Source organism: Massilia sp. NBRC 108631 (assembly GCF_059704565.1).
Genome location: NZ_BAAKJE010000229.1, coordinates 1 through 55,109, shown reverse-complemented (window position 1 = coordinate 55,109; position 55,109 = coordinate 1). Strand labels below are relative to the sequence as shown.

Sequence of the window (55,109 nt, the reverse complement as noted above, 5' to 3'; positions counted from 1 at the left end):
GCCCTGGGCGTGGGCGTGGGCCGGGATCTCGCTCGGCAGCAGCGTCACGGTTTCTTCACCCAGTTTTTCGCCCAGGTAGCGCTCGCTCAGGCCCTGCCCCTGGCCCACGCCCATGGCGTAGCTGTCGCGCAAGTCCGGCAGGGCGAACGTGGACCTGCCGTCGCCCCCGTAGGCGGTCCCCAGCAGGGAAAACAGCGCCGTGTTCTGCGACAGGGGCAGCAGTTGGCCGTCGCAAAAGGCCCAGCCCTTGGGCGCGAAGTTGAACGGGAAGATGCGGATTTCCGCAACAAACGGATCAGCCATGGCGGTCCTCAGGTTGGGCTCGGGAAAATCCCGAACATTGAAATGATGTAGTTCAGGCCCAGCGAGGGCGCCATGTTGTTATGGGGCTGGCTGTCGCCAGCCACACTGCTGCTGGCGGCGGCGTCCACGCGCATCGCACTGGTGCCACCGCCAGCCAGGCCGTACACCTTCACGCCGCCGGTACTGGCCGGCACGCCGGTCTTGCCGGTGTAGGCCGGGCTGGCGCGGTTGCTGGTGGCCACAGGGGCGTGCCGGTGCTGCGGCATCTGGCTGACCGACAGGGTGACGGTTTCCACCCCCGCCACTTCGGCCAGGGTGTAGCTGGACAGGCCGGAACCCGTGCCCTGGTGCATAGGCACGCGGCCGCGCAGATCCGGCAAAGCGAAGGTCGACTGGCCGTCGCCGCCATAGGTTGTACCGATCAGCTGGAACAGCGTTTCGTTTTCGGAAATCGGCAGTTGCTGGCCTTCGCAAAACATCCATCCGACTGGGGCGAAGTTGCCAGCGAACAGGCGTATCTCGCCTACATAAGGTTGCGCCATGGGTAATGCTCCGCGTTGAATTAGGTCGGGGAAGGGAAAATGCCTTGCAGCGCAATGCAGAAACTGAGCGTCAGCGTAGGCTGCATGTTGCTATGCGCCTGGCCGCCGCCAACGGCGCCGCCAGCCGTGGTGCTCAGCGTGGTCAGGTTGCCTGGCGCACCGTACAGATCGTGGCCAAGGCGGCCCTTGCGGGCGGCGATGGCGCCAACTGGCGAGCTGCTGCTGGCCAGGCTGTCGCCCACCTTGCTCACATGGCTGTGGGACGGCAGGTGCGACTCGGTCAGCGTGACACTTTCCGCACCGAGCTGCATGCCGGCCGTGATGGCCGGCCCCACGTGCGCGGGCACGCGGCCCCGCAGGTCGGGCAAGGCGAAGTTGGTACGGCCGTCGCCGCCAAAGGTGGTGCCCAGCAGTGAAAACAGCGCCTGGTTCTGGTTAATCGGCAACAACTGGCCGTTGCACAGCGCCCAGCCTTTCGGCGGGAATACAAACGACATCAGCCGGATTTCGGAAAGGAACGGTTCAGCCATGGATTACTCCGGAATATTCAGTTGAAAACGGCTTCGTAATAGGTAGCGCCGGCGTCGGCAGCCACCGGCACGAGGAAGATATGGAACTCGCCAGCCGTTTCGTTGCGAAGACACAACGTTGCCTGCTCCAAACGCGGCTGTGCAGGGCCTTCGAAAATCAGGGAAAAAGCTTGCTCGCGCGCATAGCCGGGCATGCCGGCCTGCTTGACCGTGGCCAGGCGCAGCGCCAGGCCGGAATCGGCCACGCTGAATGACGCGCCCGCATGGGCACGGAAGAATTCCAGAGAAAGATCTTGCACGAATGACACGTAAGTTGCAGTTTAATAAACTACCATTATACCTGCAGGAAACAATGATGTCACTCGACAACTGTTCGGTAATAGCGGTTAGCCTACCTGCCGGATCACATAAACGCAGCGCCGCGCGCCCGACAAGAGGTGTTCGGCACGCTCGACCTGGCAGCCCTTGCCCAGCACGCGCTGGAACACCTGCAGCTCGGAGCGGCAGAAGCCCTGGCAACTGGTGGCGGCCGCGCAAATGGGGCAATGGTTCTCGATCAGCAGCAGGCTGCCGTCGGGCTGGACTTCGGTTTCGGCCATGTAGCCCTCCGCGTCGCGCGCCCGGGCCAGGGCGGAGACGCGGCTAGCCAGCGCATGCGACGAAGCGGCTTCCGCAGGTCCGGCATCGGCTTCCGCCTGCGCCAGCGCCGCCTGGTAGGCCACCTCGCTTTCCTGCTCGCGCGCGGCGATCAGCTTGTCCATGCCCTCCTCACCGAACAGCGCGCGCACCTGGTGGATCATTTGCAGCGTAAGGTCGGCATGGCGATCCGGGAAGCGCGCGTGGCCCGCCTCGGTCAGGTGCCAGCGGCGCGACGGCCGCCCCACCTTGTCGGCCACGTCCTCGAAGCCGACCAGGCCTTTTTCCTGGGCCGACTCCAGCTGCCTGCGCGCGCCCATGGACGTCAGCTCGAGCAGTTCGGCCAGCTTCTGCGCGGTTTGCGGGCCGCGCGTCTTGAGCAGGAAAAGTACGTTGTCGGCAGTGTTCATTCAGGCGTTTTCGTGAAGGTCATGGGAGCCAGCGGCAGGCGCAGGCGCCAGGCGTGCAGTTGCCAGGCCGCCGCCGCGCTCAGTGCTGCGCCCAGCAACAGCACCAAACGGGTGTCGATCAAGGTCAGCGCCGCGCCGGCCAGCGCCATCAGTATATTCGCCAGACAGAAAGTCGTCGACAACAGTCCCATCACGGCGCCCTGCCCGTGCGCACCGAAGCGGTCGGCCGCCCAGTTCTGGATCACGGCGTTGTAGAAGGAATTGGGCAGGCCGAACAGCACGATACCCACCAGGCCCACCCACAGGTTGCCCAGCCCGACCAGTCCAACGGCACACGCGATGCCGAACGCATGCAGGGATGCGCGCCGCAGCGGCGCCGTGGCACTGGGGCGGCCGGAGAACAGCGAGGACAAGGTCATCAGCCCGCACAGGCCGACGTTGATGGCGGCGATGCGCTGCGCGTCGTAGCGCCCCACCTCCACCAGCCACAGGGGATAGAACTCGTAGAACGCCGTCACGCCGCAGGTGACCGCCAGCTGGATCTTGAACAGCGTGCGCAGCTCGGTGTGCTTGAGCAGGTTGAGGGAATGGCGGTCGCGCGCCACCTGCCACCACGAGGTGGTGAGCGTGGACGGCGCCTCGCGCGGCAGCACCGCCATCACCACCAGCGCCACCGCCAGCAGGGCCACGGCGGCGATCCAGAACGGCACCGTCAGGCCGTAGCCCACCGTCAGGCCGCCCAGCAGCGGGCCGGCCAGCCAGCCGAAATGGAAAGCGCCGTTCAGCCAGCCGATGGCGCGGTTGCGCAGCGTGCCTTCCAGCCGTTCGGCCAGCATGGCCCGCGCCACCGCGCCGTTGCCTTCCAGCAGGCCGGTGGCGAAACGGGCGGCCAGGAACAGCGGGTAGGATTCCAGCATCATGGCGCCGGCCGTGAGCGCGTGGCCGGCAGCGGCGCCCAGGCCGGTTGCCAGCAGCACCGGGCGGCGGCCATACCGGTCAGACAAAGCGCCCAGCACGGCGGAGCCGATCAGCAGACCGAGGGGGTTGATCATCACGGCAACGCTGAACAGCAGCTTGGGCGGCAGGCCGAAGAACTGGTTCAAGCCGGATTCCGCGCCGGAGGCGAACAACGGTGGCAAAATGGGATACGGGAGCGAGGCCCCGATAGTGGACAGCAGCGCCAGCAGGCAAGCGGCGGCAATCAGCAGTGCATTCTTCATGGTATGTCTCGGTTGCTTGAGTTCTATCAATATACCTATACCGTCGAGATAAGTAAACAAAAGTGTTTATTTAATGTAAGGAGTAACATGCGGCCCCTGAAGTACTCAATCAACCTCACCCTGGACGGATGCTGCGGCCACGAGGAAATGCTCACGGACGAGGAGTTGCATCGCCACTGGGCCGGCCGGCTCGCCCAGGCCGACGCCCTGCTCTTTGGCCGGGTGACCTATGAAATGATGGAATCCGCGTGGCGCGAGCCGGCGCGCACCGGCGTCAGGCCGGAATGGATGCCGGAATGGATGGCGCCTTTCGGACAGACCATCGACGCGGCGCGCAAGTACGTGGTATCGAGCACCTTGAAACAGGTGGACTGGAACGCCGAGCTGGTGCGTGGTGACCTTGGCATGGCGGTCCAGCGGCTCAAACAGCAGCCCGGCAGGGGCATTTTCCTGGGCGGCGTGACGCTGCCGTTGGCCCTGGCGCAGCTAGGCCTGATCGATGAGTACGAGTTCGTCGTGCACCCCAGGATAACCGGCCACGGCCCGAGGCTGTTCGAAGGCCTTCCCAGGCACCTGGACCTGAAGCTCGTCGGCCGCCAGGAATTCGGTTCCGGGGCCGTGGCGCTGCGGTACGAGCCGGCAACGAAAGCGTGAAGGCCCACACGATGCGCAGTAAAAAGTTCTTTTCGCAACTGCTTGCGCCATTTATCGGCAAGGCCAAACAAGCAGAAACACGGGAGATCGATACGCCGGCCGGTGCGGTTCCGATTACCACGTTCCCGGTCGCCCCCGTTTCGCAACAGGTGCGTTCGCTTGACGCCGGCAGGTTGAAACGCATGCATGAACTGGATGCAGCGGCTGCGCAATTTTTGACGGTCTATTGCTACGGGTCGAGCCCAACCCTGAAAGCATACGACGAGGCATTCCGCCGCTGGCGCAAAGACAAATCGCGCGACTTTTCTGACGAAGCTGTCATTGAAATGCTGGGAGCCCACCTGGGCAACAGGTTAGCGTGCGACCTGGACATGGAGTGGGTAGAAGTGATCGACGAGTATGGAACAGATTTGGGCGTACGCTCCAGGAAGTATGAAGTCATTGCATTTCCCCTCGCATCGGTAGCGAAGCGAATTGAGAATTATGACGATAACTTCATGGAGGGCATCTATTACGCCACCATGACCACTATTGATGACGGCCAGATGAAACGCAACGCCACTACGGAGACGGAATGTTGAAATCCATATTATGCATGCTGCTAACGCCGTTTGCTGGCGCAGCGTCGGCTGAAGTTGTGAAGCGGGAAAGCGAGCTTGCTTCACACATATGCGGCTTTTGCTACGACAAGCTGAACTGCAGCGTCCGCGCTGTTTTTGGTGACGCAGGCGGGTCCCACGTCGCGGAATGGCGGATAGCCAATGGAAAAGCGTATCGCACAGTTTTGTCCGACAGCGGCGACCTCGTGCAGTATTTCAAGACGAATCTGATGCCGCCGAGATACAGGTAGCTCACCATTCTTTTCGCGAATGAGAACCCGGCACGATGAGCTGGCTGCGCAAACAATCTTCCTGAACAAAGGCCCACCGCATGCGCATTGCAATGCTACCCGGCAGTATCCTGATCGCGATCGCCCTGCTGGTGTGCAGCGCGGCAGCGCGCGCGGATGAGCCAAGCCTCACGGCACCGAATGTGGTCGCCATCTCGCCGACGATCGTGACATCGGGCCAGCCGACTGCGGCTTCCCTTGCGGCGCTCGCCGGCCAGGGATTCAAGGCCGTCGTCTACCTCGCGCCGCCAACCGTCCCTGACGCCGTCACTGGCGAAGCGGATATCGTGCGCCGCCAAGGGCTTGAGTTCGTCAACATCCCCATCGAATTCGGCGAGCCGACCGAAGCGGACTTCGAACAGTTCGCCGAAACGATGAGCCGGTTTCAGGACCGGAAGGTACTGGTGCACTGCCAGGTCAATATGCGCGCATCCACGCTCACATTTCTGTACCGCGTGATTAAATTGCGGGAGCCGCCCGAACAGGCATACCAGGCCGTCGCGCGGGTCTGGTCGCCCAGGGGCGCCTGGAATCGTCTGCTGACGTCCCAGCTACGCAAGGCTGGGATCGAGTTCGAGCCGTACTGACCGCTGGCTTCCGGTCTCCGACCGCCTAGCGCTTCAAGGCCAGTTCCAGCATCCCCGAACCGGCCGCCCGATACCCCAGTTTGCCGAACAGCCTTTGCGCCTGCACGTTGGCTTCCGCTACATCCGCAGCCAGCCCGTACAGGCCAAGCACCTCGTCGGCAAAAGTCGTCACGAGGCCAAGCGCTTCCGCCATGTAGCCCTTGCCCCATGCCGACTGCCTGAGCAAGCAGCCCACTTCCGCCGTCCGCAGCGCCATGTCGAAACTGTGGAGACCGCAAGTGCCGACCACCAGCCCACTGTCGTGCGAGGCGATTGCCCACTCCAGCGACTCGCCTTCAGCAAGGAGCTTGCGCACGCTCTTCAGCATCAGCCGGACCGTCCCTGGGTTCGGAAACGGCCGCTCGCCGGTATATTGCATCACCTGCGGATCGCCATAAATGTCGAACAGCGCCGCCGCGTCGTCCTCCTTCATAGCCCTGAGGAGCAGGCGCTCGCCACGCAAGGCAGGCAATACGGCAGGAATGTGAAAGCGGCTGGTGTCGGTCATGCGCCGATTATAGCGGCGCTGTTACGATGCCTCACGGCGTAGCCGCTCCTTACAGTGTTGGCCCCTTTCGAAAGCCGATGGCCAGCCGGTTCCAGCTATTGATCGTGTTGATAGCCATCGTCACCGCCACCATCTCGGCGGGCGTGAAATGCTCGGCCAGTTCGGCATAGGCCGCGTCCGGCGCGCGGGTATCCGCAATGCGGGTCAGTGCCTCGGTCCAGGCCAGCGCGGCGCGTTCGCGGGCCGTGAAGAACGGCGTCTCTTCCCACACGACCAAGCCACTCAGCCGGCGCTCGGTCTCGCCGGCCTTGCGCATGTCGCTGGTATGCATGTCCACGCAAAACGCGCAGCCGTTGATCTGCGAAGCCCGCAGCTTGATCAGTTCCATCAGCGGCGCTTCCAGTCCCAGCTTGCCGACCGCCACTTCCAGGGCGATCATGGCTTTCATTGCGTCCGGGTTGGCGGCATAGAAATCGATACGAGGGTTCATCGTGCTGCTCCTTCAATTTGTTGTTCAGTGAGGCTATTGTAGGAGCCATGGCCGGATAGGCAGGGTGCCAATTCCGGGAAAATCGCGCACGCCAAGAGTCCAATCCCTTGCCAATCCCTGCAAATCCGGGCAGCCTTGGAATCCATGGAACTTCACATCGTTATAGAAGGCCGCAAGGACCTCACCGGCCAATTGCATCGCCAGTTGTCGGACGCCATCCGCAGCGGAAGGCTGGCGCCCGGCCAGCAACTGCCGCCTACCCGCCTGCTGGCCGAGCAGCTCGGCCTGTCGCGCAAGACCGTGTCCGAAGCGTACAGCCGCCTCGCGCTGGACAAGCTGGTGATGGGCCGAGTGGGCGCTGGCAGCTACGTGCAGGCGCCCGCCGAGCCGCGTCCGCAGCACGTGGAGCGCAGCGGCCTGGCCAGCGCCGACATCGTGCGCAAGTGGGACAGCATGGCCACGCCGCTGCGCCATCCGCAGCCTGAAGGCCGCTCGCGCTATGAATTCATCGGCGGCTGCGCCACGCCCGGCCACTTCCCGATGGACGAATGGCGCCGCTGCGTTACCCACGCGCTGCGCCAGGACCCGGCGCTGCGCGGCCGCTACGGCGACGCCGAAGGCGTGCCAGTGCTGCGCGCTGCCATCGCCCGCCACATAGCATTCGCGCGCGGCGTGGTGTGCACGCCAGCCAACGTGGTGGTGACCAACGGCGCGCAGCAGGCTCTGGACTTGCTGGGCCGCGTGCTGCTGGAGCCGGGTTGTGTGGTGGCGGTGGAAGATCCTGGCTACCCAGCAGCACGCGGGCTGTTCGCCAGCCAGGGCGCGCAGGTGGTAGGCATTCCGGTGGACGAGCAAGGCATCATCGTGGATCGCATACCGGACGGCACGCGCCTCATCTACGTCACGCCCGCGCACCAGTTCCCGCTGGGGATGCCAATGAGCGTGGCACGCCGACGCGCCCTGCTGGCCCGCGCCCGCGATATCGGCGCCATCGTCATCGAGGATGACTACGACAGCGAGTTCCGCTACGAAGGCCGGCCCACGGACTCGCTGCAAAGCATGGACACGCACGGCATGGTGGTCTTCGTCGGCACCTTCTCGAAGGTGATGCTGCCCGAGCTGAGGCTGGGCTACATGGTTCTGCCTGAGGCACTGCTCAACGCCACGCTGACGGTCAAGCACCTGACGGACTGGCACACCAGCACGATGAACCAGCACGCCCTGGCCAAGTTCATCACCGATGGCCACCTGCAAAAACATATCCGCCGCTGCCACGGCGTCTACGCCACGCGCCGCGAGCGGCTGCAGTCATTGTTTGCAACCATGCTGGCGCCATGGTTCGAGCTGGTGCCGGCCGAAGCGGGCTTCCACCTGGCAGCACTGTGCAAGCGCGGGCCCCATATTGACATCGGCCTGCTGCTGCGCCTCGCGCGCAGGGCTGACGTGGGGTTGTACTCGCTGGCGAACTTCTACGCGGACCAGCCGCCGCACCAAGGCCTGTACCTGGGCTACGGCGCCATCGATACGCTCGACATCGAACCCGCGCTTGTCCGCGTGCGCGACATTCTCGTTGAAATGGAATAGCTCAGCCGAACAAGGCGCCGGTGGAATTGGCATAGCAGACAAAATTTCCACCCCGCGCGAAAGCGACCAGGGTCAGGCCGCATTCTTCGGCCAGCCGCACTGCAGTCGCGGTTGGCGCCGATATCGCCACCAGCGCCGAGACGCGCGCCATGGCTGCCTTCTGCACCATCTCCACGCTCGCGCGGCTGGTGATGAGCGCAAAGCCAGCGGACGGGTCCACACGCCGGCGCGCCATCATGCCAATCAGCTTGTCGAGCGCATTGTGGCGTCCCACGTCCTCGAACACGGCCTGCAGCTCGCCGTCCGGCGCGCACCATGCGGCGGCATGTGTTGCGCCGGTGAGCCGCGCCAGCGGCTGCGCGCCACCCAGCGCTTCCAGCGCCACGCGGATGCCGTGTGCAGACAGCGCGCGGTCCGGCGCCAGCACAGGCAAGGTGCGGTAGACCTGATCCAGACTGTCCACTCCACAAAGACCGCAACCGGTGCGCCCGCTCAGGCTGCGCCGCCGCTCTTTGAGCTGCGCGAACGCACGGGCTGACACTTCCAGCTTCACCGTCACACCTTCGCAAGCTTGTTCGATATCGATGCCGTAGCATTCGGCGGCATCGTTCAATATGCCTTCCGACAGCGAGAAGCCCAGCGCGAAGTCTTCCAGGTCGGCGGGCGTGGCCATCATCACGGCGTGCGAAATGCCGTTGTACTCCAGCGCAACTGGCACCTCCTCGGCCAGGTCGTCGATATCGTCCAGCAGCTGGCCGCGCGCCAGCCGTCGCACGGTAAAGCGCGAAGAAATCAGCTTTTCATCATCCGGCGGCAGCGTACTCATTCTGTCATCATGCCACAAACGAAATGACGTTACACAATGAGGCGATGACACTTCAATCATTCGGCGGCCCGGGCTCGTTCCAGCTTCGCGACGTGAACACCGACTTGGCTGGTCTTCCGGCGCGGCTGCAGCGCATCGACCTGAAATGTGAGATTTTGCGCATTTTTTCATCTGAGCAAGATGCTATGCTGCCAGAAACAGTCATTCATATCACCCGGCCCGCACTACCATTACTGCCAGATTCCTTGGGTCAGCCCGTAGCCACGGCAGCCTGGCGCGGCAAATCGGATGCGAACGGTTGCCGAGTAGCGTTGCATTGCATAAGTAGGCGACAGGGGCTGGGTAGTACCACATTCGTTAAGGCATATTGATGGACGAACCAGATTTCAGCAGCTATACGGAGTCACAGCTTCGACAGATATTGACGCGCATCGATGCTGTCCGTCACCCAGAGCGAGTAAGGGAGATCGAAGCGCGGCTCTCAGCCATGGCATCAGCCTCCGCGCATGCCGAGGCTGAACCGAATTCGGTAATAGCACCGCATACCGCAACCATTGCCACGCCTTGGCGGAGAATCGGCGCATTCGTCATTGATATGCTTATCCTCGGCATCATCGGACTTGCTGCTGGTGCGCTTTTTGGTGCACAGTTTGCCGCGCTTGGCGCGTGGGGCACAGTGGTTGGATTTATCGTTACGCTCGCCTACTTTGGCTTCACAGAAAGCCGAACAGGTGGCGGCCAATCCTTGGGAAAAAGGGCATTGAATCTGAGAGTCGTATCACGGACTGGCGAGGCACTAAGCGCGCCGGCCGCGTTCGTTCGTGCCGCCGTGCTTTGCGTCGCCTATTTTCTAAATGGCGCGGGCTTCGACTTCGGCCGGGCAAACCAATGGGGCGCCGTTGGCATCTCCGTGCTGATCTTTGGACTGATCTTTAGCATGGTCTACATGCTGATCTTTAACCGTAGAACCCGCCAGTCCATACATGACTTGGCAGTCGGGGCTTTTGTTGTCAAAGGAGGTCCTGGTAAAGGAGGCCTGCCCACCGGGCCGATTTGGCGCGGCCACGCCGCCGTCGTAGGCGTCGCAATACTCGTCATGTCCGTTGGAGGCTTGCTGATTTCAAAGCATTTTTTGCAAACCGAACCGCTCGCTAACCTCGCTTTGATACAACAGAAGATTGATGCGCTTCCCGGTGTCGACCGCGTTGGCGTCAATCTCAACTCGCTCTCGTCAAACAACGGGACAACGACTCGTTTGTTCATTAACGCTGTCGTCGACGCCTCGGCCCCGAACCAAGAAGTACTCGCACGACGCATTGCGCAGGTTGCGCTGACAAATTATCCTACGGCGCGCCGCCAGCACGCGATCGCCGTGACACTCTCGTCAGGTTACGACATCGGCATCGCATCATGGTGGCGCTCGACGAACTACGTTTATACACCAGAAGACTGGCAAGCGCCCTTGGCGACTTATGGCAAAGTACTTTAATCTTGGCCACGGCACCAAGCCGCTAGCTGATTCCGCAAATTTCCCGTGGCCGTTTGACATTGATATTTGCTTCGAACCAGTACAGCACCCAGTGGCTTTCAGCGAAGGAGTTGGTCATGGCTCAGCGGGTTGCGCGGTATCTGCAACGGAGGCACTGGAGAGCAAGTGGCGAGAGCACTTTGAGATTACCGGCTCACAGTGGCTGATACCGTACATCGAGAAATTGGCGCAAGGGGCACCACTTCCGCGAGTTGAGATCATGCAACGTTTCATTGAGCTAAACGGCAAGCCACCTGAGAGCTATAAATCAAGTTTCTATTGACGCCCAATAGCAGACTTTCTGCCTGCGACGCCATTACCCTCTATCGTGCAAAAATTTGAAATAAATTAAACATACCATGACAGGCACATATGAATGGAACCCGATGCCCCATCGCTTGGATGTCAAATGTCCAACGTGCCAGCAACGCGCGGAATTTGAGTTCGTTGAGGTTGTTCGCATTAAACTAAGAACAGATGTAGAGTTCTTCCGGAAAAGCAGTGTTTTGGAGTACCAACAGTTTCAGGATTCATGCGGACACATATGGCATGGAGCGCTATATTTTGAAGCACTTCACGGAAGTCCTCATGCGGCCATTCACGATCTTCCGCCGGGTTATTCCCCCGATGACTGGGCGCATTCGAAATATCTACGCACCCGACGGGACTTTCCCGTTGGGGCCTTACGGTGCTCACATTGTACTACCAGAGAAAAGCATCAACTGGCATGGCCAAATGACGCATACTATACCGTTGCCTATCGTGGCCAAGTATTGTGGGCGTACCATCGCGAGTCTGCCATGGAGCTGGAAAAATACTTGTCGTCCACCTCGCGCGACGTCTCGAAATATCGATGGGGCTCCTTCCTGCTGCATATCCCGACGAAATTCAAGGTTCGAAAGGCAAGAGAAACAGTCACAAAGCAGATAACTAAGCTACTGGCTGGTTAGCAAGACAATCACGGAAAAAAGTGGAGGAAGCATAGCTACGCACCGACGCAGGAGCGGCGTGGCGATCGGACGTGCGGAAATTTGCGCAGTTCTCGCCGGAACAAGATGCTATGCTGCACCGTTGGAACGAGCACGTCCAGTAGCGGACGTAAATCAAATAGCTGGCCCGATACGCGACGTACAAGCCGTGGCAAACATTGAGCGCTGACAGCTATGCTGCCCTATGGGGCCGAGCGGGCCGGAAACGGACCTGAGGAAAGGATGGAATTGGTTACAGTACCCTATGTGACGAATCCGGCGCAATTGGCCGAGGAGCATACCTATAGGTGCTTGGGCAAACTATTTGTGGTGTTTTCGTCAATCGAATTCAAATTAGCGCTAACCCTAGGGAATATGTTCTTTGGCTTGAATGCCAATCGTTCGAGTGCCATTGAAAAACTGACCTTTCAAGAAAAATTGGAGAATTTCGTACATACTCAGATGATGGACAGCCATGATGAAATTCACTATCAGCGGTGCTTTGACTGGTATCGCGAGGCTGATTTTATTCGAGAGGTTCGAAATAGGTTCGCTCATGGGCGGTGGGCATTTTTGTGTAATGAACCGAATATAGTTCATGTGGCTGGATATCCAGATGGGAAACAGCATGAACTGCGGCTATCACTCGAACAATTGAACGATATCGTCGAGGCCGCGATGAGGGTCAACGAGGGGATTGAACGCATAATAAGCAACAAAGATTGTCCGCGCCCTGACTTCGAGAGCTCATCGATGACGTCAGCGCAGCCGACGGCGCGAGACAAGTATGCGAACGGTTAGTGGCCAGAACCGGGCATGTAGCTATAAAATTCAAAGGTTGTTCATGAGAAAGTTCGTTGCAGCACTTCTGCTCTCCGTCTCACCGTTTGCGGTTTGCGCTACGCTTAAACCGTCCGAATTGGCTGCCGTACAGGTAGTTGGCCAGTTTGTGCAGGGGTGTTTTATGAACTTCCCATATCCAGAAAAATTTACAAACTGGTTAGCACAGCCAGGCTTTCAAAAGCTATCAAGCATCGATGCCGCAGCGTATTTGGGTGGTTACTCTGGTAGCGCCTGGAGTGTTCAGCTCGAAAATTCTCGCTTTGTCTTGACGAACTTCGGAGCGAATGTATGCAGTGTTTTTGCAAATGATTTAGACGAGTCGATGACTACGAATCTGGTTGTCGGCTTCTTGGACTATCTAAAGACTCAAGGTGCTACTTATCAGCTAAAGAACGTCACTACAGACAGTGCAACGACGCTCCTCCGCACCACAAGCTATGCGGTGTCTATGGAAGGCCAACCCGTTATTAATCTGATTTTGACTGTCGCTGCACCTGGCGGCGCAAAATTCCAAGTTGCGCTCACTGCATCCAAGGTGGAAACTTGATATGTGCACGGGGACGTCGCAGACCGCGTTCGGCCACAAGCGGACTAACGGCACATGAGATAAAACGCGATGACTTCTGCAATAGACAGACCGAAATACGTGAACGAGTACCTCAAGCAAAAAGTCGATGAACAGCTCGGCGGTGACGCGTCGCTCTTTGATGAGTTTTGGGAGCGGATCCCGAATCTCTCGGCCGTACTTCGCAGCTTTAATTCGGACTCCAACTGGTTGCATTGGAACAGAAAAACTCTTGATGGATGGTATTGCGTAGCGAATCCTGTTGCTGGCTTTGGTGTTTACTATCAGGAACGCGGCCACCGTGAGCAGGCCACGCATTTTGATGAGGAGCGTGCTGCAATCAGATTTGCAATCAACGCATCGGTATTTAACATTGGGTGACCGTCACCGGCCACAACCGGATACTGGCACTTTGTCGTGACAGCAAGTAGGGTGACATAGCCTACAACGGCCATAGTGGTGATATGATGATGTGCTCCGCGCCGCGGATGGGCTTAAAGGGCGCTCACCCTTCTAGGACCACGCATGAAAATTCGCTCTCGTCTCAAGCATTGCGCTTCTGGCCTTCTTTCCAGATTCATCAGCCGCAACAATGACTACCAAGGTTTCTGGACATTAGGTTTGCTCTATAGCTGCGTTCGCGTGGCACCACGGCGCGTAGAGTTCAATCTCATTTCTGAAGATGCATACCCCAATAATATAATCGCCGCTAGCGTCGCTGCCGAGCAATCGACATTCTTACGCGCCGCTCTGTCAAAGCAGAACGTCGCCTGGGATTCCGTAAAACGAGCGACGCTCACTGTGCAGTTCAATGCCGGCGTGCGGGTCGGCTATACCGGTACTAAAGGTGAACCTTTCGTATGTACTGTGGAACTTGAGTCCGTAGCAGGGCATAGCGCGACCGTTAGCACAGTTGGTCGTTGCGCAGCGTGGGCGCCGGGCCTTTTCTCGGGCAGGGCTGGTCACATATTTCCTCAGCTTTAAGTAAGGTGGCACGGCTTTCATCACACGACATAATTGGTCAAGGTTTACCGAGCTGTGGTGTAAATTGGCGTCTTTTCGCCATAGCAAAAATGTTATGCTGCGATACTGGACCGTTACCGGCCAATAGCCGACCTTGGTGAACGTTTCGTGCGTTGCCGGCCAGGCGGAGTTTCGCCAAGGAGTTACAGGTCGAGTGCCCCGAACCGTGGCATCGAACCTCGCCATGTCGCCAACGGGGCCAGCCATCATGCCAAAAAAGCAACAGATACATCCCCGATACAATTCCAACAATCCTTGATTCTTGTCATGGTGCTACACTGATCAGACATACAGGACGATGATGGAGGCAGATATGCACCAGATGTCGCGGCGCCAGTTCCTACGGGTGACAGGCGCTACCCTGGCGGGCTCGAGCATTGCTGCGCTCGGCTTCGCCCCTACCCCGGCGCTCGCCGAGGTGCGGCAGTACAAGTTGCTGCGCACCACAGAAACCCGCAACACCTGTCCCTACTGCTCGGTGGGCTGCGGCATCCTGATGTATGGACTGGGCGACGGCGCGAAGAACGCGGCGGCGCGCATCATCCACATCGAAGGAGACGCCGATCATCCGGTCAACCGCGGCACGCTGTGCCCCAAGGGCGCCAGCCTGATCGACTTTATCCAGAGTCCTAACCGCCTCAAGGTGCCGGAGTACCGCGCGCCCGGTTCGTCGGAATGGAAGCAGCTGTCGTGGGACGATGCGCTGGACCGCATCGCCAAGCTGATGAAGCAGGACCGCGACGCCAATTTCACCGAGAAAACCGAGGACGGCAAAACGGTCAACCGCTGGCTCTCCACCGGCATGCTGGCGGCATCGGCGTCGAGCAACGAGGTCGGCTACCTGACCCACAAAACCATGCGCAGTCTCGGCATGCTGGCATTCGATAACCAGGCGCGTGTATGACATGGTCCGACGGTGGCAGGTCTTGCCCCGACGTTTGGCCGTGGAGCGATGACGAATCACTGGGTCGATATCCGCAATGCTGATGTAATTCTTGTCATGGGCGGCAACGCCGCCGAGGCCCACCCTTGCGGTTTCAAATGGGTGACCGAGGCCAAGGCGCACCGCAAGGCGCAGCTGATCGTGGTCGATCCGCGCTTTACCCGCACCGCTTCGGTGGCCGACCAGTACGTCGCCACACGCACCGGCACGGACATCGTGTTCCTGGGCGCGGTGATCAACTACCTGCTCACGGCGGACAAGATCCAGCGCGAGTACGTGGTGAACTACACCGACATGCCCTTCATCGTGCGCGAAGACTTCGCGCTGAACGATGGCCTGTATTCGGGCTACGACGAGGCTACTGGCAAGTACGCCGACAAGAGCAGCTGGGACTATGAAAAGGGCGAAGACGGTTACGCCAAGGTTGATCCCACCCTGCAGCACCCACGCTGCGTCTATCAGCTGATGAAGGCGCATTACTCGCGTTACACGCCGGAGCTGGTCGAGCGCGTGTGCGGCGTGCCGAAGGAAAAATTCCAGAAAGTGGCGGACATGCTGGCGTCGACCGCCGTTCCGGGGCGCGCCGGCACCATCCTGTACGCGCTGGGCTGGACCCAGCACACCACCGGCGCGCAGACCCTGCGCCTGGGCGCCATGATGCAGCTCCTGCTGGGAAATATCGGCATCGCGGGCGGCGGCATGAACGCGCTGCGAGGCCACTCCAACATCCAGGGCCTGACCGACCTGGGGCTGATGACCAACCTGCTGCCCGGCTATATGACCCTGCCCAACGAGCCGGAGCAGGACCTGGAGGGCTATATCAAGGCGCGCGCCCTGCAGCCGCTGCGTCCCAATCAGCTCAGCTACTGGAGCAACTACCGCAAGTTCCACGTGAGCCTGATGAAGGCATGGTGGGGCGCGGCGGCGACGGCCGAAAACAACTGGGCCTTCGACTACCTGCCCAAGCTGGACAAGCCGTACGACCTGCTGCAGGCCTTCGAGCTGATGCACCAGGGGAAAATGAACGGCTACCTTTGCCAGGGCTTTAACGTGCTGGCGTCCGCGCCGGACAAGCAGAAGGTGACGGAGGCGCTGTCGAAGCTGAAGTTCCTGGTAGTGATGGACCCGCTGGCGGTGGAGACGGCCGAATTCTGGAAGCCGCACGGCGAGTTCCACAATGTCGATCCTGCGCAAATCCAGACCGAGGTATTCCGCCTGCCCACCACCTGCTTCGCCGAGGAGCGCGGCTCGCTGGTCAGTTCTTCGCGCGTGCTGCAATGGCATTGGCAAGGCGCCGAGCCGCCGTGGCAGACGCGCAGCGACCTGGAGATCATGTCCGGCATCTTCCTGCGCATGCGGAAAATGTACCAGACCGATGGCGGCAAGTTCCCCGACCCGATCGTGAACCTGACCTGGCCGTACGCGCAGCCATTCAGCCCCACGCCGGAGGAACTGGCGATGGAGTACAACGGCAAGGCGCTGGCCGAGGTGACCGATCCCAAGGACGCCACCAAGGTGCTGGTGAAGAAGGGCGAGCAGCTGGCAGGCTTCGCCCAACTGCGCGATGATGGTTCCACGGCTTGCGGCTGCTGGATCTTCGCCGGCTGCTGGACCCAGGCCGGCAACCAGATGGGACGGCGCGACAACAGCGACCCGACCGGCATCGGCCAGACGCTGAACTGGGCCTGGGCCTGGCCAGCCAACCGCCGCGTGCTGTACAACCGCGCTTCCGCCGACACCCAGGGCAAGCCGTTCGACCCCACCCGCAAGCTGGTGGCCTGGAATGGCGCCACATGGAGCGGCGCGGACGTGCCGGACTTCAAGCTCGACGAGCCGCCTGAAAGCGGCATGGGGCCGTTCATCATGCTGGCCGAAGGCGTGGCGCGCTTCTTCGCCCGCGCCGGCATGGGCGAAGGGCCCTTCCCGGAGCACTACGAGCCGTTCGAGAATCCGCTCGGCTACAACCCGCTGCATCCGAAGAACCCGCGCGCAACCAGCAACCCGGCGGCGCGCATGTTCAAGGACGACAGGGCCAAGCTTGGCAAACACACGGACTTCCCGCACGTGGCCACCAGCTACCGGCTCACCGAGCACTTCCACTTCTGGACCAAGCACGCGCGCCTGAACGCCATCATCCAGCCGGAACAGTTCGTGGAAATCGGCGAGGACCTGGCCAAGGAAATCGGCGTGGCCAACGGCGGAATGGTGAGGGTGTCTTCCAGGCGGGGGCAGATCGTCGCCAAGGCGGTGGTCACCAAGCGCATCAAGGCGCTCACCATCGAGGGCAAGAAGACCCACACAGTCGGCTTGCCGCTGCACTTCGGCTTCAAGGGCGTGACCCGTCCCGGCTACCTGATCAACACGCTCACGCCGTCGGTGGGGGACGCCAACACGCAAACGCCGGAGTACAAGTCCTTCCTGGTGAAGGTCGAGAAAGCTTAGGAGAACGGCATGGCACTGCAATCTTTGGATATCAAGCGCATGTCGGCCACCACGGTGCAGGAACCCGTGGCGCGCAGCCCGGCCACCGGCACCGTGGCCAAGCTGATCGACGTATCGAAGTGCATCGGCTGCAAGGCTTGCCAGACCGCCTGCATGGAATGGAACGACCTGCGCGACGACGTGGGCGACACCAACGGCGAGTACGACAATCCGCGCGACCTGACGCCGCAGTCCTGGACCGTGATGCGCTTCACCGAGCACGAAGAAAAGGACGGCAACCTGGAATGGCTGATCCGCAAGGACGGCTGCATGCACTGCGAGGACCCGGGCTGCCTGAAAGCCTGCCCGGCGCCGGGCGCCATCGTGCAGTACACCAACGGCATCGTGGACTTCCACCAGGAGAACTGCATCGGCTGCGGCTACTGCGTGGCGGGCTGTCCATTCGATGTGCCGCGCATCTCCAAGAAGGACAGCCGTGCCTACAAGTGCACGCTGTGTTCGGACCGGGTGGCGGTGGGCCAGGAGCCGGCCTGCGTGAAGACCTGCCCTACCGGCGCCATCGTGTTCGGCACCAAGGAGGACATGCAGCTGCATGCGGCCGAGCGGGTGGAAGACTTGAAGTCGCGTGGCTTTGCGCAGGCCGGCCTGTACGACCCGGCAGGCGTGGGCGGCACGCATGTGATGTATGTGCTGCACCATGCAGACCGTCCGGGGCTGTACCACAACCTGCCGGCCAGCCCCGCCATCAGCCCCATGGTGGGCCTGTGGAAGGGGCTGACCAAGCCGCTCGCGCTGGCGGGCATCGCCGTCACCGCACTGGCAGGCTGGTTCCACTATAGCCGCGTGGGGCCGAATGAAGTGAGCCGGGAGGAGGAGGCGGAGGCGCTGCACGAGGCCAACCGCATCAAGGAGAGCCAAAATGAGATTCGATAAAGACGGCAATCCGCTCATCGAGCGCTATAACGCGAATGAACGCAGCAACCACTGGGTGACGGCGATCTGCTTCGTGCTGCTGGCCGTGTCCGGGCTGGCCATGTTCCATCCTGCCACCGCGTGGATGGCGGTGTTCCTGGGCGGCGGGCAGTGGACGCGCATCCTGCATCCGTTTATCGGCGTGGTGATGGCCGTGTCTTTCGGGCTGCTGGTGGTGCGCTTCTGGCACCACAACCGCTTCGAGCCGGGCGACAAGGAATGGCTGAAGGGCGCCACCGAGGTGATGGCGCTGCACGAGGAGAAGGTGCCGCCGGAGGGACGCTACAACGCCGGACAGAAGGTGCTGTTCTTCGTGCTGATCGCCTGCATGGCGGGGCTGATCCTGTCCGGCACGGTGATCTGGCGCGAGTACTTTTCGCTTTACTTCCCCATCGGCCTGGTGCGTTTTGCAGCCCTGCTACACTCGTTCTGCGCTTTCGTTATCATCGTGGCGATTGTGATCCACGTGTATGCCGGCTTCTGGGTGAAGGGCTCGGTGGGCGCCATGGTGCGCGGCACGGTCACCTACGGGTGGGCGCGCAAGCACCACCGGCGCTGGTTCGAGGAAGTGGCGCGCAAGCAGCGGGACTAGATTAGAATGGATTGAAACGCAGACGAGAGGACTTACTTGGTACAACGCCTTCTGTCCCCCGGCGAGATCGAATCGCTGGACCACACCACCATTCCGCGCCTGGTGTTGCCGCAGCCGGGCGTGCTCTTTTCCGCCCGCGCCACCCGCCTGCGCCAGCTTGCCGACGGCAACGTGCCCGGCATCCCCGCGCCCGACTCCCTGCACGGCTATCTGTACCTGATGGCCGCCGTCGCCGACGCCCAGGCTGCCATCGCGGCAGCCGGCTCGCCAGCCGCCGCTTCCGCCCCACGGCCGCCAGCGCCCCCGGTTCCGCCGCTGCCGCCCTCCGACGCCATGGAGACCGCTCTTGCCCACAACATGCCGCCGCTGCCGGTGTCCGGCCCGCGCCCGGCCGGCTGGGGGGCCATCTATTTGGCGCTCCTGGACCAGCTGGATGCCGCCGCCAGCGGCCAGCCGCAACTGGCCGCCGTGCTGGCCGGCCTGCGCGCGCTGTCCGACACCGACCTGGAGGGCTGCGCGGACGCGGTGCTGGCCGAATTCGGCGAGGGCATCAATCCTTTGCACGCGCCTTTTGTGGCCGCCGCGCTGCAGCTCCTATGGGTCACGCACGCAAGCCAGCTGGACGCCAGCCGCGTCCAGCCTCCCGTCACCGGCACTCTGTGTCCCGTCTGCGGCTCGCACCCGGTGGCCAGCGTGATCCGCATCGGCGGGCAGGCGCAAGGCTACCGCTATCTGCACTGCGCCATCTGCGCCAGCGAATGGCACATGGTGCGCGTGAAGTGCAGCTGTTGCGAGAAGAACGCCCGCATCGCCTACCAGAGCCTGGCGCCCGCCGGTGCAGATACAGGTGCCGATGAGGACAGCGGCGGCGACCCCGCCGCCGCCCCAGTCAACAAGGCGCAGGACCCTTCCCGCGTCGCCCGCGCGGAAACCTGCGATGACTGCCGCAGCTACCGCAAGATCTTCAACCAGGAACACGACTTCATGGTCGAGCCTCTGGCCGACGACCTGGCCAGCCTGGCGCTCGACGTGCTGGTGACGGAAGCCGGCTATGCGCGCGGCAGTGTCAATCCCCTGCTGTGGTTCGGTTCCGAATGAGCGCCGCCGCCGACAGCAAGCTCCCCGGCGGCCGCACGGTTCGTCTGCCTGCCGTGCACCGGGTACTGTCCGACGCCGCCTGCCAGCCGCTGCTCGCCCAGTACGGGCGCGAACAAGCCACCGCCGCCCTGCGCGCCCTGCTGGCCGAACTGCGCGCCTGCTCGCTCGGCGCCACCGGCGACCGGTCCAAGCCATCTTCCTTGCCCGCGCCGTCCGCAGCCACCGCCGGCAAGGACGCCCCAGCCGGCGTCGCTGCGGTCATCGCGCGCCTTGCCGAACGCCTGGAGCGCGCCAACCGCTCCGCCCTGTTCCCGGTCTTCAACCTCAGCGGCACCGTCCTGCACACCAACCTTGGCCGCGCCCTGCTGCCTGACAGCGCGGTGCAAGCGGTGGCCGAGGCGCTGCGCTGGCCGATGAACCTGGAATGGGACATCGACACCGGCAAGCGCGGCGACCGGGACAACCTGGTGGAGGAACTGCTGCGCGAACTGACCGGCGCCGAAGCGGCCACGGTAGTCAACAACAATGCCGCGGCCGTCCTGCTGCTGCTCAATACCCTCGCCGCCGGCCGCGAAGTGATCGTCTCGCGCGGCGAGCTGGTGGAAATCGGCGGCGCCTTCCGCATTCCCGACATCATGACCCGCGCCGGCGCCACGCTGCGTGAAGTGGGCAGCACCAACCGCACGCACCTGGCGGACTACGGCAGCGCCATCGCCGACAGCACGGCTTTGCTGATGAAGGTCCATTGCAGCAACTATGCCATCACCGGCTTCACCAAGGCCGTCGACCTGCCCGAGCTGGTGCCGCTGGCGCGCGGCCACAAGGTTCCTGTGGCGGTGGACCTGGGCAGCGGAACGCTGGTCGATCTTGAACAGTACGGCCTGCCGCATGAGACCACGGTGCGGGAAACCCTCGCCGCCGGGGCGGACCTCGTGACTTTCAGTGGCGACAAGCTGCTCGGCGGTCCGCAGTGCGGCATCATCGCTGGCCGCGCCGACCTGGTTGCCGCCATCAAGCGCAATCCGCTGAAGCGCGCCCTGCGCGTGGGCAAGCTGACACTGGCCGCGCTCGAACCGGTGCTGGCGCTTTATCGCGCACCCGATCTGCTGCCAGAGCGCCTTACCACGCTGCGCCTGCTCACGCGCCCGGCCGCCGCCATGCGCGCGCTGGCTGGCCTGTTGCAGCCGCAGCTGCAGCATGCGCTGGGCCAGGCCTACAGCGTGGCCGCCGAACCGATGTTGAGCCAGATCGGCAGCGGCGCCTTGCCGGTGGACCAATTGCCCAGCCACGGCCTGGCGATCCGCGCGGTCCGCCCCGTCCGCCTGGCCGAGGCGGCCATCAAAGTCGCGAGCGACCCGCTCGGCGCGCTGGAGAAGCGCCTGCGCGCCCTGCCCCGCCCCGTCATCGGCCGCATCGCCAACGATACCCTGTGGCTGGATCTGCGCTGCCTGGAAGACGCGCAGCTGGACATCTTCGTGCGGCAACTGCATCTGCTACGGCCATGATAGTCGGCACTGCAGGCCATATCGACCACGGCAAAACGTCGCTCACGCGCGCGCTCACCGGCGTCGATACGGACCGCCTGAAGGAAGAAAAGCAGCGCGGCATTTCGATCGAGCTGGGCTACGCCTACGCGCCGCTGGAAGACGGCGTCATCCTGGGCATTATCGACGTTCCGGGCCACGAGAAGTTCATTCGCACCATGGCGGCCGGCATCACGGGCATCGACTTCGCGCTGCTCGTCATCGCCGCCGACGACGGCATCATGCCGCAGACGCTGGAGCACCTCGCCATCCTGCGCCTGCTCGGTGTGCAGCGCGGCGCCGTGGCGCTGAACAAAGTGGACCGCGCCACGCCCGAACGGCTACAGCAGGTGCAGGCCGAGATAGACATGCTGCTGGCAGACACCGCCTTCGCCGGCTGCCCCGTGTTCCCCACCGCGGCGACCGTCCCGGGCGACGCCGGCGTGACGGCACTACGCCTGCACCTCACCGCCGCCTCGCGCATTCTGCCTGCGCGCGACGAGCACCGCCTGTTCCGGCTGGGCGTGGACCGCGTGTTCACGCTGGCCGGCCAGGGCACAGTGGTCACGGGGACCGCGCTGGCGGGCAGCGTGGCCGTGGGCGATACGCTGGCACTGGCGCCGGGAGGCCGGGAAGTGCGCGTGCGCAGCATCCATGCCCAGAACCGCGCCGCCGGCGAAGGCCGCGCGGGGCAGCGCCTGGCTCTCAACCTGGCCGGTGCAGCGCGCGACGAGATCGAACGCGGCAGCTGGGTGGTCGCCCCTGCGCTGGCCGCCTGCTCCTTGCGCGTCGATGCCGAGCTGACGCTGCTGCCCGGAAGCGGCGCCGCGCTCAAGGCCTGGTCGCCGGTACACGTGCACCTGGGCGCAGCCCACCATACCGCCAACATCGTGCCGCTGGACGCGGACGCGGTACTGCCCGGCCACACCTCCCGCGCGCAGCTGGTGTTCGAGCAGGAAGTCCATGCCGTGCCCGGCGACCGCTTCGTGCTGCGCAACGCGCAGGCCACGCAGACCATAGGCGGTGGCATGGTTCTCGACCCCTTCGGTGCAGCCCGCAAGCGCCGCAGCCCCGTGCGCCTGGCCTGGCTGGACGCCCTCGGCGCCTTCACCGGCAGCGCCTGCGGCGGCGGCGCAAGGGCCGGCGGCGCGGCTGAAGGCATTGGCGGCATCGGCTCGCTGCTGGCCTGTTCGCCGCACGGCCTGCCCATGAGCGCCCTGGTGCGCCTGTCGCAGCTGCCGCCTGCGCGCATCGACGTGCCGCCCGGCGTGCGACGTATCCCGCTGCATGGCGGCGACGAACTGCTGGTCGGCGATGCGGCGCTGGCCCGGTTGCAGCGGCACGCGCTGGCCGCCCTTGCAGACTTCCATGCCAGCTCGCCCGACGAAACCGGTCCCGAGCTATGGCGCTTGAAACGCATCGCCAGCCCGGATAGCGAAGACCAGCTATGGAGCCACGCCATGTCCGCACTGCTGTCGCAAGGCGACATCCGCCGCCACGGCAACGCGCTGCACCTGCCCGGCCACAGCGTGGAGCTCAGCGCATCCGAACAGGCGCTGGCGGACCGCTTGCTGCCGGAGCTGCTGGCAGGCCGCTACGATCCGCCCTGGGTGCGTACCCTGGCCGCCACGCTGGCCGTGCCGGAGGACGACGTGCGCCGCCTGCTGCGCAAGCTGGCGCGGGCCGGCGCCGTCACCCAGGTTGTCACGGACCTGTTCTACCACCCGGCGCCGCTGGCCGAACTGGCGCAGATCATCGCCCAGCTGGAAGACGCGCAGGCGGCCAGCTTCCGCGACGCGGCCGGCCTTGGGCGCAAGCGCGCCGTGCAGCTGTTGGAATATTTCGATCGGGTCGGCTATACTCGGCGCGTACGCAACACGCACCTGGTCCGACCATGGAAGGCATTCCCGTCCGGTGACGGGGCCGGGCTTCAAACCCGGTGAGGGGCGTCAGCCGTTCCTCTGTAAGTTCGACTCTTTCTGCCTTCCGCCATGACCTCCAGCAGCACCGCCGCCGGCATCGGCCGCCCCAGCAGATAGCCCTGCGCATAGGTGCAGCCGGCGCGCTGCAGCCATTCCAGCTGCTCGCGGTTCTCCACGCCCTCGGCCACCACGGTCAGCTGGAAGTCCTGCGCCAGCGAGATCACCGCGCTGACGATGGTGCTGCCTTCCCCCGGCAGCGACTGCAGGAAGCTGCGGTCGATTTTCAGCTGGTTGATGGGGAAGGACTGCAGGTAGGCCAGCGAAGAATAGCCGGTGCCGAAATCGTCGATCGACAAGCGCACGCCGAGCGCGCGCGCGTCGCGCATGAACTGCACAGCCGCCTGCACGTCCTCCATCAGCACGCTCTCGGTCAGCTCCAGTTCCAGCAGCGCGGCCGGCAGTCCGCTGGCGCGCAGCGCTGCCACCACTTCGTCCAGGAAACCGCGTTCGCGCAGCTGGCGCGCCGACACATTGACCGCGACGCTGACAGGCGGCGCCCCAGGACACTGCCAGGTCACGGCGTCGGCGCAGGCCCGTTCCAGCACCCAGCGCCCCAGCGCCACGATCAGGCCGCTGTCCTCGGCCACCGGGATAAACTCGGCCGGCGAAATGAAGCCATGCTCGGCGTGATGCCAGCGCAGCAGCGCCTCGGCGCCCACCATGCGCTCGCTGGCGCATTCGAACTGCGGCTGGTAATGCACGGCCAGCTCGCCATGATCGAGCGCGCGCCGCAAGTCGCGCTCAAGCTGGACGCGGCGCTGCGTCTGCAGCGTCATCGCCGGCAGGAATTCGGCCAGGCGGTTGCGGCCGGTCTGCTTGGCGTGGTACAGCGCAGTATCGGCCCGGCTCACCAGCTCGCCCATGCTGACGGCGTCGTCCGGGTACATGCACATGCCCACGCTGGCAGTGGCGAACATTTCGCTGCCGCCAACCTGGAATGGCGAACGCAGCGCTTCCGTTACTTTCTCGGCCAGCGCGCGCGCTTCGGCGCGCCCGGCCACCGCCGGCACGACGATGGCAAATTCGTCGCCGCCGATGCGGCCCACCGTGCCGCTGCCGTCAACCACCGCGCCCAGCACGCCGGCCACCTGGCGCAACAGGTCGTCGCCGGCGCTATGGCCTGCGGTGTCGTTTACCACCTTGAAGTTGTCCAGGTCGATCAGCAGCAGCGCCAGCCGTCCGCCGTCGGCGCCGCGCTCCGCGATCGCCTCCTCCAGCAGGCCGTAGCTGGCGCGCCGGTTCGGCAGCGCCGTCACCTGGTCGGTATGGGCCAGGTAATCGAGCTCGCGCTCGGCCGCCACCACGCGCGCGCGTGTGCGCCGCGCCAGCAGCTGCGCCAGCAGCAGCGCGCCGAGCGAGGCCAGTATCACCAGGCCGAGATAGTGCGCCATCGCCTCGCGGATGCCGCGTGTGCCGTGCGCCAGCACCACCTTGCCCAGCACCTTGCCGCGATACTCGATGGGCGCAGTCTCCTGCGCGCTGTGCAGCCAGTCCAGCGCATGTCGCTCGGCCACCGGCACATGGCCGTTCACGCCGTAGTATTCAAACAGCAAACCTTGCTGGTCGTAGATCGCCACCCAGCGGAAATACGGTGCCGAGCGCAGCGCGCGCAGCGCATCGGCGGCGGCGTCGCGGTCGCGGAACATCAGCGGCGCGGCCAGGTTGTCCGCCACGATGGCGGCCTGCACCCGCGTTTCGCTATTGAGCGCCTGGTGCAGCGACAACACCTGGTATACCAGCAGCACCACGCCGGCCACCGCAAGCGCCGCCACGGCCGCCATCAGCTGGCCGGCGCCCAGCATGCTGGTCAGGGTCAGCCGATCGGCCTTCCTGCGGCGGCGGTTTACCATACATTCCTCGCCAGGCGCAGCAGGCGCGAACTGAATTTCAGGCCTAGGCGCGCGGCCTCGCGCGTATCGACGTCGAAGCGCACGTGTCGGTCCTCGTCCACCAGCGCCACCGCGCCCGCGTATTTTCCCGCACTCACGCCATCGGCCACGAACAGCGTTCCGCTGCCGTCGGCGGGGCGCGGCTGGCCCAGCTCCGCCGCGAATATGCTGATGTCGCAGCTGCGCGGCGGCGCGCCTGCACCGGTGTCGTACATGGTCCAGTTGCGGCCGTTGACCAGCTTGCCCTCCAGCTGGCGCAAGCTGTCCCAGAACGGCAGCGAAGACCGCGCGCATACCGCGAACGGGCGGTCCGCCGCCGCACCGGAAGGTCCGGCCGGCCAGTTGGTGAACATGGCGATGTTGTAGATGTAGGCGGCCTTCAGCGCGCTGTTCTGCACTTCCTGCAATTCGGCGTGGCACACCGGGGCCAGCGAGGCCAGGGTGCACAGGACGCTGATGCGGAAGGCGGCGCGCATGATCAGAACCCGTAGGTCAGTTTGGCCGCGACCGTGCGGCTCTGGCGCGCCAGCGCTTCCTGCACGAACACGGCGCCGGCCGGGTCGGCATAGCGCGCGTCGAATGCGTTGTACAGCGCCAGCGACAGTTCGGTGCGCGCCAGCAGGCCGTTGCTGGTGGCGACCATGTTGCTGAGGCAATGGCCGCCCACCCTGCTGTTCTGCGTCAGGCGCGCCGTGCCGCATTGCAGCTCGGCGCCCAAGCGGGCCTTCAGCGCAGGAAGCGGCAGCGACAGGTTCAGCTTGGCCAGGCGCCGCGGCGAATTGACCAGCTGCGCATTGTCGCCGTCGTCGGCGTGCTGCATGGCGAAGCTGGCCCGCAGCCGCAAGCCGCGTCCGAACTGGCGTTCATAGGCCACCTCGGCCCCCGTGGCCACAGCGCGCTGGATGTTGGCGAACATCAGCAGCCCCGTATCCGGCTGGACTTCCTGCGAGATCAGGCCGCGCATGCGGTAGTTGAACAGCGACATGCGTGCCAGGCCGTTGGCGTCCAGGCGGCGCTCGAAGATCAATTCGCGCGTGCTGATACGTTCGGCCGACAGCGCCGGATTGCCTTGCTGCCCTCCCTCGCCCGGATAGCTGTAATACAGCTCGTAGGCATTCGGAGCGCGGTAGGCGGTGCCGTATATGAGCTTGACGGTGTTATCCGGCGAGGCGCGGTACATCAGCGCCAGGCGCGGGTGGAACTGGCTGCCGGCGTTGCTGTCCCGGTCGTAGCGCAGGCCGGCGTTGAGCAGCAAGCCGGGGCGAACGCGCCATTCATCCTGCACGAACACGCCGCTGCGCCCGTCGCTGCGGCGATCGTCCAGCAACAGCTGGTAGGGCGCGCGGTAGTAGCTGAACTGGTCGCGCCGCGCATTGCGCTGCATGTCCACGCCGGCCACGACCTTGTGGTCCGGCACCCGGCTGAAGGTCAGCTGCGCGCTGGCGCCGAACCAGCCGGCATGGTCGCCATCCACGTTCACCAGCGCCTCTCCCGCCTCACCGGGATAGCTGCCGATCCCCTGGTAGTCGGCACGGCCCCAGTGTGCCAGCACGGCCAGGTCGGCCCCGCTGGCCAGCGGCATGTCGAAGGCCGCCTTGGCAAAGGCCTGCGTGTCGCGCGTCTGGTTGGCGGTGTCGAACAGGGCGCCGAAGGAACCGGTGGGCACGCCCTTGGTGCGCGCCACGTAGCCTGCCGACACGGTCCACGGGCCGTAAGCGGCCTTGGCGAACAGACGGTGCGCACGGTCGAAATCCAGGCCATGGGCCACGCCGTCCGATCCCGGCTGCCGGTATTCGGCGAAGTACAGATCCTGCCCATCGCGCCGGCTGCTGCTGGCCGACAGCAGCACGTCGGTGCCGTCCTGGGCGTGCCAGCCATAGCTGACGCGCGCCGCCCGCTCGCCGTAGCTGCCCGCCAGCATGGAGGCCTGCGGCCCGGCCATCGCGCTGCCGGACTTGGTGATGACGTTGATCACGCCGAACAGCGCGTTCGAGCCGTACACCGCCGAACCGGGGCCGGGCACGTATTCGATGCGCTGCACCAGGTCCATGTCGAGCAAGCCCTCGCTGCCGATGCTGGCCTGGTCGTAGACGCTGTCGTTGGTGCGCACGCCGTCCACCAGCAGCAGGAAGCGGCTGTCGTAATCGCCCGGCCGCAGGAAACCGCGCGCGCCGAGGTAGGAATAATTGCGGTCGTTGTTCACGTAGAGGCCGGGCAGCGACGCCAGCGCGTCGGCCAGCGTGCGCCAGCCGAAGTCGCGGATGTCCTGCGCGGTCAGCACCACCACTGCCGACGGCGCGTCGGCTATGGTCTGCGAGAAGCGCGATACCGAGGTAACTTGCAACTCCACCAATTGCTCAAGCGGCAAAACTGCCAGGTCTTGACTGCCACTGTCGAGCGAGACCTGGCCGGCCCAGGCAGGCAATGCGCTAGCGGCCAGCAAGAGGACGCAGCGCCATGAGGCGGAGAATGCGGGAGAAAGCGGCGGGTTCATTAATTGTTCTAGTAGGTGACGCAGGCATAGCGGCCGCAAGACGATACAAATAGTACCGCTTACCGCCCCGCCAGGCCAATCTACTGTTGCTTTACGGCACAGCCGCCGTACTCGGCAACCACCCCACGCCATTACCGTTGACATTATGAATATACAGCCGGTCAACAGTCTCGGTGGCGCCGGTGGTGACCGGCGAGGCGCCGCTCGGATCCTGCAAGTCCGCCACGACTTGACCGGCCTCGGTGAAAGCGAGCACGTGGCCGTAGCGCTTGGGCGCAGGCCAGAAGACGCGCGGGATGCGCAGCACCAGCTTGCGCATGAAAGGCTGGCCGGCCATCGCATCCAGCTCGTCGCGCTGGCCGGCCAGGCCCAGCCAGATCCTGCCATTCAAGCCGCGCGTCAGGTTGTCCGGGTAGCCGGGCAAATTGTCGAGCACCACTTTCGCCTGCCGGGCCGCACGCGACACGTCGAGCTGCGCGGCGGCGATGTCGATGCGCCACACACGGTATCGGCCGCTCTCGCTGACAAATACCGACTGTTCGTCGGCAGCCAGCACAATGCCGTTGGCAAAGCTCAGTCCCTTGGCCACCACCCTGACCGCCTTGCTGGCCGGGTCGTATTCGAGCACGCGGCCGGTGGCCGACTGCTCCAGCACATCCAGCGTGGCCGCCCACTGCGTGCTGCCGGCGCGCGGCGCAAGAAAGCGCATGGACGAATCCGTGAGATAGATCTTGCCGCTGGCGGCGACCGCCACCGCGTTGGCAAAATGCACCGGACCGCCTTCGCCGGCAGCCAGCAAGACGGTGCGCGCGCCGTTCGCGTCGAAGGACAGCAACCCCTTGTCGGCGTCGGCCACGATCAAATTGCCGTGCGCGTCGAACGCCATGCCCAACGGCCGGCCGCCCGTATACGCCAGCATGCCCTGGGAGCTGCCGTCCGGCCGCATGTGCAACAGCAGGCCATCCGCAATGCCCGCATACAGCTCGCCATCCCTGCCGGCCACGATGTGCTCGGGACCGATCTGCCGGTCCAGTGCGATGGTCTTGATGCCCGCCAGCCTGGCGTTCGGCGCATGGGCGCCCGTGTAGCCCGGCGCCGCCGGCGCCTGCCAGGCCACCGGATCGATGGGGACGGGCCACCAGCCCAGGTAAGCCGCCGTGCCCACCGCACCCAGCGCCAGCAGGACGCCGGGCCGCATGCGCCGCTCCGGCCGGGCGGCCGACCACGGCAAGCCCGCGCCGACCGAGAAGCAAAACGTCATCAGCAAATGGGCGCCGGCGATGGAAGCGAGGCCCTGCAGCGCGGCCTGGACGCCGTTGCCCGCGCCCAGCAGGCCGGCGCTGAGCGGGAGCGAAACGAGCAGCGAAATCCCCAGTGACGCCAGCAGAACCCAGCCCACGCTGCCCCGCCCCGCCCGCATCAGCCGCAGGATCACCGGCACGCCGACCAGCGCAATGCCCGCCGTGCTGAACATGATGGCCGGGGCCAGCGTGACCACGAACTGCTGGCGGATCGCCGCCCAGTAGCTCTCCGGCGGTACGCGCCAGGTTTGCGCGGCGTCCTCGGGTGTGACGTAGGCCCCCAGCGCGGTGCACACCACGCAGGCCAGCACCGCACCCACGTAGCCGCCGAACAGCCGCAGCGGCGCGATCGGCATGGCGGCGCCGTGCTTGTTGTACAGGCCGTACGAGCAGCCAACGATGAAGGCCAGCCACACCAGCAGGGTCAGCGGATAGGTCAGTATGCCGAACAGCAGATCGGTGGCCAATCAAGACTCCTGCAATTGCGTTATGGTCGATCTGCCGCAGTGTACATATTTCTTCTCGGAAAAAACTCTCGCTTTGTCACAACGGCCGCACTGTACCCCTGCGCCTGCGGGCCAACTGTGCTGCTCCGCGCCGCCGGCCCGGCGCTATGCTGGCCGCATGAACCCGTCCCCGACCGAACTGCGAGACACCCGCGGCCGACCGCTGAAAGACCTGCGCCTGTCCGTCATCGACCAATGCAATTTCCGCTGCCCCTACTGCATGCCCAAGGAAAGCTACGGACCGGACTACGCCTTCATGACGTCCTCCGAGCGGCTGTCTTTCGGCCAGCTGGCGCGGTTGGCGCGCAGCTTCGTGCAGCTGGGCGTGGAAAAAATTCGTCTCACCGGCGGCGAACCGTTGCTGCGCAAGGACTTGCCGCGCCTGATAGAAACGCTGGCTGCCATGCGCACGCTGGCAGGCCGCCCGCTGGACATCGCGCTCACCACCAACGGCTCGCTGCTGGCGGCGCGTGCGCAGTCGCTGAAAGACGCCGGCCTGCGCCGCATTACGGTGAGCCTGGACAGCCTGGACGATGCGCTGGCGGGCCGCATGAACGGCGTGAACTTCCCGGTGGCGCGGGTACTGGAAGGCATCGCGGCGGCGCAGCGCGCGGGACTGGCGCCGGTCAAGGTCAACACCGTGATAGAACGCGGCGTGAACGACAGCCAGATCCTGCCGCTGGTGCACCACTTCCGCGACAGCGGCGTGCAGCTGCGCTTTATCGAATACATGGACGTGGGCGGCGCCAGCCGCTGGAACGCCGGCCAGGTGCTGAGTGCCGACGCCATGCGCGCCATCGTCCAGCAGCACTACCCGCTGGTGCAGGACGGCGCCGCGCGCGGCCACGACACGGCCGACATCTGGCGCCATGCGGATGGCTCGGGCAGCCTTGGCTTCATCGCCAGCATGTCGCATCCCTTCTGCGGCGAATGCGTACGCGCCCGCGTGGCGGCGGACGGAAAACTGTACCTGTGCCTGTTCTCGCAGGAAGGTGCGGACCTGCGCCCCTGGCTGGACGACGGGCGGGAAGCACAGCTGGAGGAACGCATACGCGCGCTGTGGCAGGCGCGCACCGACCGTTATTCTGAATTGCGCGGCCCGTCCGGCGGCCGCGCGCACGCGCACAAGGTGGTGCGCATGTCACTGGTGGGCGGCTGACGCCAGGCGCCCCAGCATGCGCAGTGCATCCTCGATCTCCCTGGCCCACGGATAGCTGTAGTTCAGGCGGATGAAGTTCGGGTAGCTGCCGCGCGCCGAGAACATATGTCCCGGCCCGACGGTGATCTTGCGCTCCAGCGCCAGCGCGTACAGCTTCATCGCGTCCACCGACGGCGGCATCTCCACCCACAGCACATAGCCGCCCTGCGGTTCGGACACGCGCGTGCCGGCCGGGAAGAAGCGCAGCACAGCGGCCGCCATCATGCGCGCGCGCTGCTCGTAACCCTTGCGCACCTTGCGCAGGTGGCGGTCGTAGCCGTCGTGCTGCAGGTAGTCGGCGATGGCCATTTGCGGCAGCGTGGGCGTGGTGAGCGTGTTGAGGAACTTGAGCTTCTCCACCTGCGCCGTGTAGCGTCCCGGCAGCGCCCAGCCGATGCGGTAGTTCGCCGTCAGGCTCTTGGAGAACGACGAGCAGTGCAGCACCAGGCCCTGCTTGTCGTAGGACTTCAGCGATGTCGGGTGGCTCTCGCCGTAATACAGCTCGTTGTAGACATCGTTCTCGATGACCGGGATATCATGGCTGGCCAGCAGTTGCACCAGCTCGCGCTTGCGCGCGTCCGGCATCTGGAAACCCAGCGGATTCTGGAAGTTCGGCATCACCATGCAGGCTGCCACGCGCTGCTGCGACAGGATGGCGCGCAGCGCCTCGATGCTGATGCCCTCGCGCGGATCGGTCGGCACCTCCAGCGCCCGCATGCCCATGCGCTCGATCGCGTGCAGCATCGCGTAGAAGGTGGGCGATTCCACCGCCACCGTGTCGCCCGGCTTGGCCACGGCCTGCAGGCACAGGTTGATCGCCTCCGTGGCGCCCATGGTGATGATGATTTCGGACGGGTCGACCGCCAGCCCGTTCTCCAGGTGGCGGCGCGCGATCTGGCGGATCAGCTCCGGATTCCCGGGCGGCAGATCGTCCATCACGCTCCAGTGCTGGGCGCGGCGCGCCAGCGCGCTGGCGTATTGGCTGATGCGCGGCCATGGGAACGGCGCCGGGTCCGGGTACGGCGAGCCGAGCGGCACCGCCCCCTCCTTGCGGATGGTGCGCAGCGTGGACAGCACCAGACGGCTCACATCCACTTCGGACGACAGCACCAGCGGCTCGCTGGGCGCCGGCGGCGCAGCGCGCGGCGCCCCGGCCTGCCTGGCGCGCACGAAGTAGCCCGACTGCGGACGGCTTTCAATGATGCCCCTGCTCTCCAGCTGGGAGTACGCGCGCAGCACCGTGCTGATGCTCAGGCTGCGGTGCTGGCTGGTCTGGCGCACCGACGGCAGCTTCTCCCCTTCCAGCAGCACGCCGCGCGCGACCTGGCCTTCGATGTCGGCGGCAAGGGTTTGGTAGAGATTCATGCTGCGCAGTATAGCGCAGCGGCATGGCGGTATTGCTATCATTTGCACGGCGCCACATCTTCGATATACTCGCGTCACGGGCGAGCAACGAGCGATGACCATGCGTGTACGCGACTACGATGAGCGGGACTTCGAGGCAGTAGCTGCGGTGTACGCCAATGCGAAGCTCGATGAGCTACAGTTTGAAGCGCAGCCTTTCACGCTGACGCCGCTTGCGGCAGATCCAGCTATTTTGGCCGCGTTCAGGCAGTCCAGCGTGCTGGTGTGCGAGGACGGCTGCGGCATCGTCGGCTTCGCCGCCAGCGTGCCGGGTCAATTGCGCGCCCTGTTCGTCCACTCGGATGCGCGCGGGCGCGGCGCGGGACAGGCGCTGCTGGCGGCCGTGATGGCAAGGCAAACCGGGCCGCTGTCACTGAACGTCGCCAAATCCAACATTCCCGCAGTAGGCTTCTACGAGAAATTCGGCTTCGCCGTCGCCTCGGAAACCAGCAGGCAATACCACGGAGTCGATATCGCTTACTACCAGATGGCCTGCTGTCGCACCATTTTGACGGTGAAGCGCTGATTTATCAGAAAGGACCCTGTCATGAAATCACTGTGCCTTGCGATGCTGATGTCCGCAGTCGTGGCGGCCCCGCAGCCGAGCGCGGCCCGATCGGACTCTCCGCCCCCCCCAAACGCCTGCCGCGCCGCACCACGGCCAGCGTGATTTCGACTGGGAGATTGGCACCTGGGATACGCGCCTGAAGCGCCTGCGCGAACCGCTGAGCGGCAAGACCGAGTGGCTGGAGTACGCCGGCACCTCGGTCGTCAAGCAGGTCATGGACGGACGGGCCAACCTGGTCGAGCTCGATGTGCGCGGCAGCGCCGGCCGGATCACTGGCGTGTCGCTGCGCCTGTACCAGCCGGCGAGCGGCCAGTGGACCCTGCATTTCGCGAACCTGGCCAACGGCTTGATGACCGAGCCCATGCACGGCTCCTTCAAGGATGGCCAAGGCAGCTTCTACGGCCAGGACACGGTGCACGGGCGCGTGGTGCCGGTCAGGTTCCTCATGGTGCCGGCGGGCGCCGGCCAATGGCGCTTCGAACAGGCGTATTCGGCGGACGGTGGACAACACTGGGAAACCAACTGGATCGCCATCGATACCCGCCGCAAGCAATAGGAAGCGCTTGACGGTGCCGATGCGCGTTCAGCTCGCCGGGCCAGAGCCCAAACCGAATCGATGTAATGAACGGTTGCGGTCCCGTGGAACAGCCGCGCCGGCGGCGCTTGCGCACCCAGCTTCAAGTCCCGGGACACGAGCTGGTCCAGGCTGGCCCAGCCTTTGCCATCCAGCTCCAAGCCTGTCGCCGCCGGATCGTGACGGAGCACTAAACTGAGAAATTACTGGTTCGTTCGAGGTGTTTCGACATTCGAAATAGCTTACTCAACATTGAAATTGGAAATGCCTGCTAGGCAGCCTGTTTGCCCAACTGCGGCAGCGACGCCATCAGGTCCGAGAAACGCTGCCCCTGGATCATCACGTGCTCGCGCAGCAGTTCGGCGGCTTTTTCGCCGTCGCCGCCGAGGATGGCCTGCACCACGCCGTCGTGCTCGGCGTATGAATTGGACAGCCGGTTGCGCACCCTGAGCTGCAAGCGCCGGTAGGGCCGCAGGCGCCGGTACAGGCTGCGCGCCTGCTCGATCAGGAACTGGTTGTGGCTGCCAGCGTAGATGGCTTCGTGGAAGGCCTCGTTCTTGTAGTAGTAGTCATCCGGCTGCTGCGCGTCCAGCGCTTCCTTGCACGCCTGGTGCGCCGCCAGCAGCGCCTGCTGCTCGGCCAGCGTCATGCGCCGCGCGGCCAGCCGGCCGCAGGTCGCCTCCAGCTCGGACATCACCTCGAACATCTCCACCAGTTGCTGCGGCCCCAGTTCGGCCACGATGGCGCCGCGCCGTGGCCGGATCACCACCACGCCCATGGACGCCAGCTGGATCAGTGCCTCCCGGATGGGCGTGCGCGACACGTCGAAACGCGCGGCCAGTTCCGTCTCATCCAGGTGCTGCCCGGGCGTCAAGGTGCCCACGGCTATCATTTCCTCTATGTCTTCGCGCAGTTGCGTGGATCGGTTCGTCATGGCGGATAGTTTTCTTGTATGTAGGTCTTCATTATAGAAGCGATTTTTAACTTGACAATGTATGCAGCCAATATATTCTTGTATACACAAAAACGGAAGTTGCATATTTCATTCACCCCTTGGAGGACGTATGACTGTAATGAACCGCAGAGCGGCACTGGGCAAGCTCGGCAAACTGGGCGCCCTGGGCGCCCTCGCAGGCAGCCCGTTGTCGATATCCAGCGCCTGGGCGCAAGCCACCACGCTGAAAATCTCCCACCAGTTTCCGGGCGGCACCGTGGCCGAAGGAGACTTCCGCGACCGCCTGACCCGCATGTTCGCGGCCGAAGTGGAAAAGCGCTCCAAGGGCGCGTTGAAATTCGCCATCTATCCCGGCTCCTCCCTGATGAAGACCAACGCCCAGTTCTCCGCCATGCGCAAGGGCGCGCTGGACCTGTCGCTGGTGCCGCTGTCCTATGCCGGCGGCGAGGTGCCGGAGGTGAATATCGGCCTGATGCCCGGCCTGGTCACGTCCTACCAGCAGGGCTACAGCTGGAAAAACGCGGAAGTGGGCAAGGAACTGGCCCGCATCCTGTACGACAAGGGCATCGTGGTGGTGAGCTGGATCTGGCAGGCCGGCGGCGTGGCCTCGCGCACCAAGCCGGTGGTGGAACCGGAGGACGCGAAAGGCATGAAGATACGCGGCGGCTCACGCGAAATGGACTTGATCCTGAAGGCCGCCGGCGCCGCCGTGGTGTCGCTGCCGTCCAATGAAATCTACGCCGCCATGCAGACCGGTGCGATGGACGCCGCCCTCACATCGTCCACCTCGCTGATCTCCTTCCGCCTGGAAGAAGTGTCCAAGGCCCTGACCTCAGGGCGCGGCAACGCCTACTGGTTCATGTTCGAGCCGCTGATGATGTCGCGCGCGGTATTCGACAAGCTGCCGAAAGAGCAGCAGGCCACCATCCTGGCCGTTGGCGCCGACATGGAAGCATTCGCGCTGAAAGCCGCACAGGAAGACGACACCCAGGTGGCGGCCGTCTACCAGAAAGCCGGCGCCAAGGTGGTAGACCTGAACGCGGCGACCGTCAAGCGCTGGCAGGCCATCGCGCGCACCACCGCGTGGAAGGACTACAGCGAGAAGAACGAGAACTGCGCCAAGCTGCTCAAACTCGCCGAGAAAACGCTATGAGCCACGGCTTCGAACTCAAGGCCGCTCCCGGGCCCGCAGTGCCGGACAATGCTGCCCTGGCCAGCGCTTCCGGGGTGCTGAACCGCCTGAACAAGGCCCTGCTGACGCTATCGATGTGCGCGCTGGTGTTGACGGCGCTGATACTGACCTACTCGGTGATATCGCGCTACTTCTTCCACGCGCCGACCGACTGGCAGGACGAAGCCTCGGTCTTCATGCTGGTGGGCGCCACCTTCTTCTGCGCGGCCTATGTCCAGTCCTACCGCGGCCACATCGGCATCGAGGCGCTGGCCGACCTGCTGCCGCCGCGCGTCAACGCGGCGCGGCTGTTCATGGTCGACCTGCTTTCCACGCTGTTTTGCGCCTTCTTCTCGTGGAAGTCCTGGACGCTGTGGCATGAAGCCTTCGTCGAGGGCCAGACCACCACCTCCACCTTCGCCCCGCCGCTGTGGATCCCCTACGGCATGATGGCCCTCGGCATGACGCTGCTGGCGCTGCAACTGCTGCTGCAAACGGCCGCCCGCCTCAGCGACAAACCTCTGGAGAACGCAGCATGAGCGAGCTTACCCTGGGCGCCCTGTACGGCGCCGTCACGCTGGTCGTCATGTTTTCCGGCATGCCCATCGCTTTCGCGCTGGGCGTGGTGGCCACCGGCTTCATGTACTTCTTCATGCCGCCCTCCTCGCTCGACACGGTGACGCAGAACGTGTACGAGGAAATGGCGTCCATCACGCTGCTGTCGATTCCCCTGTTCATCATGAAGGGCGCGGCCATCGGCAAGTCGCCAGCGGGGCGCGACCTGTATGCAGCCATCCACGCCTGGCTGCACAAGGTGCCGGGCGGCCTCGGTATCGCCAACGTGTTCGCCTGTGCGCTGTTCGCCGCCATGGCCGGCTCCTCGCCGGCCACCTGCTCGGCCATCGGCTCGGCCGGCATCCCGGAAATGCGCAAGCGCGGCTACTCGCCCGGCTTCGCGGCCGGCATCATCGCCGCCGGCGGCACGCTGGGCATCCTGTTGCCGCCGTCCATCACCATGATCCTGTACGCGGTGGCGGCCGAACAGTCGCTGGGCCGCCTGTTCCTGGCTGGCATCGGCCCGGGCGTGCTGCTGGTGCTGCTGTTCGCCGGCTACGCGGTATATCGCGCCCGCAAGGAATACCGCATTGCGCTGGACATCTACGAAAAAGGCGGCGTGAAAGCGGCCAGCCTGCACGATGAGCATTTCACCCTGGCGGACAAGGTGGAAATGCTGCCGCGCGTGCTGCCCTTCCTGGTGCTGCTGATCGGCGTGATGGTGGCCCTGTACGGCGGCTTTGCCACACCGTCCGAAACGGCCGGCCTGGGCGCGCTGCTGGCCATGGTGCTGATCGCCATCGTCTACCGCGTGTGGCGGCCGAAGGACCTGGCGCCCATCCTCACCTCCACCATCAAAGAATCGACCATGCTGCTGATGATCATCGGCATGTCGCTGTTTTATTCCTACGTGATGAGCTATCTGCACATCAGCCAGTCGGCCGCCAGCTGGGTGGTGGGCATGCAGCTGTCCAAATGGCTGCTGCTGACGGTGATCCTGCTGATGGTGGTGGTGCTGGGCTTCTTCCTGCCGCCGGTGTCCATCATCCTGATGACCGCGCCCATCATCCTGCCGCCGCTGAAAGCGGCCGGATTCGACCTGATCTGGTTCGGCGTGGTGATGACGGTGGTGATGGAAATGGGCCTGATCCACCCGCCGGTCGGGCTGAACATCTTCGTTATCAAAAACATCGCGCCCGACATACCGCTGAGGGACGTGATCTGGGGCGTGGCGCCTTTCGTCGTGCTCATGTTCGTAGCGGTTGTTTTATTATGTCTCTTCCCCGGCATCGCGACCGGACTGCCTGACATGATGATGGGAGCGAAATGATGAATGCGCCGGCGGCCAACGCGGAAACGCGGGCCTGGAACACTTTGCAGCGCAACCGCGCGCAGCGCCTGCAGCGGGCCGGCACGGCCCTGGGCGCGGACCTGGACGGCAAGAGCCTGCCCGCCGCCCGCATTGCCGACCTGCTGCACGCGGTGCTGGAATGCGGCGACCGGGTCTGCATCGAAGGCAACAACCAGAAGCAGGCCGACTTCCTGGCGCAGGCGCTGGCCAGGCTGGACCCGGCGCGCGTAAACGGGCTGCACATGCTGCAGTCCGTGCTGACCCTGCCCGAGCACCTGGACGTGTTCGAGCGCGGCGTGGCTTCGCAGCTGGACTTTTCCTTCTCCGGCCAGCAGGCCGGGCGCGTGGCCAAGCTGCTCTCGGCCGGCAAGCTGAATATCGGCGCCATCCACACCTACCTGGAGCTGTTCAGCCGCTACTTCGTGGACCTGCCGCCGCGCGTCTCCATGGTGGCGGCCGAAGCGGCGGACCGGCATGGCAACCTGTACACCGGCCCCAACACGGAAGACACACCCACCATCGTCGAAGCGACCGCATTCAAGAACGGCATCGTCATCGTGCAGGTGAACCGCATCATGGACACGCTGCCGCGCGTGGACATCCCCGGCGACTGGGTGGACTTCGTGGTGCAGTCGCCGCGTCCCTACTACATCGAGCCGCTGTTTACGCGCGACCCGGCGCTGATTTCCGAGATCCAGGTGCTGATGGCGATGATGGCCATCAAAGGCATCTATGCGGAATACGGCGTGCAGCGCCTGAATCACGGCATCGGCTTCGACACGGCGGCCATCGAGCTGCTGCTGCCGACATACGCCGAATCGCTGGGCCTGAAGGGGAAAATAGGCCGGCACTGGGCGCTCAACCCGCACCCGGCGCTGATACCGGCGATCGAAGCGGGCTTCGTGGAATCGGTGCACTCCTTCGGCTCCGAACTGGGCATGGAAGACTACATCCGCGCCCGGCCTGACGTGTTCGCCGTGGGTGCGGACGGCTCCATGCGCAGCAACCGCGCGCTGTGCCAGGCCGCAGGGCACTATGCATGCGACATGTTCATCGGCTCCACCCTGCAGATCGACCTGCAGGGCAACTCGTCCACCGCCACGCTGGGCCGCATCGCCGGCTTCGGCGGCGCCTCCAACATGGGTGCCGATGCGCGCGGACGGCGCCACGCCAGCCCCGCGTGGCTGAAGGCCGGCCAGCAGGCGCGCGAAGGCCGCAACATGATTCCGCGCGGGCAGAAGCTGGTGGTGCAGATGGTGGAAACCTTCCGCGAGCATATGCACCCGGCCTTCGTGGAACGGCTGGATGCCTGGGAACTGGCCGAACAGGCCGGCATGGCAATTCCGCCGGTAATGATCTACGGCGACGACGTGACCCACATCCTCACCGAGGAAGGCATCGCCAACCTGCTGCTGTGCCGCAGCGACGAGGAACGCGAGCAGGCCATACGCGGCGTGGCGGGCTATACGCCGATGGGCCTGGGCCGCGACCGCCGCATGGTGGAAAACCTGCGCGATCGCGGCGTGATCCAGCGGCCGGAAGACATCGGCGTCGACCAGCGGCTCGCCACGCGCGACCTGCTGGCCGCACGCAACATGAAAGACCTGGTGCGCGCATCGGGCGGGCTGTACGACCCGCCGCAGCGTTTCAGGAACTGGTAATCAAGGAAACCCAATGGAAACGCAATGGAAACGTTAACGTATCGCTTCGAGAACGGCAGCCGCACGCTGCCGCCTTCGCCGCAAGTGGTGGGCGTGGTCGGCTCGGGCAACCTGGAAGTGCTGATCGAACCGGCAGCGCTGAACGGCGCCTGCACCATCGAAATCAAGACCGCCGCGGTCGGCTTCGGGCAGATCTGGGAGGCCGTCATGCGCGACTTCCACCTGCGCTGGCCGCTGGCCGACGTGCGCATCGCCATCAACGACGTGGGCGCCACGCCGGCCGTGGTCAGCCTGCGGCTGGACCAGGCGGTGCAAACCATGCTGGGAGCGGCACCATGAACCGCGCCATGAGCAAGCACCACAGCTACCAGGAAGCCAACGCGCGCGAGCGCCTGCGCCAGTTGCTGGACCCGGACAGCTTTGAAGAATTCATCGGGCCGGCCGAACGGATCGTCAGCCCGCACCTGGGCCAGCTCAACGCCCCGGTGGCGTTCGACGACGGCGTGGCCGTGGGCCGTGCGCGCCTGGACGGCACACCTGTATTCGTGGCAGCCCAGGAAGGCGGCTTCATGGGTGGCGCGGTGGGCGAAGTGCATGGCGCCAAGCTTACCGGCCTGCTGCGCCGCGCGCTCGAAGAACGGCCGCGCGCCGTGGTGCTGCTGATCGAGTCCGGCGGCGTGCGGCTGCACGAAGCCAATGCCGGCCTGATCGCCGTGGCCGAAGTGATGCGCGCCGTGCTGGACGTGCGCGCGGCCGGCATCCCGGTCATCGCGCTGGTAGGCGGAGCCAACGGCGCCTTCGGCGGCATGGGCATTGTGGCGCGCTGTACCAACGCCGTGGTCATGTCCGAAGAAGCCCGGCTGTCCATGTCCGGCCCGGAAGTGATCGAAACCGCCAACGGCGTGGAAGAATTCGACTCGCGCGACCGCGCCCTGGTGTGGCGCACCACCGGCGGCAAGCACCGCTATCTCACAGGCGACTGCCAGGCCATCGTGCCGGACGAGATGGCCGCCTTCCGGCAGGCGGCCATTGCCGCCATTGCCGCGCTGAGCCAGCCGCCCGGCCAAGCCGGACAATCGGCGTCGGTCGCGCTGACGCTGGAAGCCCTGGAGCAAGAGCAAGCCATGCTCACCGACCGCCTCGCGCGCTTCGGCGGCCTGCACGACCCAACCGACATCTGGCGCGAGCTGGGCATGCCCGACCCGGCCAACATCGCCATGCTGGAGATCGCCCCATTCATCGAAGCTGCGGCAAGCCGCCGCGCAGGAGGCCAATAATGCACTGGCAAACACTGGCAAGCGCCCTTTTCCCGCAGGGTCATGACATCACCGAGCAAGACCAGTTCCTGTCCGGCACGGCACAGGCGGGCGGCGAGACGGACGGCGGGCAAACCGTGGCCGTCATCGGCACCACCGGGCATGCGCCCATTGGTATTGAGATTGCGCTGGCGCAGGCGAAGGCCGTGCTGGCGACGGTGCGCGGGCATCCCGGCCGCGCCATCGTCATGCTGGTGGACACGCAAGGCCAGCGCCTGCGCCACCGCGACGAAATGTTGGGCATCAACAGCTACATGGCGCACCTCGGCAAATGCGTGGACCTGGCGCGGCGGCGCGGGCACAAGATCGTGGCGCTGGTCTACGACCAGGCTCTGTCGGGCGGTTTCATCACCAGCGGCCTGATGGCCGACAGCTGCCACGCCCTGCCGGCCGCCACCATCCGCGTGATGGGACTGCCGGCGATGGCGCGCATCACCAAGGTGCCGGAAGAAGTGCTGACCGAACTGGCGCGCAGCAATCCCGTGTTCGCGCCCGGGCCTGAAAACTACCTGCGCATGGGCGGGCTGCAATCGATCTGGGACGGCGACGCCGGCGTCCTCGCCACCCGCCTCGCCCAGGCGCTGCGCGACGCACCGGCCACCGACGCCCGCGCAGCGCTGGGCTACCAGCGCGGCGGACGCAAACTGGCGCACCCCGTCATCCAAGCCATCCTCGGTGGTCGCCATGTTCAAGCGGCATGACCTGGTCTGGCTGACCCGCGCCGGCTGGCAGGCCGCACTGGCCGCCGATCCCGCGCGGGAAGCCGTGTTCAGCTACTGGCAGCGCGAAGAATGGCCGGCGGTGGTGCGCAGATGCGAGCCGGACGCCGGCCCCGGCATGGATGCAGGCAGCGCCGGCAACGTGGCAAGCGGCGGCCCAACGATGGCCCCCGTCCAGCAGGAAGTCTGCCTCGGCATCGCCCTGCCGCCGGACGCGGACGGACTCAAGCAACGCATCGGCCTGCGCGCGGTGCTGGCGCATGTCGAGCGCACCAGCTCCCCGTTGACACTGAAGGCCGCACGCCCTGCGCTGCCCGCGCACTGGCGGCCCGGCTACACCGAACTGCAGCGCCTGTCCACCGGACTCGATCTGCGCGTGTTCGGCTCCCTGGCCTGGCAAGCGCTGACCGGCCTGCCCTGCCTGGGCGCAGGCTCCGACATCGACATCCTGTTCCGCCCCGTGAGCCAGCAGCAACTGCGCGCCGGCCTGGCGCTGCTGGCCGGCGCCGGACACGGCCTGCCGCTGGACGGCGAAATCATGTTCCCATCCGGGCAGGCCGTCTCGTGGAAAGAATGGAACGCCGCCGGCGCGGCCAAGGCGCGCGTGCTGGTCAAGGAAATCGGCGGCGTCCAGCTCGCCGACCCTGAAGCGCTGCTCGCCACCCTGAGGCCGGCATGACCCGGACCGCACCGCTGCCATGCGCATCACCAAAGCCGGGTGTGGCGTCGCGCCACGGCCTCGGCAACGCCCGTGCGAGCGCGGTGAGCCAGCAAGCCGCGCGGCTGGCGCTGCGCGCGCTGTACGCCGAACTGGCGCTGTATCCCAAGCCCGGCCTGGTCTCCCTGGTCGACAACGGCAGCCATACCGACATGACCGCGCTGACATTCATGCGCAGCCTGTTCTCGCTGCGGCACTATTTTGCAGCCATCTGCCGCGCCGGCATGGAGGACGCCCCATTCGCGCGCCTGAAACAGCTGGGCATTGCGGCCGAGCGGCGCATGATGGCGGCAACCGGCGGCGTGAACACGCACCGCGGCGCGATCTTCGGCCTCGGCATGCTGTGTGCGGCGCTGGGCCGGCTGGCGGCCGGCAGCCGGCCAGGGTCTGCCCCGGCGGCAGACGCCGCATCGCTGCGCGCGGCCTTGCTGGCAGGCTGGGGCGAGGCGCTGGCGGCGCATACGCTGGCCCCCCCTGACGGCTCGCATGGCCAGCGCGCGGCGCAACTGCATGCCGCAAGCGGCGCACGCGAGGAAGCGGCGCTGGGCCTGCCGTCGGTGTTCCTGCTTGGCCTGCCCGCGCTGCGCACGACGCTGGCGCGCAGCGGCAGCATGCATCACGCGCGCGTCGATGCGCTGTTCGCGCTGATGGCGCATGTCAGCGATACCAACGTGCTGCATCGCGGCGGCAGGCAAGGCGCGCAGATGGTGCGGGACGAGGCGCGGCGTTTCCTGGCCATGGGCGGCACCGCGCATCCGGACTGGCACGGCTGCGCGCTGGATACCCACCGCCTGTTCGTGCGCCAAAGACTTTCGCCCGGCGGCGCGGCCGACCTGCTGGCGGCGTGCTGCCTGGTGCAGGCGTTTTCCACCCATCCCTGGCCATGAGCGGACCATGAGCGCGAAACTGCTGATTTTGTGTCCGGGCCAGGGCGGGCAGCATACGGGGATGTTCGATCTGGCAAGCTCGGACCCGGCAGGGGCGGCGCTGCTTGGCGAGCTACGTGCGCGCGATGCGCACGCCAAGCCGCCCTACGGGATGGCCGCTGCGGGGTTTGACGCTGTCGCCGTGGACGCGGGTGCGCTGTTTGCCAACCGGACGGCGCAGCCGCTGATCGTGGCGGCCACACTGGCGATGTGGGAGGCGCTGCGCGCGCACGCACCGCCGCCCGCGCTGGTGGCCGGCTACAGCGTGGGCGAGCTGGCGGCGTGGAGCGTGGCGGGCGCCGTGGCGCCGCTGGAAGCGGTCGAGCTGGCGCAGGCGCGCGCGGTACTGATGGACCGCTGCCTGGCGGAGCGGCCCGGACAAGCCCTGCTGGCCGTGTCCGGATTGCCGCCGCCGCGCAGCGGCATGCTGGCGGCGCCGTGCGGGTTTCACACGGCCATCGTCACCGGCGGGGACAGCTGCATCATCGGCGGTCCAGCCAGCGGCCAGGCGCAGGCGGTGTCGCGGCTGGCTGCCGCCGGTGCGCACGTGACCCCGTTGCCGGTTGAAATCGCCTCCCACACACCATTCATGGCGGGCGCCGTGGCGCCGTTCGCGGCGGCGCTGCGCGCGTCGCATCTGCATGCGGCAGAGACACCGGTGCTGTCCGGCATCAGCGCGGCACGGCTGGAAAGCCGCGGCCAGGCCGTCGAGCACTTGTCGCGGCAGCTGGGCGAACCGGTGGTGTGGGACGAGTGCATGGACGCCTGCACCGAGGCAGGCGTCACGGTGGCGCTGGAGCTGGGGCCCGGCGCAGCGCTGGCGCGCATGATGCAGGCGCGCCATCCCGGCATCGCCTGCCGCTCGGTGGCGGACTTCCGCAGCCTGGACGGCATTCGCGGCTGGCTAAGCAGGCACTGCGGCTAAGCAGCCGCCCGCGCTTAGCGCCGGTTATTCTGCTGCGCCCACGCCACAATATTGTTGGCGTCCATGGCGCCCGGCTGGCGCGCCACTTCGCGCCCGCCCTTGAACAGCGCCAGCGTGGGGATGCTGCGGATCGCGTAGCGCGCCGCCAGGTCCTGCGCTTCTTCGGTGTTGACCTTGACCACGCGGAAGTCCGGTTCGAGCCGCTGCGCGGCCTGTTCGTACGCCGGCGCCATCGAGCGGCACGGGCCGCACCACGGCGCCCAGAAATCCACCAGCACCGGCAGTTCGCTGCGCTCGACCTGCTTGAGGAAGCGCGCGCTCGCCAAATCCACCGGCTTGCCGGTAAAGAGGTCTTTCCGGCATTTGCCGCAGGTAGGCTCCTGTCCCAGCCGCGTGGCGGGAACACGGTTGACCGCATCGCAGTGCGGGCAAACGATATGTAGCGAGTCGGTGCGTGTTGCTGTGTTGTCGGTTGCGGTATCCATGGCTGCCATCCTCAATGCGTATGGCGCCAATGTAGCAGAAATGACGAAATCGTGAGCGCAGCTCAGCTTGAATCGGCGGCATCCTCGTTCTTGACGATGCCGCGTACGTTCATCGCCGCCAGACAGGTGTTCAGCACGATCAGTGCCCAAGCCTCGTCCTGCCAGCCCCATCCGATCCACAGCGCATTACTCATTAGAAAGACCCAAAAACCCGCCATGCGCCGCCGCGCCGACTTCGACGCCACCAGCCACGCCGCCAGCAGCGACGCGGCCATTGCCGGCCATTCCATCCATTCCAGCCACTCCGCCATGACGTCCGCCTCCCTGCTCAGTCGATGGCACAGTCTAGCCGGGTGTGGCGCGCGGCGGAGCGCGGCTGGCGTCCAGCCGCGCCGGCGACATCAGCTCTCTTTACGGCCGGTCGGCTGCTTGCCGGCAGCCTGCTGCTGGCTGGTCTGGTGCACAGGCGAGCCGGCCACGCGGTTCTCCGCGCCCTGGCCTTCGGCTTGCTGGCGCTCGTGGCCGTTGCCCTGCTGGCGGTCTTCCCGGTGGCCGTTCATGTCCATGCGCTGGCCGTCGGCGAACTGGTCAAAGGTGGCGGCCATGCGGCGCATGGCGTCCTGCTGGTTGCGCACGGTTTTTTCCGTTTCTTCGGTGGCCATGCGCGTGACTTCCTCGGCCAGTTCCTTGGCGGTACGGCTGGTTTCGCTGACGTGTTCCTCGGCCACCTTGGCCAGGTCCACGTGCGTGTTGGCGGCAATGCGCGACAGGTGCTGCTGGTAGGCGCGCAGCTTGTCGGCGGTGGGCTGCGCATGCGACAGCGTGACATTGACGGCATCCACCGGCCGGTTGGTGGTGAGCAGATCCTGGCTGGTCAGCGACACTTCCTCGATGATGGTCTGCGCCAGCTGGATGTTCAGGTCGCTATACTGCTGCACGGTGCGGAACAGCGATCTGGACATGTCATTCAGCAGCGACATCTGCGCTTCCATGTGGTGTTTGGCGGCCGGGGTGACAGACTGATTGAAAGAAAACATGGGTTACCTCTGCAAAAAGTTTAGTTGTGTAAAGGGACGCGACACCGGCAAAGCGGCTGCGCGAATCCACTAGGCTACGTGAGCGCAGGTCCGGTCCCATGATCTGCATCAAACGTGCGCGCTTGACTGCACATGTAGCGAGTTTGTAAATGCGGCCCCCAAAGCGTTTCCGATGTGGAATACTCATCAGCTATCTCCATTTTGATAGCTTGCCAATGAAACAACTGACCCGCAGCCTGCCCCGTCTCGCTCCCGCCCTGCTGCTCGCGCTCGGCGCTGCCCACGCCCAGCAACAGCCCGATGCCAAGCCTGATCCCAAGCCCGCCGCCGCCCCGGCCGCGCAGCCCTTCGAGCGCGCGCTGAAAGCCGAGTCCGCCGTGAGCAAAAACGCCACGGTCACGATCAAAGGCAAGGCCGTACCGTACAAAGTCACCGCCGGCACCCAGCCGGTCTGGGACAAGGATGGCAAGGTGATCGCCTCGCTGTTCTACACCTACTACCAGCGCAGCGACGTGGCCGACAAGGCCAAACGCCCGCTGGTGCTGTCGTTTAACGGCGGGCCCGGCTCGGCCTCGGTGTGGATGCACGTGGCCTACACCGGCCCCAAGATGCTCAACATCGACGACGAGGGCTACCCGGTCCAACCCTACGGCGTGCGCGACAACCCGCACTCCATCCTGGACGTGGCCGACATCCTGTACGTGGACCCGGTCAACACCGGCTTTTCGCGCATCCTCGACAGCAAGGCCGACCGCGCCACCTTCTTCGGCGTGAACGCCGACATTTCCTACCTCGCCGAGTGGCTCAACACCTTCGTCTCGCGCGAAGGCCGCTGGACTTCGCCCAAGTACCTGATCGGCGAAAGCTACGGCACCGCGCGCGTGGCCGGCCTGTCGCTGGAGCTGCAGAGCGCGCACTGGATGTACCTGAACGGCGTGATCCTGGTCTCGCCCACCGAGCTGGGCCTGAAGCGCGACGGCATCGTCGGCGACGCGCTCAACCTGCCCTACTACGCGGCCACCGCCTGGTACCAGAAAGCGCTGCCGGCCGACCTGCAAAGCCGCGACCTGAAGGACGTGCTGCCCGAGGTGGAAGCGTTCACGGTCGATGAACTGATCCCGGCGCTGGCCAAGGGCGGCTTCCTGGAGGAGACCAGGAAGGCGCAGATCGCCGCCAGGGTGGCACGCTATTCCGGGATTGCGGAAAAGGCCGTGCAGCAGCACAACCTGGTGATCCCGGCCAATTTCTTCTGGAAGGAACTGCTGCGCGACAAGGGCTACACGGTCGGCCGGCTGGACTCGCGCTACAAAGGCATCGACAGGTCCGACGCCGGCGCCAGCCCGGACTACAACGCCGAGCTGAGCTCCTGGCTGCACTCCTTCACGCCCGCCATCAACCACTACCTGCGCGACGTGCTGCAGTACAAGACCGACATCAAATACAATATGTTCGGCTCCGTGCACCCATGGGACAACAAGAACGACACCACCGGCGAGAACCTGCGCAAGGCGATGGCGATGAACCCCTACATGAAGGTGCTGGTGCAGTCCGGCTACTACGACGGCGCCACCACCTATTTCGACGCGAAGTACACCATGTGGCAGCTGGACCCCAGCGGCAAGATGAAGGACAGGCTGCGCTTCGAAGGCTACCGCAGCGGCCACATGATGTATCTGCGCTCGGCAGACCTGGTGCGCTCCACCGACGATATCCGCGATTTCATCAAACAAACCACACCCGCAGCGAATCAGCCCGCCCGCTACTAGGAAGATAGCAAATTCCCATGCCTTTCTGGTAAGATTGCTCAGTTGAATTAATTTAACTGGGCAATCTCATGCATTTTGAAGTACCAAAAGCTGGGCTGAAAACCGCCAGGGAATTCCTGGGTGAATATTCGATGATCGTGGTCAGCATCCTGACCGCCCTGGCCCTCGAGCATGCCGCACAAAGCTGGCACCACAGCCATCGCGCGCACGATGCGGAACGCAAGATCGAGGCCGAACTGCGCATCAACCTGGACGAACTGCAAAAGGTCAGCGCGGCGAACAAGAAGCAGATGGAGCACATCACGCAGATGCGCAAGGGTTTGCTCGCCGACATCAAGGCCAAGTCGTCCGAAAAGGAACTGCTCGAGCATTTCACGCAGAACGCCGGCAAGCGTTACGGCCTGAACCTGCAAACGCCGACGCTGCGCCGCGAAGCATGGGACGTGGCGGTGGCCAGCCAGGCGGCCAGCTGGATGTCGGCGGAACTGCTGCAGCGCTACTCGGCCCTGTACGCGCAGCAGCGCGACACGTTGACCGCGGTCACCGGCGACACGCAGCTCACGCTGAGCGGGCCGGACATGCTCAACACCCTGTCCGACCTGGAACTGGGCACGGTCGATCCGCACACGCTGTACCGCAGCCTGCGCCAGATGGAAAGCACCATCGACAGCGTGCAGGGCAACCTGGGGATGCTGGAACAGCAGATGCGCGCCGCGCTGGCCAAAGCCTGAGGCCAATCGGGCCGGCCTCCGCCGGGGGCCGCCTGCGGGCGGCCTGTTATACTGCTGCCCTTTCCAGGCCCGGCCTGCATCACAAGGATAACCATGAGCGCACTTCCACCCTGCCCGCAATGCGGCTCCGAACTGACTTACAACGACGGCACGCAATGCGTCTGCCCGGAATGCGCGCATGAGTGGCAGCCAGGCGGCGCAGCGGAGGCGGAAGACGGCCCGCGCATCTACAAGGACGCCGCCGGCAACATCCTGCAGGACGGCGACACCGTCACCGTCATCAAGGACCTGAAACTGAAAGGCGGCGGCGGCACGGTCAAGATGGGCACCAAGGTCAAGAACATCCGCCTGGTGGACAGCGACCACGACATCGACTGCAAGATCGAAGGCTTCGGCAACATGAGCCTGAAGACCGAGTTCGTCAAGAAAGTCTGATTAGCACACTCCTGCCGGGACACACACATGAATGCACGCCTGCTGACCGTCTTCGCAACTCTCTGCTGCGTGCTGCCGGGCTTGGCGGCGGCATCATGTTCCCGCGCCATCAACGTTCCCGTTGCGCCTCACGGCATGGCGGTGGTCGTCAAGCACGGCAAGGCGGCGGGCGTGGTTCCCGAACTGCTGGACGAGCTGGGTGACAAGCATGGCTGCAAATTCGTCTTTCCCGTCGTGCCCCGCGCCCGGCTGGAGATGCTGTTCCGCGCCGCCGATGCCGACCTGATCGTACTGTCCACCCGTTCGCCCGAGCGCGACATGGCCGGCACGTACGTCCCGGTCTTCAAGTACCGCGCCGTCCTGGTCGGCATCAAGCCGCTGGACAGCGCCGTGCAGACAGTCGACGCCCTGCTCCGGCAAACCGGCTTGCGTATCGCCGTCGTGCGCGGCTTCGATTACGGCCCCGCCTACCGCAAGCTGCTGGAACCGGCCGTGGCGTCGCGGGTCCAGTACGCCAACGACCTCAATGACCTGATGCGGCGGATCCAGGCCAACATCGCCGATGTGACCATCCTGCCGTACAGCAGCGCCTACAACACGATTATTGAAGATCCGCGATTGAGTGGCCTGGACAGCCAGCTCACCATCAGCGCCCTCGACGACATCCCGTGGCAGGACGCCGGATTCTACGTTTCCAGGCGCACCTTGCCCGTAGCCGACCAGACCGCGCTCATCGAGATGCTGGGCAGCGAGGAGGTCGGCAACCGTATTCTGAAATCGCTGTCGAAGGTGATTCCGCCTGCCGTGTTCAGCCTGACGGCCAAGCGGCACTAAGCCGAATGGCACCACACCTGATCCGTTAGCGCGAGACTTGAAGAAGCGGCCAGCGTTCGATGAAGCGCCTGGCGGGCAAAGGCGCGCGGTAAGTGGCCGCATCGCCCGCAGCGGGTTGTGGCGCACGCGCAGCCCGAACAGGTCGTGCAGGCCGTACGGGGCAATAGCGCCACCAGCCGCGCGGGCAGCACCGGCGGCGCCGAGTCGTCAGCCCGCATCGCCGGCGCGGTAGCGGGCCAGCACGGCCGGCACGATGCGCTTGTGCACCGGCGCCACGAATAGCATATACACGCGGCCCAGCAGGTTATGGATGTGCACCACCGTCGCTACCGCGATCGCGCTGCGCGGCACGCCCAGCTTGCGCACCGAGACGCGCACCTTCAGGTGCTTGTCCGTGTCGCCGAGGATCACCTCGTCGTCGCTCAGGTAGAGGATGGAAAAGATGCCGACCCGGTCGCCCAGCTTGTACTCGCTGGCCGGACGCCGCGCGGTGGCGCCGTTCAAGTGACCGAGGTTCTTCAGGCCGAACAGCCCGACCACGCTGTTGCGCAGCGCCATCAGGCGGTTGACCCAGCCGGGCGTGCGCGCCACCACTTCCAGGTACAGCTCCAGCGCAGTGCGCCCGGTCGGCGCGATCGGCATCTGATAGCAGTCGTGGAAATCCGAGCCGGCCAGGTGCGCCGCGATTTCGCTGTCGCGCGGCACCGGCACGGCGAGAATGGGAGGACGGGCCGCTGGAGCGCCGCTCATGCGCCCGCCCGCTTGGGCTGGTGGCCCAGCCTGGCCAGCGCCGCCAGCACCGCGTCGCAATGGTCGCCCTGCACTTCGATCACGCCGTCCTTGACGGTGCCGCCCGAGCCGCAGGCGCTACGCAACTGCTTGCCCAACGCGGCCAGCGCCTCGCCGTCCAGTGCCAGCCCCTTCACCACGGTGACGCACTTGCCGCCGCGCCCCTTGGTCTGGCGCGATACGCGCACCACGCCATCGCCGGCGGGCGCCGCTTTCGCGCTCGCCTTGCAGGTGCAGGCGGCCACCGGCTGGCGGCAATCGGGGCACATGCGGCCGGTTTCGGTGGAGTAAACCAGGCCACCACTGGAGCTGTTTTTCATCATATTTTTCAATCGGCCAGCGGCACGACCAGGTAATCGCCTTCGTTGCCGGCACGGTTCAGGTCTGCGCTGACGCGGAACCATTCGAATTCTTCCGGGCCCAGGGCCATCGAACGGGCCAGCATTTCCGCCTGCTCCATGCTCAGGTCCGGGTCCAGCCAGGTGGCCGCGTCCGCGGCGTTCAGGCATACGGGGCGGCGGTCATGGATGTCCACCATGCCGCCGGATGAGTCGGCGGTAATCAGCACGAAGCCCGATTCGGCCTTGTGCTCCTTGAACGGGCCGAAGTTGGCCAGCGCCAGCATGTAGATCGGTTCGCGGTCCTTGCGGTGGATGTGCCACGGCTGGCGCTGCCCCTTGGGGCCAGTCCATTCGTACCAGCCGCTGGCAGGCACCAGGGCACGGCCGGTCTTGAGCAGCCGGCCCCAGTAGTTATTCGTGACCTTCTCCAGCCGCGCGTTGTAGCACACCGGCAGTTTCTGCGCCGCCCAGGCCGCGCGGTAGCCCCAGTAAAGGTCGTCTATCTGCGGCACGCCGTCCTGCATGTGCAGGATGGGCCGATAGGTGCCCGGCGCGGCATTGGGCGTGGCGCCCACTTCACCGCGATAGACAGCATCAGCCCAGCCGAAAGCGCTGAGGTAGCGCTGCATGGTGTCGTTTTGATCGAATCGTCCGCACATCCGGGAATGATAGCAGCAACCCGGCCCGGAGGTAGTCCGCAGCGTCTTACATCGCCGCCACGTCCAGCAGCGCCTGGATAAAGGCTTGCGGCGCTTCCTGCGGCAAGTTGTGGCCGACGCCGTTGCCCAAGTCGCGGTGTTCGTACTTGCCGGTGAACTTGGCGCGGTAGCTGGCGGGCGGCGGGAAGGGCGCACCGTTCGCTTCGCCTTCCATGGTGATGGCCGGCACCGTGATGGCCGGGCCGGCCGCCAGGCGGCGCTCCAGCTCGTCGTACCGCGCTTCGCCAGGCGCAGCACCTTGCCGCCAGCGGTAGTTGTGCACCACGATCGCGACGTGGTCGGGGTTGGCGAAGGCCGCTGCGCTGCGGTCCAGCGTGACGTCATCGAACTTCCACTTGGGCGAGGCGGTCTGCCAGATGAACTTGGCGAAGTCGCGCGTGTATTTGGTGTAGCCAGCCACGCCGCGTTCCGTGGCCAGGTAGTACTGGTACCACCACTGATGCTCCGCGCTCGGCCTGAGCGGCGTGGCGCCGTTATTGATATTGATGACCAGGTAGCCGCTCACCGACACCAGCCCCTTGACCCGTTCCGGCCACAACGCGGCGATGACGCAAACCGCGCGCGCGCCCCAGTCGAAGCCGCCGAGTATGGCTTTCGGTATCTTCAGCGCGTCCATCAAGGCGAGGATATCGAGGGAGATGGCTGCCTGCTGGCCATTCCGGACCGTGGCATCGGAAAGGAAGCGCGTGGTGCCATGGCCGCGCAAGTAAGGTACGATGACGCGGTAGCCCTTGGCCGCCAGCGCGGGCGCCACGTCGGCGAAGGCGTGGATGTCGTACGGCCAGCCATGCACCAGGATCACCGGCGCGCCGCCGGCCGGCCCGACTTCCACATAGCCGACATTCAGCAAGCCGGCGTCGATCTGCTTGAGCGTGCCGAAGGAAGGCGCCGCCGCCGAAAACTGCCTGCCGGCGCCATCCGTTCCCGCATTCGGGGCCGATCCGGCCGCTGCGGCCAGCGGCTGCGCGGACGCGCTGCCGGCCAGGCCGAACTGGGTGGCTGCCACGGCTGCGGCGGCGGTGCCGAAGAAGCGGCGGCGCTGTTGATTGATCCCTTGGTCCATGCTGTGTTCTCCTTTGGTCGGTATTTCGTGGTGAAGTGGAGTTCAGTATGGCGGGCTTGTGTAGCGCATTTGTGTAGGAAACCACGGCTATTTGTACTGCCGCGTGTCCATCCCTGCGGCGGATACCCTGGAATACAAACGCGGCCGGCAAGGCGCGCCTATCGTGTGACAATGCGTGCATTTTCCGGGGCCGCTTTCCGCGTATAGTCGAGCTTCTCTCACCGGCGACAAACCAGCGACAACAAAGGAGCGAAATGTCTGCGAAGAACTTGAATCCATGCGTACCTTACTGATACTGCTGCTCCTGGCCGTGCGCCTGGGCTCGGCGCAGGCGGCCGCCAAATACACCTACGAGACCGACCACGAATTCGACAACGGCTCACGCATTGCGCTGAGCAGCCTGACACCGGTGCAGGTGGAGAACCTCGCCCTGCTCGGCAAGGTATGGGGCTTCCTGAAATACCACCATCCCGTCGTTACCACGGGCCAGCGGCATTGGGACTACGAACTGCTGCGCATCACGCCGGCCATCGTCGCCGCGTCCGACCGCCCAGCGGCGCAAGCGGTGCTGCAGCGCTGGCTTGCGGATCTGGGGGACATCGCCGACTGCAATCCGTGCGCCAGCCTGCCGCAGGCCGGTCTCCACCTGAAGCCGTCGCTGGAATGGCTGGACGACGGCACGCTGCTGGGCGATCAGCTCAAGGCCGGCCTGAAGAAGGTCTACGCCAACCGTCCCGCCGCCAGCGCGCAGTTCTACGTCAGCCATGCAAAAAATGTCGGCAATCCCGTTTTCGAGCACGAACCGTATTACAAGGATGTAAACTTCCCGGATGCCGGATTCCAGCTGCTCGCCCTGTTCCGTTTCTGGAATATCGTCGAGTACTGGTCGCCATACCGCGACGTGATCGGAGAGAGGTGGGACGACGCCCTGCGGCAGTCCCTCGCCAGGGTGGCGCTGGCGAAGGACCGCGCCGGCTTTGAACTGGAAATGGTGGCGGTCACCGCGCGCGTCAACGACACCCACACCAATCTGTGGGGTTCGCTCCAGGTGCGCCCGCCCGTCGGCAAATGCACCCTGCCGGTGACGATGCGCTTCATCGGCAACCAGGCCGTGGTCTCCGGCTACGCCGACGAAGCGGCCGGCAAGGCGAGCGGCCTGCTGGCGGGCGATGTCATCGAAGCGCTGGACCAGGCGCCGGTCTCCAAGCTGACGCAGGCCTGGAAGCCTTATTACGCCGCATCCAACGAGCCCACCCGCCTGCGCGACATGGCCAGGAGCATGCACAATGGCGCCTGCGGCGACGTGGCGCTGCGCATACGCCGGGCCAGCCAGGAGCAGGAAATTGCGTCCACGCGCACGCCAATCACGCGGACGGCGCGCGGCAACACGCACGACCGCAATGGCGACACGTTCCAGATGCTGGCGGACGACATCGCCTACATCAAGCTGTCATCCATCAAAAAGGCTGACATTCCGCGCTACCTGGAGCTGGCTGCCGCCAGCAAGGGGCTGGTGATCGACATCCGCAACTATCCCTCCGAGTTCGTCGTGTTTTCACTCGGCCAGCACCTGGTCGACAAGCCAACCGAGTTTGTGCGCTTCACGGCCGGCGACGCCAGCAATCCCGGCGCCTTCCGCTGGGGGCCGGCGCTGACGCTGCGGCCGATGGCGCCGCACTACCAGGGGAAAGTGATGCTGCTGGTGGACGAGGTGTCGCAGAGCCAGGCCGAATACACCACCATGGCCTTCCGCTCGGCGCCGCGCGCCAAGGTGATCGGCAGCACCACCGCCGCTGCGGACGGCAACGTGTCCGCCATCCCGCTGCCGGGAGGCCTGCGGTCCATGATCAGCGGCATCGGGGTGTTCTATCCGGACCAGCGCCCCACGCAGCGGGTGGGCATCGTGCCGGATATCGTGGTACTGCCCACGGTGCAAGGCATCCGGGCCGGCCGCGACGAGGTGCTGGAAGCGGCTATCGCTGAGATCCGCCGCAACTGAGCCGCTTGCAGCCCGCGCCGCAGCGGCGTCAGAACGCCGCCGCGTCCAGCACGGCCTGCGCGAAGGCCCGCGGGGCTTCCTGCGGCAGGTTGTGGCCTATGCCGCCGGCCAGGTTGCGGTGCTCGTACCTGCCGGTGAATTTGCTGCGGTAGGCGGCAGGCGGCGGGAACGGCGCGCCGTTGGCGTCGCCTTCCATGGTGATGGTCGGCACCTGGATCGCCGGCGCGGCGGCCAGGCGTTTCTCCAGTTCGTCGTACTGCGCCTCGCCCGGCGCCGCCCCTTGACGCCAGCGGTAGTTGTGCAGCACGATGGCCACATGGTCGGGGTTGACCAGGGACGCGGCGCTGCGTTCGAACGTGGCCGCGTCGAACTTCCACTGGGGTGAAGCGGTCTCCCAGATGTATTTGGCGAACGCGCTCGTGTTCTTGGCGTAGCCCGCCGCACCGCGGTCGGTGGCCAGGTAGTACTGGTACCACCAGTCATGCTCCGCTTTCGGCGGCAGCGGCACGGCACGGGTGTCGATATTGGTCACCAGGTAGCCGCTCACCGATACCAGCGCCTTGACACGCTCCGGCCACAGCGCGGCCATGATGCAGGCGGTGCGCGCGCCCCAGTCGAAGCCGCCGATGACGGCCTTGGGTATTTTCAGCGCGTCCATCAGCGCGATGATGTCGAGCGCCACCGCCGACTGCTGCGCGTTGCGGAAGGTGGCGGCGGACAGGAAGCGCGTGGTGCCGTGGCCGCGCAGGTGGGGCACGATGACACGGTAGCCGGCCGCCGCCAGGATGGGCGTCACCTCAGCGAAAGCGTGGATGTCGTACGGCCAGCCGTGCAGCAGCAGCACCGGCGCGCCGTGCGCGGGACCGGCCTCCACATAGCCGATGTTGAGCAGGCCGGCGTCGATCTGCCTGAGCTGGCCGAAGGACGGCGCCACGCCGGACTGCGAACCGGCCGCCTGCGCGGCGGCGCCGCCGCGCAGCCC

At 65.1% G+C, this 55,109-nt stretch carries 56 protein-coding genes, 1 tRNA gene and 1 pseudogene (1 of these 58 running past the window's edge); 35 read left to right on the top strand and 23 right to left on the bottom strand.

The window, feature by feature from the left end:
* The 6 genes from AC6H42_RS25230 to AC6H42_RS25205 form a co-directional block, all read right to left on the bottom strand.
* On the bottom strand, window positions 1-303 hold the 5' portion of the coding sequence (locus AC6H42_RS25230) for a phage tail protein (RefSeq protein ID WP_057155174.1). 219 nt of this gene lie to the left of the window's left edge; only the first 303 of its 522 coding nucleotides appear in the window; the start codon lies at window positions 301-303; its stop codon lies beyond the left edge, outside the window.
* An 8-nt stretch (window positions 304-311) separates the two neighbouring features.
* Entirely contained in the window at window positions 312-845 is a 534-nt protein-coding gene (locus tag AC6H42_RS25225) for a phage tail protein (protein WP_497549229.1), read from the bottom strand.
* A gap of 20 nt (window positions 846-865) precedes the next feature.
* Window positions 866-1,375 (bottom strand): phage tail protein, encoded by a 510-nt coding sequence (locus AC6H42_RS25220; RefSeq protein WP_057155176.1) that lies wholly within the window; start codon window positions 1,373-1,375, stop codon window positions 866-868.
* A gap of 17 nt (window positions 1,376-1,392) precedes the next feature.
* Window positions 1,393-1,683 carry a DUF6916 family protein gene (locus AC6H42_RS25215; RefSeq protein ID WP_497549228.1) on the bottom strand — a complete coding sequence of 97 codons (291 nt, stop codon included), beginning with the start codon at window positions 1,681-1,683 and terminating at the stop codon, window positions 1,393-1,395.
* A 78-nt stretch (window positions 1,684-1,761) separates the two neighbouring features.
* A complete protein-coding gene (locus tag AC6H42_RS25210) occupies window positions 1,762-2,421 on the bottom strand; it encodes a helix-turn-helix transcriptional regulator (protein WP_497549227.1) in 660 nt (219 codons plus the stop codon).
* Entirely contained in the window at window positions 2,418-3,641 is a 1,224-nt protein-coding gene (locus AC6H42_RS25205) for an MFS transporter (protein WP_497549226.1), read from the bottom strand. Before AC6H42_RS25205 ends, AC6H42_RS25210 begins: the two co-directional genes overlap by 4 nt.
* An 87-nt stretch (window positions 3,642-3,728) precedes the next feature.
* On the opposite strand from AC6H42_RS25205, the gene AC6H42_RS25200 reads away from it, so the two are divergent.
* The 3 genes from AC6H42_RS25200 (at window position 3,729) to AC6H42_RS25190 (ending at window position 5,771) form a co-directional block, all read left to right on the top strand.
* A complete protein-coding gene (locus AC6H42_RS25200; protein ID WP_057155215.1) occupies window positions 3,729-4,295 on the top strand; it encodes a dihydrofolate reductase family protein in 567 nt (188 codons plus the stop codon).
* Between the two features lie 11 nt (window positions 4,296-4,306).
* On the top strand, window positions 4,307-4,876 hold the full coding sequence (locus tag AC6H42_RS25195; RefSeq protein ID WP_497549225.1) for a DUF3806 domain-containing protein: 570 nt from the start codon (window positions 4,307-4,309) through the stop codon (window positions 4,874-4,876).
* A 349-nt stretch (window positions 4,877-5,225) separates the two neighbouring features.
* Entirely contained in the window at window positions 5,226-5,771 is a 546-nt protein-coding gene (locus AC6H42_RS25190) for a protein tyrosine phosphatase family protein (protein ID WP_497549224.1), read from the top strand.
* A 25-nt stretch (window positions 5,772-5,796) separates the two neighbouring features.
* On the opposite strand, the gene AC6H42_RS25185 is transcribed toward AC6H42_RS25190, so the two are convergent.
* The gene (locus AC6H42_RS25185; protein ID WP_057155189.1) at window positions 5,797-6,318 is read right to left on the bottom strand and encodes a GNAT family N-acetyltransferase; all 522 of its coding nucleotides are present in this window, start codon (window positions 6,316-6,318) and stop codon (window positions 5,797-5,799) included.
* A gap of 49 nt (window positions 6,319-6,367) precedes the next feature.
* Entirely contained in the window at window positions 6,368-6,808 is a 441-nt protein-coding gene (locus tag AC6H42_RS25180) for a carboxymuconolactone decarboxylase family protein (RefSeq protein WP_057155191.1), read from the bottom strand.
* Between the two features lie 144 nt (window positions 6,809-6,952).
* Here AC6H42_RS25180 and pdxR point away from each other — a divergent pair, with 144 nt between their 5' ends.
* Complete coding sequence (gene pdxR, locus AC6H42_RS25175) at window positions 6,953-8,392, top strand: MocR-like pyridoxine biosynthesis transcription factor PdxR (protein ID WP_497549223.1); 1,440 nt, start codon at window positions 6,953-6,955, stop codon at window positions 8,390-8,392.
* A 1-nt stretch (window position 8,393) separates the two neighbouring features.
* Here pdxR and fdhD read toward each other — a convergent pair whose 3' ends face one another.
* Window positions 8,394-9,218: a formate dehydrogenase accessory sulfurtransferase FdhD gene (gene fdhD, locus AC6H42_RS25170; RefSeq protein ID WP_497549222.1), complete on the bottom strand. Its 825-nt coding sequence runs from the start codon at window positions 9,216-9,218 to the stop codon at window positions 8,394-8,396.
* 370 nt (window positions 9,219-9,588) lie between these two features.
* On the opposite strand from fdhD, the gene AC6H42_RS25165 reads away from it, so the two are divergent.
* The 13 genes from AC6H42_RS25165 (at window position 9,589) to AC6H42_RS25105 (ending at window position 23,707) form a co-directional block, all read left to right on the top strand.
* Window positions 9,589-10,707, top strand: a complete 1,119-nt coding sequence (locus AC6H42_RS25165) for an RDD family protein (RefSeq protein WP_497549221.1) — start codon at window positions 9,589-9,591, stop codon at window positions 10,705-10,707.
* Window positions 10,691-11,029, top strand: coding sequence for a hypothetical protein (locus tag AC6H42_RS25160; RefSeq protein WP_497549220.1), 339 nt, complete (start codon window positions 10,691-10,693; stop codon window positions 11,027-11,029). Before AC6H42_RS25165 ends, AC6H42_RS25160 begins: the two co-directional genes overlap by 17 nt.
* 928 nt (window positions 11,030-11,957) lie before the next feature.
* Window positions 11,958-12,515, top strand: a complete 558-nt coding sequence (locus tag AC6H42_RS25155; protein ID WP_497549219.1) for a hypothetical protein — start codon at window positions 11,958-11,960, stop codon at window positions 12,513-12,515.
* A gap of 43 nt (window positions 12,516-12,558) precedes the next feature.
* A complete protein-coding gene (locus AC6H42_RS25150) occupies window positions 12,559-13,104 on the top strand; it encodes an NMCC_0638 family (lipo)protein (RefSeq protein WP_497549218.1) in 546 nt (181 codons plus the stop codon).
* A 99-nt stretch (window positions 13,105-13,203) separates the two neighbouring features.
* Complete coding sequence (locus tag AC6H42_RS25145) at window positions 13,204-13,503, top strand: hypothetical protein (RefSeq protein WP_157201041.1); 300 nt, start codon at window positions 13,204-13,206, stop codon at window positions 13,501-13,503.
* Between the two features lie 144 nt (window positions 13,504-13,647).
* Window positions 13,648-14,106, top strand: a complete 459-nt coding sequence (locus AC6H42_RS25140) for a hypothetical protein (protein WP_497549217.1) — start codon at window positions 13,648-13,650, stop codon at window positions 14,104-14,106.
* A 352-nt stretch (window positions 14,107-14,458) separates the two neighbouring features.
* Window positions 14,459-17,530 (top strand): formate dehydrogenase-N subunit alpha, encoded by a 3,072-nt coding sequence (gene fdnG / locus AC6H42_RS25135; protein ID WP_497549216.1) that lies wholly within the window; start codon window positions 14,459-14,461, stop codon window positions 17,528-17,530.
* A 9-nt stretch (window positions 17,531-17,539) separates the two neighbouring features.
* Entirely contained in the window at window positions 17,540-18,463 is a 924-nt protein-coding gene (gene fdxH / locus AC6H42_RS25130) for a formate dehydrogenase subunit beta (RefSeq protein ID WP_057154915.1), read from the top strand.
* A complete protein-coding gene (locus tag AC6H42_RS25125; protein ID WP_497549215.1) occupies window positions 18,450-19,094 on the top strand; it encodes a formate dehydrogenase subunit gamma in 645 nt (214 codons plus the stop codon). The genes fdxH and AC6H42_RS25125 overlap by 14 nt, the downstream gene beginning before the upstream one ends.
* Before the next feature lie 36 nt (window positions 19,095-19,130).
* Window positions 19,131-20,192, top strand: a complete 1,062-nt coding sequence (fdhE, locus tag AC6H42_RS25120) for a formate dehydrogenase accessory protein FdhE (RefSeq protein ID WP_497549214.1) — start codon at window positions 19,131-19,133, stop codon at window positions 20,190-20,192.
* Entirely contained in the window at window positions 20,189-21,697 is a 1,509-nt protein-coding gene (selA, locus tag AC6H42_RS25115) for an L-seryl-tRNA(Sec) selenium transferase (protein ID WP_497549213.1), read from the top strand. The genes fdhE and selA overlap by 4 nt, the downstream gene beginning before the upstream one ends.
* A complete protein-coding gene (gene selB / locus AC6H42_RS25110; RefSeq protein WP_497549212.1) occupies window positions 21,694-23,658 on the top strand; it encodes a selenocysteine-specific translation elongation factor in 1,965 nt (654 codons plus the stop codon). Before selA ends, selB begins: the two co-directional genes overlap by 4 nt.
* Window positions 23,612-23,707 (top strand) — tRNA-Sec (locus AC6H42_RS25105). The genes selB and AC6H42_RS25105 overlap by 47 nt, the downstream gene beginning before the upstream one ends.
* A gap of 88 nt (window positions 23,708-23,795) precedes the next feature.
* Here the strand turns inward: AC6H42_RS25105 and AC6H42_RS25100 are convergent.
* The 4 genes and pseudogenes from AC6H42_RS25100 to AC6H42_RS25085 all read right to left on the bottom strand — a co-directional run.
* Window positions 23,796-25,478 (bottom strand): annotated as a pseudogene (locus AC6H42_RS25100) (putative bifunctional diguanylate cyclase/phosphodiesterase); the annotation flags it as partial.
* Between the two features lie 62 nt (window positions 25,479-25,540).
* Window positions 25,541-26,062 (bottom strand): YfiR family protein, encoded by a 522-nt coding sequence (locus AC6H42_RS25095; protein ID WP_057154905.1) that lies wholly within the window; start codon window positions 26,060-26,062, stop codon window positions 25,541-25,543.
* Between the two features lie 2 nt (window positions 26,063-26,064).
* Window positions 26,065-27,936 (bottom strand): TonB-dependent receptor plug domain-containing protein, encoded by a 1,872-nt coding sequence (locus AC6H42_RS25090; protein WP_497549211.1) that lies wholly within the window; start codon window positions 27,934-27,936, stop codon window positions 26,065-26,067.
* A gap of 235 nt (window positions 27,937-28,171) precedes the next feature.
* The gene (locus tag AC6H42_RS25085; protein WP_497549210.1) at window positions 28,172-29,848 is read right to left on the bottom strand and encodes an SMP-30/gluconolactonase/LRE family protein; all 1,677 of its coding nucleotides are present in this window, start codon (window positions 29,846-29,848) and stop codon (window positions 28,172-28,174) included.
* Between the two features lie 157 nt (window positions 29,849-30,005).
* Here AC6H42_RS25085 and moaA point away from each other — a divergent pair, with 157 nt between their 5' ends.
* Window positions 30,006-31,046: a GTP 3',8-cyclase MoaA gene (gene moaA / locus AC6H42_RS25080; RefSeq protein WP_497549209.1), complete on the top strand. Its 1,041-nt coding sequence runs from the start codon at window positions 30,006-30,008 to the stop codon at window positions 31,044-31,046.
* Here moaA and AC6H42_RS25075 read toward each other — a convergent pair.
* Window positions 31,029-32,450, bottom strand: coding sequence for an aminotransferase-like domain-containing protein (locus AC6H42_RS25075; RefSeq protein ID WP_497549208.1), 1,422 nt, complete (start codon window positions 32,448-32,450; stop codon window positions 31,029-31,031). The genes moaA and AC6H42_RS25075 overlap by 18 nt on opposite strands.
* A gap of 94 nt (window positions 32,451-32,544) precedes the next feature.
* Between AC6H42_RS25075 and AC6H42_RS25070 the strand changes: the two genes are divergently transcribed.
* A complete protein-coding gene (locus AC6H42_RS25070; protein WP_057154901.1) occupies window positions 32,545-33,015 on the top strand; it encodes a GNAT family N-acetyltransferase in 471 nt (156 codons plus the stop codon).
* A 256-nt stretch (window positions 33,016-33,271) separates the two neighbouring features.
* Window positions 33,272-33,613, top strand: coding sequence for a hypothetical protein (locus AC6H42_RS25065; RefSeq protein ID WP_497549207.1), 342 nt, complete (start codon window positions 33,272-33,274; stop codon window positions 33,611-33,613).
* Window positions 33,614-33,902: 289 nt separating this feature from the next.
* Here AC6H42_RS25065 and AC6H42_RS25060 read toward each other — a convergent pair whose 3' ends face one another.
* The gene (locus tag AC6H42_RS25060) at window positions 33,903-34,565 is read right to left on the bottom strand and encodes a GntR family transcriptional regulator (protein WP_057154899.1); all 663 of its coding nucleotides are present in this window, start codon (window positions 34,563-34,565) and stop codon (window positions 33,903-33,905) included.
* 130 nt (window positions 34,566-34,695) lie between these two features.
* Here AC6H42_RS25060 and AC6H42_RS25055 point away from each other — a divergent pair, with 130 nt between their 5' ends.
* The 10 genes from AC6H42_RS25055 to AC6H42_RS25010 are packed head-to-tail and all read left to right on the top strand — an operon-like array spanning window position 34,696 to window position 43,928.
* A complete protein-coding gene (locus AC6H42_RS25055) occupies window positions 34,696-35,739 on the top strand; it encodes a TRAP transporter substrate-binding protein (protein WP_497549206.1) in 1,044 nt (347 codons plus the stop codon).
* The gene (locus AC6H42_RS25050) at window positions 35,736-36,296 is read left to right on the top strand and encodes a TRAP transporter small permease (RefSeq protein ID WP_497549205.1); all 561 of its coding nucleotides are present in this window, start codon (window positions 35,736-35,738) and stop codon (window positions 36,294-36,296) included. Before AC6H42_RS25055 ends, AC6H42_RS25050 begins: the two co-directional genes overlap by 4 nt.
* Window positions 36,293-37,642, top strand: a complete 1,350-nt coding sequence (locus tag AC6H42_RS25045; RefSeq protein ID WP_057154896.1) for a TRAP transporter large permease — start codon at window positions 36,293-36,295, stop codon at window positions 37,640-37,642. Before AC6H42_RS25050 ends, AC6H42_RS25045 begins: the two co-directional genes overlap by 4 nt.
* The gene (gene mdcA / locus AC6H42_RS25040; RefSeq protein ID WP_057154895.1) at window positions 37,642-39,324 is read left to right on the top strand and encodes a malonate decarboxylase subunit alpha; all 1,683 of its coding nucleotides are present in this window, start codon (window positions 37,642-37,644) and stop codon (window positions 39,322-39,324) included. The genes AC6H42_RS25045 and mdcA overlap by 1 nt, the downstream gene beginning before the upstream one ends.
* Before the next feature lie 24 nt (window positions 39,325-39,348).
* On the top strand, window positions 39,349-39,663 hold the full coding sequence (mdcC, locus tag AC6H42_RS25035; RefSeq protein ID WP_057154894.1) for a malonate decarboxylase acyl carrier protein: 315 nt from the start codon (window positions 39,349-39,351) through the stop codon (window positions 39,661-39,663).
* Window positions 39,660-40,601, top strand: coding sequence for a biotin-independent malonate decarboxylase subunit beta (locus tag AC6H42_RS25030; protein ID WP_229418148.1), 942 nt, complete (start codon window positions 39,660-39,662; stop codon window positions 40,599-40,601). The genes mdcC and AC6H42_RS25030 overlap by 4 nt, the downstream gene beginning before the upstream one ends.
* The gene (gene mdcE / locus AC6H42_RS25025; protein WP_057154893.1) at window positions 40,601-41,341 is read left to right on the top strand and encodes a biotin-independent malonate decarboxylase subunit gamma; all 741 of its coding nucleotides are present in this window, start codon (window positions 40,601-40,603) and stop codon (window positions 41,339-41,341) included. Before AC6H42_RS25030 ends, mdcE begins: the two co-directional genes overlap by 1 nt.
* Window positions 41,325-42,038 (top strand): malonate decarboxylase holo-[acyl-carrier-protein] synthase, encoded by a 714-nt coding sequence (gene mdcG, locus AC6H42_RS25020; RefSeq protein WP_497549204.1) that lies wholly within the window; start codon window positions 41,325-41,327, stop codon window positions 42,036-42,038. Before mdcE ends, mdcG begins: the two co-directional genes overlap by 17 nt.
* A complete protein-coding gene (mdcB, locus tag AC6H42_RS25015) occupies window positions 42,035-42,964 on the top strand; it encodes a triphosphoribosyl-dephospho-CoA synthase MdcB (RefSeq protein ID WP_082551748.1) in 930 nt (309 codons plus the stop codon). Before mdcG ends, mdcB begins: the two co-directional genes overlap by 4 nt.
* Window positions 42,965-42,971: 7 nt before the next feature.
* Complete coding sequence (locus AC6H42_RS25010; protein ID WP_497549203.1) at window positions 42,972-43,928, top strand: ACP S-malonyltransferase; 957 nt, start codon at window positions 42,972-42,974, stop codon at window positions 43,926-43,928.
* 14 nt (window positions 43,929-43,942) lie between these two features.
* On the opposite strand, the gene trxC is transcribed toward AC6H42_RS25010, so the two are convergent.
* The 3 genes from trxC to AC6H42_RS24995 form a co-directional block, all read right to left on the bottom strand.
* A complete protein-coding gene (gene trxC / locus AC6H42_RS25005; RefSeq protein ID WP_057154890.1) occupies window positions 43,943-44,413 on the bottom strand; it encodes a thioredoxin TrxC in 471 nt (156 codons plus the stop codon).
* Window positions 44,414-44,475: 62 nt separating this feature from the next.
* Complete coding sequence (locus AC6H42_RS25000) at window positions 44,476-44,724, bottom strand: hypothetical protein (RefSeq protein WP_057154889.1); 249 nt, start codon at window positions 44,722-44,724, stop codon at window positions 44,476-44,478.
* 90 nt (window positions 44,725-44,814) lie between these two features.
* Entirely contained in the window at window positions 44,815-45,450 is a 636-nt protein-coding gene (locus AC6H42_RS24995) for a phasin family protein (protein WP_057154888.1), read from the bottom strand.
* 215 nt (window positions 45,451-45,665) lie between these two features.
* Between AC6H42_RS24995 and AC6H42_RS24990 the strand changes: the two genes are divergently transcribed.
* The 4 genes from AC6H42_RS24990 (at window position 45,666) to AC6H42_RS24975 (ending at window position 49,216) form a co-directional block, all read left to right on the top strand.
* Window positions 45,666-47,216 (top strand): S10 family peptidase, encoded by a 1,551-nt coding sequence (locus tag AC6H42_RS24990; protein WP_057154887.1) that lies wholly within the window; start codon window positions 45,666-45,668, stop codon window positions 47,214-47,216.
* A gap of 68 nt (window positions 47,217-47,284) precedes the next feature.
* Window positions 47,285-47,947 (top strand): hypothetical protein, encoded by a 663-nt coding sequence (locus tag AC6H42_RS24985; protein ID WP_497549202.1) that lies wholly within the window; start codon window positions 47,285-47,287, stop codon window positions 47,945-47,947.
* Window positions 47,948-48,040: 93 nt separating this feature from the next.
* The gene (locus AC6H42_RS24980) at window positions 48,041-48,382 is read left to right on the top strand and encodes a zinc ribbon domain-containing protein YjdM (protein ID WP_057154885.1); all 342 of its coding nucleotides are present in this window, start codon (window positions 48,041-48,043) and stop codon (window positions 48,380-48,382) included.
* A gap of 27 nt (window positions 48,383-48,409) precedes the next feature.
* On the top strand, window positions 48,410-49,216 hold the full coding sequence (locus AC6H42_RS24975; RefSeq protein ID WP_497549201.1) for a substrate-binding periplasmic protein: 807 nt from the start codon (window positions 48,410-48,412) through the stop codon (window positions 49,214-49,216).
* A 207-nt stretch (window positions 49,217-49,423) separates the two neighbouring features.
* Here AC6H42_RS24975 and AC6H42_RS24970 read toward each other — a convergent pair whose 3' ends face one another.
* Genes AC6H42_RS24970 through AC6H42_RS24955 form a run of 4 tightly spaced genes read right to left on the bottom strand, consistent with a single transcriptional unit; the run spans window position 49,424 to window position 52,128 of the window.
* Window positions 49,424-49,966, bottom strand: a complete 543-nt coding sequence (locus AC6H42_RS24970) for a DUF2867 domain-containing protein (protein ID WP_057154883.1) — start codon at window positions 49,964-49,966, stop codon at window positions 49,424-49,426.
* Complete coding sequence (locus AC6H42_RS24965) at window positions 49,963-50,325, bottom strand: translation initiation factor Sui1 (protein WP_057154929.1); 363 nt, start codon at window positions 50,323-50,325, stop codon at window positions 49,963-49,965. The genes AC6H42_RS24970 and AC6H42_RS24965 overlap by 4 nt, the downstream gene beginning before the upstream one ends.
* A gap of 8 nt (window positions 50,326-50,333) precedes the next feature.
* Window positions 50,334-51,005 carry an SOS response-associated peptidase gene (locus tag AC6H42_RS24960; RefSeq protein ID WP_057154882.1) on the bottom strand — a complete coding sequence of 224 codons (672 nt, stop codon included), beginning with the start codon at window positions 51,003-51,005 and terminating at the stop codon, window positions 50,334-50,336.
* 46 nt (window positions 51,006-51,051) lie between these two features.
* The gene (locus AC6H42_RS24955; RefSeq protein ID WP_497549200.1) at window positions 51,052-52,128 is read right to left on the bottom strand and encodes an alpha/beta fold hydrolase; all 1,077 of its coding nucleotides are present in this window, start codon (window positions 52,126-52,128) and stop codon (window positions 51,052-51,054) included.
* Between the two features lie 277 nt (window positions 52,129-52,405).
* Here AC6H42_RS24955 and AC6H42_RS24950 point away from each other — a divergent pair, with 277 nt between their 5' ends.
* Window positions 52,406-54,127, top strand: coding sequence for a S41 family peptidase (locus AC6H42_RS24950; protein ID WP_497549199.1), 1,722 nt, complete (start codon window positions 52,406-52,408; stop codon window positions 54,125-54,127).
* Window positions 54,128-54,155: 28 nt separating this feature from the next.
* Here AC6H42_RS24950 and AC6H42_RS24945 read toward each other — a convergent pair.
* A partial coding sequence (locus tag AC6H42_RS24945; protein WP_497549198.1) for an alpha/beta fold hydrolase occupies window positions 54,156-55,109 on the bottom strand: 954 nt, incomplete at its 5' end.

Coding starts and splice junctions, on each gene's coding strand:
- AC6H42_RS24990 (WP_057154887.1), top strand. CDS start 45,666: ATGAAACAACTGACCCGCAGCCTGCCCCGTCTCGCTCCCGCCCTGCTG.
- AC6H42_RS25125 (WP_497549215.1), top strand. CDS start 18,450: ATGAGATTCGATAAAGACGGCAATCCGCTCATCGAGCGCTATAACGCG.
- mdcB (WP_082551748.1), top strand. CDS start 42,035: ATGACCCGGACCGCACCGCTGCCATGCGCATCACCAAAGCCGGGTGTG.
- AC6H42_RS24980 (WP_057154885.1), top strand. CDS start 48,041: ATGAGCGCACTTCCACCCTGCCCGCAATGCGGCTCCGAACTGACTTAC.
- AC6H42_RS25060 (WP_057154899.1), bottom strand. CDS start 34,565: ATGACGAACCGATCCACGCAACTGCGCGAAGACATAGAGGAAATGATA.
- AC6H42_RS25200 (WP_057155215.1), top strand. CDS start 3,729: ATGCGGCCCCTGAAGTACTCAATCAACCTCACCCTGGACGGATGCTGC.
- AC6H42_RS25225 (WP_497549229.1), bottom strand. CDS start 845: ATGGCGCAACCTTATGTAGGCGAGATACGCCTGTTCGCTGGCAACTTC.
- AC6H42_RS25180 (WP_057155191.1), bottom strand. CDS start 6,808: ATGAACCCTCGTATCGATTTCTATGCCGCCAACCCGGACGCAATGAAA.
- AC6H42_RS25155 (WP_497549219.1), top strand. CDS start 11,958: ATGGAATTGGTTACAGTACCCTATGTGACGAATCCGGCGCAATTGGCC.
- AC6H42_RS24965 (WP_057154929.1), bottom strand. CDS start 50,325: ATGAAAAACAGCTCCAGTGGTGGCCTGGTTTACTCCACCGAAACCGGC.
- AC6H42_RS25030 (WP_229418148.1), top strand. CDS start 39,660: ATGAACCGCGCCATGAGCAAGCACCACAGCTACCAGGAAGCCAACGCG.
- trxC (WP_057154890.1), bottom strand. CDS start 44,413: ATGGATACCGCAACCGACAACACAGCAACACGCACCGACTCGCTACAT.
- AC6H42_RS25065 (WP_497549207.1), top strand. CDS start 33,272: ATGGACGGACGGGCCAACCTGGTCGAGCTCGATGTGCGCGGCAGCGCC.
- selA (WP_497549213.1), top strand. CDS start 20,189: ATGAGCGCCGCCGCCGACAGCAAGCTCCCCGGCGGCCGCACGGTTCGT.
- AC6H42_RS25160 (WP_497549220.1), top strand. CDS start 10,691: ATGGCAAAGTACTTTAATCTTGGCCACGGCACCAAGCCGCTAGCTGAT.
- AC6H42_RS25205 (WP_497549226.1), bottom strand. CDS start 3,641: ATGAAGAATGCACTGCTGATTGCCGCCGCTTGCCTGCTGGCGCTGCTG.
- AC6H42_RS25140 (WP_497549217.1), top strand. CDS start 13,648: ATGAAAATTCGCTCTCGTCTCAAGCATTGCGCTTCTGGCCTTCTTTCC.
- mdcE (WP_057154893.1), top strand. CDS start 40,601: ATGCACTGGCAAACACTGGCAAGCGCCCTTTTCCCGCAGGGTCATGAC.
- AC6H42_RS25095 (WP_057154905.1), bottom strand. CDS start 26,062: ATGCGCGCCGCCTTCCGCATCAGCGTCCTGTGCACCCTGGCCTCGCTG.
- AC6H42_RS24955 (WP_497549200.1), bottom strand. CDS start 52,128: ATGGACCAAGGGATCAATCAACAGCGCCGCCGCTTCTTCGGCACCGCC.
- fdxH (WP_057154915.1), top strand. CDS start 17,540: ATGGCACTGCAATCTTTGGATATCAAGCGCATGTCGGCCACCACGGTG.
- AC6H42_RS25045 (WP_057154896.1), top strand. CDS start 36,293: ATGAGCGAGCTTACCCTGGGCGCCCTGTACGGCGCCGTCACGCTGGTC.
- AC6H42_RS24995 (WP_057154888.1), bottom strand. CDS start 45,450: ATGTTTTCTTTCAATCAGTCTGTCACCCCGGCCGCCAAACACCACATG.
- mdcC (WP_057154894.1), top strand. CDS start 39,349: ATGGAAACGTTAACGTATCGCTTCGAGAACGGCAGCCGCACGCTGCCG.
- AC6H42_RS24950 (WP_497549199.1), top strand. CDS start 52,406: ATGCGTACCTTACTGATACTGCTGCTCCTGGCCGTGCGCCTGGGCTCG.
- pdxR (WP_497549223.1), top strand. CDS start 6,953: ATGGAACTTCACATCGTTATAGAAGGCCGCAAGGACCTCACCGGCCAA.
- mdcG (WP_497549204.1), top strand. CDS start 41,325: ATGTTCAAGCGGCATGACCTGGTCTGGCTGACCCGCGCCGGCTGGCAG.
- AC6H42_RS25055 (WP_497549206.1), top strand. CDS start 34,696: ATGACTGTAATGAACCGCAGAGCGGCACTGGGCAAGCTCGGCAAACTG.
- moaA (WP_497549209.1), top strand. CDS start 30,006: ATGAACCCGTCCCCGACCGAACTGCGAGACACCCGCGGCCGACCGCTG.
- AC6H42_RS25010 (WP_497549203.1), top strand. CDS start 42,972: ATGAGCGCGAAACTGCTGATTTTGTGTCCGGGCCAGGGCGGGCAGCAT.
- AC6H42_RS24985 (WP_497549202.1), top strand. CDS start 47,285: ATGCATTTTGAAGTACCAAAAGCTGGGCTGAAAACCGCCAGGGAATTC.
- AC6H42_RS25185 (WP_057155189.1), bottom strand. CDS start 6,318: ATGACCGACACCAGCCGCTTTCACATTCCTGCCGTATTGCCTGCCTTG.
- AC6H42_RS25050 (WP_497549205.1), top strand. CDS start 35,736: ATGAGCCACGGCTTCGAACTCAAGGCCGCTCCCGGGCCCGCAGTGCCG.
- mdcA (WP_057154895.1), top strand. CDS start 37,642: ATGAATGCGCCGGCGGCCAACGCGGAAACGCGGGCCTGGAACACTTTG.
- AC6H42_RS25075 (WP_497549208.1), bottom strand. CDS start 32,450: ATGAATCTCTACCAAACCCTTGCCGCCGACATCGAAGGCCAGGTCGCG.
- AC6H42_RS24960 (WP_057154882.1), bottom strand. CDS start 51,005: ATGTGCGGACGATTCGATCAAAACGACACCATGCAGCGCTACCTCAGC.
- AC6H42_RS25190 (WP_497549224.1), top strand. CDS start 5,226: ATGCGCATTGCAATGCTACCCGGCAGTATCCTGATCGCGATCGCCCTG.
- AC6H42_RS25210 (WP_497549227.1), bottom strand. CDS start 2,421: ATGAACACTGCCGACAACGTACTTTTCCTGCTCAAGACGCGCGGCCCG.
- AC6H42_RS24975 (WP_497549201.1), top strand. CDS start 48,410: ATGAATGCACGCCTGCTGACCGTCTTCGCAACTCTCTGCTGCGTGCTG.
- AC6H42_RS25070 (WP_057154901.1), top strand. CDS start 32,545: ATGACCATGCGTGTACGCGACTACGATGAGCGGGACTTCGAGGCAGTA.
- AC6H42_RS25000 (WP_057154889.1), bottom strand. CDS start 44,724: ATGGCGGAGTGGCTGGAATGGATGGAATGGCCGGCAATGGCCGCGTCG.
- AC6H42_RS25165 (WP_497549221.1), top strand. CDS start 9,589: ATGGACGAACCAGATTTCAGCAGCTATACGGAGTCACAGCTTCGACAG.
- AC6H42_RS24970 (WP_057154883.1), bottom strand. CDS start 49,966: ATGAGCGGCGCTCCAGCGGCCCGTCCTCCCATTCTCGCCGTGCCGGTG.
- AC6H42_RS25220 (WP_057155176.1), bottom strand. CDS start 1,375: ATGGCTGAACCGTTCCTTTCCGAAATCCGGCTGATGTCGTTTGTATTC.
- AC6H42_RS25195 (WP_497549225.1), top strand. CDS start 4,307: ATGCGCAGTAAAAAGTTCTTTTCGCAACTGCTTGCGCCATTTATCGGC.
- AC6H42_RS25150 (WP_497549218.1), top strand. CDS start 12,559: ATGAGAAAGTTCGTTGCAGCACTTCTGCTCTCCGTCTCACCGTTTGCG.
- fdhD (WP_497549222.1), bottom strand. CDS start 9,218: ATGAGTACGCTGCCGCCGGATGATGAAAAGCTGATTTCTTCGCGCTTT.
- selB (WP_497549212.1), top strand. CDS start 21,694: ATGATAGTCGGCACTGCAGGCCATATCGACCACGGCAAAACGTCGCTC.